This window comes from Mesorhizobium sp. C089B (genome assembly GCF_030323125.1).
In the GTDB taxonomy this organism is placed as follows: Bacteria; Pseudomonadota; Alphaproteobacteria; order Rhizobiales; family Rhizobiaceae; genus Mesorhizobium.
This window is the reverse complement of sequence record NZ_CP100469.1, coordinates 4,178,629-4,236,299: the sequence shown is the minus strand read 5'-3', so window position 1 is coordinate 4,236,299 and position 57,671 is coordinate 4,178,629. Positions and strand designations below refer to the sequence as shown.

General features: G+C 64.3%; 46 protein-coding genes and 1 pseudogene (2 of these 47 only partly in view). 31 read left to right on the top strand and 16 right to left on the bottom strand.

Annotated elements, in window-relative coordinates; all coding sequences use genetic code 11:
* Together NLY44_RS20945 and NLY44_RS20940 are read left to right on the top strand one after the other, a co-directional pair.
* A protein-coding gene (locus NLY44_RS20945; RefSeq protein WP_023806395.1) for an NAD-glutamate dehydrogenase crosses the window boundary here: on the top strand, positions 1 to 2,892 show its 3' portion. Its footprint begins 1,899 nt before the window's first position; the window shows 2,892 of its 4,791 coding nt (coding positions 1,900-4,791); its start codon lies off the left edge, out of view; it ends in the stop codon at positions 2,890 to 2,892.
* 261 nt (positions 2,893 to 3,153) lie between these two features.
* A pseudogene (locus NLY44_RS20940) lies at positions 3,154 to 4,532 on the top strand (MFS transporter).
* Positions 4,533 to 4,576: 44 nt separating this feature from the next.
* On the opposite strand, the gene purH reads toward NLY44_RS20940, so the two are convergent.
* The 3 genes from purH to NLY44_RS20925 all read right to left on the bottom strand — a co-directional run bounded on the left by purH (position 4,577) and on the right by NLY44_RS20925 (position 9,099).
* Positions 4,577 to 6,193: a bifunctional phosphoribosylaminoimidazolecarboxamide formyltransferase/IMP cyclohydrolase gene (gene purH / locus NLY44_RS20935; protein WP_023737927.1), complete on the bottom strand. Its 1,617-nt coding sequence runs from the start codon at positions 6,191 to 6,193 to the stop codon at positions 4,577 to 4,579.
* A 106-nt stretch (positions 6,194 to 6,299) separates the two neighbouring features.
* Positions 6,300 to 8,024 (bottom strand): heparinase II/III family protein, encoded by a 1,725-nt coding sequence (locus NLY44_RS20930; protein WP_023732954.1) that lies wholly within the window; start codon positions 8,022 to 8,024, stop codon positions 6,300 to 6,302.
* A 217-nt stretch (positions 8,025 to 8,241) separates the two neighbouring features.
* A complete protein-coding gene (locus NLY44_RS20925; protein ID WP_444848998.1) occupies positions 8,242 to 9,099 on the bottom strand; it encodes a helix-turn-helix transcriptional regulator in 858 nt (285 codons plus the stop codon).
* A gap of 99 nt (positions 9,100 to 9,198) precedes the next feature.
* Here NLY44_RS20925 and NLY44_RS20920 point away from each other — a divergent pair, with 99 nt between their 5' ends.
* Positions 9,199 to 10,110 (top strand): phytanoyl-CoA dioxygenase family protein, encoded by a 912-nt coding sequence (locus tag NLY44_RS20920; RefSeq protein WP_032905197.1) that lies wholly within the window; start codon positions 9,199 to 9,201, stop codon positions 10,108 to 10,110.
* 258 nt (positions 10,111 to 10,368) lie between these two features.
* On the opposite strand, the gene NLY44_RS20915 is transcribed toward NLY44_RS20920, so the two are convergent.
* Positions 10,369 to 11,754, bottom strand: a complete 1,386-nt coding sequence (locus NLY44_RS20915; RefSeq protein ID WP_023806394.1) for an RsmB/NOP family class I SAM-dependent RNA methyltransferase — start codon at positions 11,752 to 11,754, stop codon at positions 10,369 to 10,371.
* A complete protein-coding gene (gene htpX, locus NLY44_RS20910) occupies positions 11,745 to 12,770 on the bottom strand; it encodes a zinc metalloprotease HtpX (protein WP_023747330.1) in 1,026 nt (341 codons plus the stop codon). The genes NLY44_RS20915 and htpX overlap by 10 nt, the downstream gene beginning before the upstream one ends.
* Before the next feature lie 105 nt (positions 12,771 to 12,875).
* Here htpX and NLY44_RS20905 point away from each other — a divergent pair, with 105 nt between their 5' ends.
* Entirely contained in the window at positions 12,876 to 13,082 is a 207-nt protein-coding gene (locus NLY44_RS20905; RefSeq protein ID WP_023688862.1) for a DUF1674 domain-containing protein, read from the top strand.
* An 86-nt stretch (positions 13,083 to 13,168) separates the two neighbouring features.
* Here NLY44_RS20905 and NLY44_RS20900 read toward each other — a convergent pair whose 3' ends face one another.
* A complete protein-coding gene (locus tag NLY44_RS20900; protein ID WP_023704958.1) occupies positions 13,169 to 13,834 on the bottom strand; it encodes an HAD-IA family hydrolase in 666 nt (221 codons plus the stop codon).
* 179 nt (positions 13,835 to 14,013) lie between these two features.
* Between NLY44_RS20900 and NLY44_RS20895 the strand changes: the two genes are divergently transcribed.
* On the top strand, positions 14,014 to 14,883 hold the full coding sequence (locus tag NLY44_RS20895) for a transglutaminase-like domain-containing protein (protein WP_023693194.1): 870 nt from the start codon (positions 14,014 to 14,016) through the stop codon (positions 14,881 to 14,883).
* A gap of 387 nt (positions 14,884 to 15,270) precedes the next feature.
* Positions 15,271 to 16,539 carry a class I SAM-dependent methyltransferase gene (locus tag NLY44_RS20890; RefSeq protein ID WP_023806393.1) on the top strand — a complete coding sequence of 423 codons (1,269 nt, stop codon included), beginning with the start codon at positions 15,271 to 15,273 and terminating at the stop codon, positions 16,537 to 16,539.
* A gap of 65 nt (positions 16,540 to 16,604) precedes the next feature.
* On the opposite strand, the gene NLY44_RS20885 is transcribed toward NLY44_RS20890, so the two are convergent.
* Positions 16,605 to 17,342, bottom strand: coding sequence for an MOSC domain-containing protein (locus tag NLY44_RS20885; protein ID WP_023806392.1), 738 nt, complete (start codon positions 17,340 to 17,342; stop codon positions 16,605 to 16,607).
* A 9-nt stretch (positions 17,343 to 17,351) separates the two neighbouring features.
* Entirely contained in the window at positions 17,352 to 19,307 is a 1,956-nt protein-coding gene (acs, locus tag NLY44_RS20880) for an acetate--CoA ligase (protein ID WP_023806391.1), read from the bottom strand.
* Positions 19,308 to 19,612: 305 nt separating this feature from the next.
* On the opposite strand from acs, the gene NLY44_RS20875 reads away from it, so the two are divergent.
* Positions 19,613 to 19,885, top strand: a complete 273-nt coding sequence (locus NLY44_RS20875; protein ID WP_023668649.1) for an usg protein — start codon at positions 19,613 to 19,615, stop codon at positions 19,883 to 19,885.
* 59 nt (positions 19,886 to 19,944) lie between these two features.
* Here NLY44_RS20875 and NLY44_RS20870 read toward each other — a convergent pair whose 3' ends face one another.
* Both NLY44_RS20870 and NLY44_RS20865 read right to left on the bottom strand, forming a co-directional pair.
* Complete coding sequence (locus NLY44_RS20870; protein WP_023806390.1) at positions 19,945 to 20,979, bottom strand: aldo/keto reductase; 1,035 nt, start codon at positions 20,977 to 20,979, stop codon at positions 19,945 to 19,947.
* A 44-nt stretch (positions 20,980 to 21,023) separates the two neighbouring features.
* A complete protein-coding gene (locus NLY44_RS20865) occupies positions 21,024 to 22,205 on the bottom strand; it encodes an MFS transporter (RefSeq protein ID WP_286454939.1) in 1,182 nt (393 codons plus the stop codon).
* A gap of 127 nt (positions 22,206 to 22,332) precedes the next feature.
* Between NLY44_RS20865 and NLY44_RS20860 the strand changes: the two genes are divergently transcribed.
* Positions 22,333 to 23,241, top strand: a complete 909-nt coding sequence (locus NLY44_RS20860; RefSeq protein WP_023806389.1) for a LysR family transcriptional regulator — start codon at positions 22,333 to 22,335, stop codon at positions 23,239 to 23,241.
* A gap of 51 nt (positions 23,242 to 23,292) precedes the next feature.
* On the opposite strand, the gene NLY44_RS20855 is transcribed toward NLY44_RS20860, so the two are convergent.
* Together NLY44_RS20855 and NLY44_RS20850 are read right to left on the bottom strand one after the other, a co-directional pair.
* The gene (locus NLY44_RS20855; RefSeq protein WP_023806388.1) at positions 23,293 to 24,342 is read right to left on the bottom strand and encodes an aldo/keto reductase; all 1,050 of its coding nucleotides are present in this window, start codon (positions 24,340 to 24,342) and stop codon (positions 23,293 to 23,295) included.
* A 423-nt stretch (positions 24,343 to 24,765) separates the two neighbouring features.
* A complete protein-coding gene (locus NLY44_RS20850) occupies positions 24,766 to 25,428 on the bottom strand; it encodes a YggS family pyridoxal phosphate-dependent enzyme (RefSeq protein ID WP_023688871.1) in 663 nt (220 codons plus the stop codon).
* Between the two features lie 148 nt (positions 25,429 to 25,576).
* On the opposite strand from NLY44_RS20850, the gene leuS reads away from it, so the two are divergent.
* The gene (leuS, locus tag NLY44_RS20845; RefSeq protein ID WP_023688872.1) at positions 25,577 to 28,204 is read left to right on the top strand and encodes a leucine--tRNA ligase; all 2,628 of its coding nucleotides are present in this window, start codon (positions 25,577 to 25,579) and stop codon (positions 28,202 to 28,204) included.
* Positions 28,191 to 28,787 carry an LPS assembly lipoprotein LptE gene (locus NLY44_RS20840; RefSeq protein WP_023688873.1) on the top strand — a complete coding sequence of 199 codons (597 nt, stop codon included), beginning with the start codon at positions 28,191 to 28,193 and terminating at the stop codon, positions 28,785 to 28,787. The genes leuS and NLY44_RS20840 overlap by 14 nt, the downstream gene beginning before the upstream one ends.
* 89 nt (positions 28,788 to 28,876) lie before the next feature.
* On the opposite strand, the gene fsa is transcribed toward NLY44_RS20840, so the two are convergent.
* Entirely contained in the window at positions 28,877 to 29,533 is a 657-nt protein-coding gene (gene fsa, locus NLY44_RS20835) for a fructose-6-phosphate aldolase (RefSeq protein ID WP_023688874.1), read from the bottom strand.
* A 90-nt stretch (positions 29,534 to 29,623) separates the two neighbouring features.
* Between fsa and NLY44_RS20830 the strand changes: the two genes are divergently transcribed.
* The 4 genes from NLY44_RS20830 (at position 29,624) to NLY44_RS20815 (ending at position 35,960) form a co-directional block, all read left to right on the top strand.
* Positions 29,624 to 31,807, top strand: a complete 2,184-nt coding sequence (locus tag NLY44_RS20830) for a primosomal protein N' (RefSeq protein WP_023806387.1) — start codon at positions 29,624 to 29,626, stop codon at positions 31,805 to 31,807.
* 225 nt (positions 31,808 to 32,032) lie between these two features.
* Positions 32,033 to 34,291: a TonB-dependent receptor gene (locus NLY44_RS20825; protein ID WP_023806386.1), complete on the top strand. Its 2,259-nt coding sequence runs from the start codon at positions 32,033 to 32,035 to the stop codon at positions 34,289 to 34,291.
* A gap of 38 nt (positions 34,292 to 34,329) precedes the next feature.
* Positions 34,330 to 34,680: a hypothetical protein gene (locus NLY44_RS20820; RefSeq protein WP_023806385.1), complete on the top strand. Its 351-nt coding sequence runs from the start codon at positions 34,330 to 34,332 to the stop codon at positions 34,678 to 34,680.
* Positions 34,677 to 35,960 (top strand): RhtX/FptX family siderophore transporter, encoded by a 1,284-nt coding sequence (locus tag NLY44_RS20815; RefSeq protein WP_023806384.1) that lies wholly within the window; start codon positions 34,677 to 34,679, stop codon positions 35,958 to 35,960. Before NLY44_RS20820 ends, NLY44_RS20815 begins: the two co-directional genes overlap by 4 nt.
* Positions 35,961 to 35,971: 11 nt before the next feature.
* Here the strand turns inward: NLY44_RS20815 and NLY44_RS20810 are convergent, their stop codons facing one another.
* On the bottom strand, positions 35,972 to 37,138 hold the full coding sequence (locus NLY44_RS20810) for an MFS transporter (protein WP_023806383.1): 1,167 nt from the start codon (positions 37,136 to 37,138) through the stop codon (positions 35,972 to 35,974).
* A 117-nt stretch (positions 37,139 to 37,255) separates the two neighbouring features.
* Here NLY44_RS20810 and NLY44_RS20805 point away from each other — a divergent pair, with 117 nt between their 5' ends.
* From NLY44_RS20805 to NLY44_RS20785, 5 genes are all read left to right on the top strand, one after another.
* On the top strand, positions 37,256 to 39,043 hold the full coding sequence (locus tag NLY44_RS20805; protein WP_031356190.1) for an IucA/IucC family protein: 1,788 nt from the start codon (positions 37,256 to 37,258) through the stop codon (positions 39,041 to 39,043).
* Positions 39,040 to 40,089 carry a GNAT family N-acetyltransferase gene (locus NLY44_RS20800; protein WP_023806381.1) on the top strand — a complete coding sequence of 350 codons (1,050 nt, stop codon included), beginning with the start codon at positions 39,040 to 39,042 and terminating at the stop codon, positions 40,087 to 40,089. Before NLY44_RS20805 ends, NLY44_RS20800 begins: the two co-directional genes overlap by 4 nt.
* On the top strand, positions 40,086 to 41,906 hold the full coding sequence (locus tag NLY44_RS20795; RefSeq protein WP_050588938.1) for an IucA/IucC family protein: 1,821 nt from the start codon (positions 40,086 to 40,088) through the stop codon (positions 41,904 to 41,906). The genes NLY44_RS20800 and NLY44_RS20795 overlap by 4 nt, the downstream gene beginning before the upstream one ends.
* The gene (locus tag NLY44_RS20790) at positions 41,903 to 43,237 is read left to right on the top strand and encodes a lysine N(6)-hydroxylase/L-ornithine N(5)-oxygenase family protein (RefSeq protein ID WP_023712023.1); all 1,335 of its coding nucleotides are present in this window, start codon (positions 41,903 to 41,905) and stop codon (positions 43,235 to 43,237) included. The genes NLY44_RS20795 and NLY44_RS20790 overlap by 4 nt, the downstream gene beginning before the upstream one ends.
* 110 nt (positions 43,238 to 43,347) lie before the next feature.
* Entirely contained in the window at positions 43,348 to 44,043 is a 696-nt protein-coding gene (locus NLY44_RS20785; RefSeq protein ID WP_023806379.1) for an aspartate/glutamate racemase family protein, read from the top strand.
* A 16-nt stretch (positions 44,044 to 44,059) separates the two neighbouring features.
* On the opposite strand, the gene NLY44_RS20780 is transcribed toward NLY44_RS20785, so the two are convergent.
* Complete coding sequence (locus NLY44_RS20780) at positions 44,060 to 44,248, bottom strand: hypothetical protein (protein WP_023688885.1); 189 nt, start codon at positions 44,246 to 44,248, stop codon at positions 44,060 to 44,062.
* A gap of 138 nt (positions 44,249 to 44,386) precedes the next feature.
* On the opposite strand from NLY44_RS20780, the gene NLY44_RS20775 reads away from it, so the two are divergent.
* The 6 genes from NLY44_RS20775 (at position 44,387) to NLY44_RS20750 (ending at position 50,196) form a co-directional block, all read left to right on the top strand.
* Complete coding sequence (locus tag NLY44_RS20775) at positions 44,387 to 44,782, top strand: AGROH133_08824 family phage infection protein (RefSeq protein ID WP_023684099.1); 396 nt, start codon at positions 44,387 to 44,389, stop codon at positions 44,780 to 44,782.
* A 246-nt stretch (positions 44,783 to 45,028) separates the two neighbouring features.
* Complete coding sequence (locus NLY44_RS20770; RefSeq protein WP_023700226.1) at positions 45,029 to 45,589, top strand: F0F1 ATP synthase subunit delta; 561 nt, start codon at positions 45,029 to 45,031, stop codon at positions 45,587 to 45,589.
* A complete protein-coding gene (atpA, locus tag NLY44_RS20765; protein WP_023806378.1) occupies positions 45,589 to 47,118 on the top strand; it encodes a F0F1 ATP synthase subunit alpha in 1,530 nt (509 codons plus the stop codon). The genes NLY44_RS20770 and atpA overlap by 1 nt, the downstream gene beginning before the upstream one ends.
* A 34-nt stretch (positions 47,119 to 47,152) precedes the next feature.
* Positions 47,153 to 48,037 carry a F0F1 ATP synthase subunit gamma gene (locus tag NLY44_RS20760; RefSeq protein WP_023806377.1) on the top strand — a complete coding sequence of 295 codons (885 nt, stop codon included), beginning with the start codon at positions 47,153 to 47,155 and terminating at the stop codon, positions 48,035 to 48,037.
* A 70-nt stretch (positions 48,038 to 48,107) separates the two neighbouring features.
* On the top strand, positions 48,108 to 49,679 hold the full coding sequence (gene atpD, locus NLY44_RS20755; protein ID WP_023698224.1) for a F0F1 ATP synthase subunit beta: 1,572 nt from the start codon (positions 48,108 to 48,110) through the stop codon (positions 49,677 to 49,679).
* Between the two features lie 109 nt (positions 49,680 to 49,788).
* Positions 49,789 to 50,196 carry a F0F1 ATP synthase subunit epsilon gene (locus NLY44_RS20750; RefSeq protein ID WP_023668674.1) on the top strand — a complete coding sequence of 136 codons (408 nt, stop codon included), beginning with the start codon at positions 49,789 to 49,791 and terminating at the stop codon, positions 50,194 to 50,196.
* A 30-nt stretch (positions 50,197 to 50,226) separates the two neighbouring features.
* On the opposite strand, the gene NLY44_RS20745 is transcribed toward NLY44_RS20750, so the two are convergent.
* Complete coding sequence (locus NLY44_RS20745; RefSeq protein WP_023806376.1) at positions 50,227 to 51,798, bottom strand: mannitol dehydrogenase family protein; 1,572 nt, start codon at positions 51,796 to 51,798, stop codon at positions 50,227 to 50,229.
* A 175-nt stretch (positions 51,799 to 51,973) separates the two neighbouring features.
* Here NLY44_RS20745 and uxaC point away from each other — a divergent pair, with 175 nt between their 5' ends.
* The 6 genes from uxaC to kduI all read left to right on the top strand — a co-directional run.
* Entirely contained in the window at positions 51,974 to 53,383 is a 1,410-nt protein-coding gene (gene uxaC / locus NLY44_RS20740) for a glucuronate isomerase (protein WP_023806375.1), read from the top strand.
* A gap of 38 nt (positions 53,384 to 53,421) precedes the next feature.
* Entirely contained in the window at positions 53,422 to 54,399 is a 978-nt protein-coding gene (locus NLY44_RS20735) for a TRAP transporter substrate-binding protein (RefSeq protein WP_023684104.1), read from the top strand.
* 70 nt (positions 54,400 to 54,469) lie between these two features.
* Positions 54,470 to 55,033 (top strand): TRAP transporter small permease, encoded by a 564-nt coding sequence (locus tag NLY44_RS20730; protein WP_023715911.1) that lies wholly within the window; start codon positions 54,470 to 54,472, stop codon positions 55,031 to 55,033.
* Positions 55,034 to 56,314 carry a TRAP transporter large permease gene (locus tag NLY44_RS20725; RefSeq protein ID WP_023684106.1) on the top strand — a complete coding sequence of 427 codons (1,281 nt, stop codon included), beginning with the start codon at positions 55,034 to 55,036 and terminating at the stop codon, positions 56,312 to 56,314. It abuts the gene before it with no gap.
* 23 nt (positions 56,315 to 56,337) lie between these two features.
* Entirely contained in the window at positions 56,338 to 57,114 is a 777-nt protein-coding gene (locus tag NLY44_RS20720) for a FadR/GntR family transcriptional regulator (protein ID WP_023700229.1), read from the top strand.
* A gap of 23 nt (positions 57,115 to 57,137) precedes the next feature.
* Positions 57,138 to 57,671, top strand: partial view of a 5-dehydro-4-deoxy-D-glucuronate isomerase gene (gene kduI, locus NLY44_RS20715; protein WP_023806374.1) — the 5' portion only. 324 nt of this gene lie beyond the right edge of the window; 534 of the gene's 858 nt are visible here — the first part of the coding sequence; it begins with the start codon at positions 57,138 to 57,140; its stop codon lies beyond the right edge, outside the window.

Sequence of the window (57,671 nt, the reverse complement as noted above, 5' to 3'; positions counted from 1 at the left end):
CGCGGCGACATCGACAATGACAGCTATAACGGGCTTGCCCAGACCGCCGGCCTGTGGTCGGGCGAAGTCAGCATTCTGCGCGCCTATGGCCGCTACCTGCAGCAAGCCGGTATCCCGCAGAGCCAGGATTTCATCGCGGCCGCGCTCAACCGCTATCCCGACATTGCGCGCGGCCTGCATGCGCTGTTCGTCGCTCGTCTCGGCCCGACCGCCGAGACGGAAGGCGTGATCGCCGCCAAGCACCTCAAGGCCAAGATCAAGGACGCGCTGGAGGAAGTCCCTAACATTGATGACGACACGATCATCCGCCGCTATCTCAATCTGATCGAAGCCTCGTTGCGCACCAACCATTTCGTTGCGGGAACGAAGGCGCGGGGCCAGTCGCTGGCGATCAAGCTGGACTCGCAGGCGGTCGAAGGATTGCCAGCGCCGCGGCCGTGGCGCGAGATCTTCGTCTATGGTTCCGAGGTCGAAGGCGTGCATCTGCGCTTCGGCCCGGTTGCGCGCGGCGGCCTGCGCTGGTCGGACCGCGCCCAGGATTACCGCACCGAGGTGCTCGGCCTGGTCAAGGCGCAGCAGGTCAAGAACGCCGTCATCGTGCCGGTCGGCGCCAAGGGCGGCTTCTATCCGAAGAAGCTGCCGATGAGCGCCGGCCGCGACGCCATCTTCGAGGCCGGCACCTCGGCCTACAAGAATTTCGTTTCCAGCCTGTTGTCGATTACCGACAATATCGGGCTGGACGGTGTCATCCCGCCGGCCGGCGTTGTCAGGCGCGACCCCGACGATCCCTATTTCGTCGTCGCCGCCGACAAGGGCACGGCGACCTTTTCCGACACCGCCAACGCCATCAGCGAAAGCCACGGCTTCTGGCTCGACGACGCCTTCGCCAGCGGCGGCTCGGCCGGTTACGACCACAAGAAGATGGGCATCACCGCCAAGGGCGCCTGGGAAGCGGTCAAGCGGCATTTCCGCGAGATCAACCGCGACATCCAGACCACCCCCTTCACCGTCGTCGGCGTCGGCGACATGTCGGGCGACGTGTTCGGCAACGGCATGCTGCTGTCGCCGCAGACCAGGCTGATCGCCGCCTTCGACCATCGCGACATCTTCATCGATCCCGATCCAGACAGAGTGGCGTCGATGGCCGAGCGCGAGCGCATGTTCGCGCTGCCGCGTTCGTCCTGGCAGGACTATGACAAGACCAAGCTGTCGGAAGGCGGCGTCATCGTCTCGCGCAGCCAGAAGTCGATCACGCTGCCTGCGGCAGCGGCGGCGGCGATTGGCCTCGCCAAGACCACCGCGACACCGGCCGAGATCATGACCGCCATCCTCAAGGCGAATGTCGATCTGTTGTGGTTCGGCGGCATCGGCACGTATTTACGGGCCTCGGGCGAAACCAATGCCGAAGTCGGCGACCGCGCCAATGACGCCATCCGCATCACCGCGCTCGATGTGCGGGCCAAAGTGATCGGTGAGGGCGCCAATCTCGGCGTCACGCAGCGTGCCCGCATCGAATTCGGCATGAATGGCGGTCGCTGCAACTCCGATGCCATCGACAATTCCGGCGGCGTCAACTGCTCCGACGTCGAGGTCAACATCAAGATCGCGCTGGCGTCCGCCATGCGCAAGGGGTCGCTGACCCGGCCGGCGCGCAACAAGCTGCTGGCCGAGATGACCGACGAGGTCGCCGGCCTCGTGCTGTCCAACAATTACGAACAGACGCTGGCGCTCTCCATCGCCCGCAAGCGCGGCCTTGCCGACATCGCGCACCAGAGCCGGTTCATGGCGGCGCTGGAGGCTCGGGGCCTGCTCGACCGCGCTGTCGAGACGCTGCCGTCGCCGGCCGCCCTTGCCGAGCGCGAGGCGCGTGGCGAGCCGCTGACCCGGGCGGAGCTTGGCGTGCTGCTCGCCTATGCCAAGATCGTGCTGTTTTCCGACATCGTCGCCAGCGACGTGCCGGACGACGCGCATTTCGACCGCGACCTGATGGGCTATTTCCCCGATCGGATGGCGAAGAAATACGCGGCCGAGATCCATGGCCACCGGCTGCGCCGCGAAATCATCGCCCGCGTCGTCGCCAACGATCTCGTCAATCGCGGCGGACCGTCATTCGTCAACCGGCTGCAGGAAGCCACGGGGCGCAGCGCGGCCGACGTGGTGCGCACCTTCGCCGTGGTGCGCGACGGCTTCGCCCTGCCGGCGCTCTATCGGGAGATCGATGCGCTGGACAGCCACATCGACGGCCAGGCGCAGCTCGATCTCTACCAGTCCGTCAGCCGGCTTATCTTCGTGACCAGCGGCTGGTACCTGAAGAACGATGCCGGCACCGCAGCGCTCGGCCAGCGCATTGCCGAACTGCAAGAGGCGCGCATGGCGCTGGAGCCGAAGCTGCTCTCGCTGCTACCGGCCTTCTCGCGCGAGCGGGTCGAGGAGCGGCGGCACGGCCTCTTCAAGGCCGGCGCCCCGGAAAAGCTCGCCGGGCAGCTGGCAATGGCCGATGTGGCGGGACTGATCCCCGACATCGCACTGACGGCGCGCACGGCCAATGCCGACGTCGTCGCCTCGGCCAAGGCGTTCTTCGCCGTCAGCGATGCCTTCCGCATTCCGCGCGTCGAAGAGGCGGCGCGTTCTATCACGCCGTCGGACTATTACGACCAGCTGGCGCTGTCGCGCGCCACCGACACGATCGGCGCGGCGCGGCGCGGCATCGCGGTGGCGGCTCTCGCCAGCCATACCGGGACGGCGGATCCTGTGGCGGCCTGGCTGGAAGCCGGCGGCGAGCGCGTGGCGCGCATTCGCGAGCGGCTGCAAGCGCTGACCGAAGGCGGGGATATCACCGTGTCCAGGCTGTCGGTGGCTTCGGGGCTGATGAGCGATCTGACGGGGATGTGAGGCTCGGGACTTTACCCTCCCCCTTGTGGGGAGGGTCGCTGCGAAGCAGCGGGGTGGGGTGCGGCACCGACCCCACCCGGACCTTCGGTCCGACCTCGCCACAAGGGGGAGGTAGGGGCGCGGCGCCTTTCTTCGCGTCTCTATGCAGGTAGACAGCGGCGACATCCAGGTGAGGGGCAGCGCGAATCTTTGGCGGTTTGCATGAGCATTCGAAACATGCAGACATGGCGTCCGACAAGCGCGGTGTCCGGGGGAATCATCATGGCGGCGGTAGATGCAGTGCAGCGGGCATCGGGACGCGGCATCTGGGGTGGATGTTCTTCGACTGGGCGGCGCAGCCGTTTTTCACCGTCGTCACCACCTTCATCTTCGGCCCTTATTTCGTCTCGCGCATGGCGAGCGATCCGGTCTCAGGCCAGGCGGCCTGGGGCTACGGCATCGCTGTTGCGGGCCTGGTCATTGCCGTTTTGTCGCCCATCCTCGGCTCGATTGCCGACCAGACCGGGCCGCGCAAGCCGTGGATTGCGTTCTTCGCCTCGATCAAAATCATCAGCCTTTGCCTGCTATGGTTTGCCGCTCCCGGCTCGAATCTTTTCCTGGTGGTGCTGTTCTTTTCTCTCGCTTCGGTCGCGGCGGAATTCTCGACCGTGTTCAATGATTCGATGATGCCGCGCCTGGTGCCGAAGAGCGAGATCGGCCACGTCTCCAACATTGCCTGGGGCCTTGGTTATCTCGGCGGCATGATCGCGCTGATCTTTGTCGTCGCTTGTCTGGCGGCTTCGCCGGAGACCGGCAAGACGATCATCGGGGTCGACCCGCTCTTTGGGCTCGACCCGAAACTCGGCGAGGACGCGCGCGCCACCGGGCCGCTGTCGGCCGGCTGGTATTTCCTGTTCATCCTGCCGATGTTCTTCTTTACGCCGGACGCCATCAAAGGCATTCCGATCGGGCCGGCGGTGCACGAGGGGCTGTCGGAACTGAAGTCGACGCTGACTGAAGTGCGCCGGCGCAAAGGCATCTTCCGCTTCCTTGTCGCCCGCATGATTTATCAGGACGGCGTCAATGCGCTGCTCGCTTTGGGCGGCACCTTTGCGGCAGCGATGTTCCACTGGTCGATCACCGAGATCGGCATGTTCGGCATCATCCTCAACGTCGTCGCCATCGTCGGCTGCCTGGTTGCCGCATGGCTGGACACCGCGCTTGGCTCCAAGACCATCGTGATGATTTCGCTCGCCCTGCTCAGCATCGCCACCATCGGCATCGTTTCGACCGGGCCAGGCTACACGTTGTTCGGCGCCTGGATGATGCCGGGAGCCGATAGTGGCGGCCTGTTCGGCACGGCGGCGGAAAAGGCCTACGTTTTCTATGGCCTGCTGATCGGGCTGGCGTTCGGACCGGTGCAGGCGTCGTCACGCTCCTACATGGCGCGCAGCGTGACCGCAGCCGAATCCGGCCGCTATTTCGGCATCTATGCGCTGGCCGGAAGGGCGACGAGTTTCCTGGCGCCGTTCATGGTGGCGTCGATCACGCTCGCCAGCGGCTCGGCGCGGCTCGGCATGGCGGCCATCGTGCTGTTCCTGGGCGTGGGGATCGCGATATTGATCTGGACGCCGTACCCGGCGGATCAGCCGGTGGAATAGCGCCGCACTTTTCCTTCTCCCCTTGTGGGAAAAGGCAGAGGCGCTCAATGCCTGAAATGCCTCACGCCGGTAAACACCATGGCGATGCCATGCGCGTCGGCAGCGGCGATGACGTCTTCGTCGCGCATTGAACCACCGGGCTGGATGACGGCAGTGGCGCCGGCTTCGATGGCTGAGATCAGCCCGTCGGCGAAAGGGAAGAAAGCGTCGGAGGCGACCACCGAGCCCTTGGTCAACGGCTCCGCGAGGCCAGCTGCTTCCGCCGCGTCGAGCGCCTTGCGGGCGGCGATGCGCGAGGAATCGACGCGGCTCATCTGGCCGGCGCCGATGCCAACCGTGGCGCCGTCCTTGGCGTAAACGATGGCGTTCGACTTGACGTGCTTGGCGATGCGGAAAGCGAATTTGAGGTCGGCCATCTCGGCCGCCGTCGGCGCGCGCCTGGTCACCACCTTGAGCTCGAGATCGTCGACCACCGCGTTGTCGCGGCCCTGGACGAGCATGCCGCCAGCGACGGATTTCACAGTGATGCCGCCGGCGTGCGGATCGGGCAGACCGCCGGTGACCAGCAGTCGCAAATTCTTTTTGGCGGCGATGATGCGGACAGCGTCCTCCGACGCGTCCGGCGCAATGATCACCTCGGTGAAGGTTTTTACGATCTCCTGAGCCGCTTCGGTATCGAGGATGCGGTTCATGGCAACGATACCGCCAAAGGCCGAAACCGGGTCGCAGGCCAGCGCTCTCGCATAGGCAGCAGCCAGCGAAGCGTCCTCGGCGACGCCGCACGGGTTGGCGTGCTTGATGATGGCAACGGCGGCGCAGCGGTTGGGATCGAACTCGCCGACCAGCTCGAAGGCGGCATCGGTGTCGTTGATGTTGTTGTAGGACAGCTGCTTGCCCTGCAACTGGCGAGCCGTGGCGACCCCGGGCCGCTTGTCGCCATTGACGTAGAAGCCGGCGCTCTGATGCGGGTTCTCGCCATAGCGCATGACGCTTTCCAGCCTGCCGCCGAAGGCGCGCCAGGTCGGGTGCTCGATCTCAAGCGTTTCGGCGAACCAGCCGGAGATCGCCGCATCGTAGCTGGCGGTGCGGGCAAAGGCCTTGGCCGCCAGCTTCTGGCGGAAATCCAGCGACAGCGAGCCGATGTTCATCTCCAGCGCGTTCAGCACCGAGGCGTAGTCGCCGGGATCGGTGACGATGGCGACATAGGCGTGATTCTTGGCCGAAGCGCGGATCATCGCCGGGCCGCCAATGTCGATGTTCTCGACAACAGCGGCATAGTCGGCGCCGGAACGGCGGACCTCCTCGAACGGGTAGAGATTGCAGACGAGCAGATCGATCGGCTCGATGCGGTGATCGTGCATCGCCTTGGCGTGTTCGGGATCGTCGCGCACGCCGAGCAGTGCGCCATGCACCGACGGGTGCAGCGTCTTGACGCGGCCGTCCATGATCTCGGGAAAGCCTGTCAGTTCCGAGACGTCACGCACCGCCAGCCCCGCCTCGGCGATCGCCTTTGCCGTACCTCCGGTCGAGACCAGCTCGACGCCGGCCGCGACCAGCCCTTTGGCGAAGTCGGTCAGGCCGGTCTTGTCGAAGACGGAAAGCAGGGCGCGGCGGACCGGAACGAGGTCGGGTGCCGGAATGTTCTTGGCGGCGACGGCCATGGGCTGGCGGCCTTTCAGGGCTGATTGGAGAGCGTTGCCGGGCCGTAGCACATGAGGTCAGGAAATCAAGCCGGAAGCTCGATCAAGCCGGCGCCGGCAACGACGCTCAGCTGTTCTCGGGATAGCCGGCGATGCCGGTGCGCGTGAGCTGCCAATGCACCTCGGCGATCTCCGAGGCCTTGAAGGCGAGCACGATCTGGCGGCTGCGGCGCGGGCCGCCAAGGCCGGCGAAATAGATCGATTCCTCGACCTCCGGCACCACTTCGGTGCAGGTGAACACCCAGGTGTCGGCCTGGTCGGCGGTCAGCACCAGGCGGTCATGCTCGTCCTGCAAAAGGTTGATATCAGGGTGGATGTGGAAGCGCACCACGACGAAGTCGCGGCCATTGTTGCGGATCGCCGCACCGCCCGGGCGGAGGAAGCGATCCCTGCCGGCGAGCACATTGCCCTCGCTCGACAGTTTCAGCTCGCGCTCATGCAGGAAGCCAAAGCGTTGCATATAGCCGTCATGGCGGGCGATGAAGCCTTGCGTGCCCTTCTGGTCGATGCGCTTGCAAGGCACATGCTGCGGGCCGCCGAGCAAGGGTGAGCCGAGCAGGTCGTTGACGCGCAGCGAATGGGAAAACCGCGCCGACGAGGTGTCGTTGATGGTGGCGGTCGAATGCGCCGCAGTGGCACGGGCCAGCGGCCGGAACTCGGCAGCGCCATAGGTGTCGATGCCGGCATTGACGATATAATGCTGGCGACCGGACGAGAGTTCGAAGGCCAGGCACCCGGCATGCGCGGCGTTGGACACATCGACGGCCGGCGACGGGCCGGTATCGGCAATCACCGTAACGCCGCCCATACACAGCCGCTCATAGCCGGAATGCGGCGCGTGCAGCAGCGGCGCGCCGGCGGTGTCGTCGTGGCGCAAGATGGTGGCAATGCGGTCGTGGATGGTCGCGCCCATGCCGTTGAAGCGGGCCAGGCTGCCATCCTGATGGCGGAAGAAACGGAGCGCCGGCAGCATGCGGTCGATGGCGCCCATCAGGGCTGCCGGTGGCGTTTCGGCCTGATTGGCATAGGTCTGACGCAGCGGCAGGAGATCGGCGAGCAGTTCGAGAACCGCCATCGGGTTGCGCGAAATATGGCCGCCGTCGGGAAGGATCTGGCGGTCGAGTTCTTCCGCCAGGTTGCGGGTGGCGCCGCGCAGTGCCGAGGCCGGCGCCGGCAGCGACAGCGCGGCGAAGGCAAGCGCGATGCGAGCGCGCAGCCTGTCCTTGCCGTCCGGCATTTCGCGCGCCATCGAGCGGAGATAGCGGATCTGCACGGCGAGCGATTTCAGGAAGGCGCGATAGAACGGAAATTCGGCCCCTTGTAGGACAACCGAGGAGTGTTGCAACCAGGCAATGACTCGCTTGGCGGTGGTGCCGGGCTCCCAAGCTATGCCGGAAATCTGGTTGCCATGCATGGCGATCCAGTCGGAGACAAGCGCGCGTGCATTGGCGGCGGCCAGCTCGGTGCCGGCGGCGCGCATATGGCGCAGCCAACGAAAGCCGTGCAGCGTCTTCACCCAGCCGCGATTGGCGACATCGATCTGGAATGGCGATTTGCCGCCGGTCTCGACGAGGTGTCCCGACAGCGGATAGCGGCCATAGTAGATCTCGAGCGCGATCTGCGGATCGGCGAGCCTGAGGTCGGGCGGTGCAATCAGGACGCGTTCGGGCGTGCGCCCGGAATAGCGCCAGCGATAAACTGGCCCCGCGCGAAGGCGCCGGCGCGTCTTGCGCCAAAACTCCTTAGCGACAAGCGTCCACAGACGTGTCGTGCTGCCGGCAGCCAGTGCCAAAACCCCTCCTCGTCGCCTGGAGATAGAGCATGCTGTCGCCCGAAAACCGCGTCACACTTTTCGGCATCATGTTCCGGTACCCCAGCACAAGCTTATATGATTCAAGAACTTATGCGAAGTCGAATTCCGCCGACGTGAAGCGCCTCACGCTGCCGGCCACCGACCCACCCCGAAAAAAGTCAAGCGCTTCGCGGGTTTAAGCCCGGCAATCCTGCACTCACTTGCGGTTGTGGCGAGACCGAAATTCGCTGGGCGAACAGTTTTCGCGGTCGCGAAACAGACGGGAGAAATAGAAGGCGTCGTGGATGCCGACGGCGGCCGCAATGGACTCGATGGGCGAATCGGAGGCGGCCAGCATCTGTTTGGCGCGGTCGAGCCTCGTGCGCAGTTGGAAGGCCTTGGGCGACATGCCGGCTGCCCGCGCAAATCTGCGCCGCAAGGTTGCCGGCGACATCGAGAATTTCGCGGCGAAGGCATCGAGATCGACCGGGTCGCACGCGCAGCGGCGCAATTCGTCGACGATGGGCTGCATGTCGGCGGCATCCTGGAGGCTGGGGTTTCGTTGACGGTTGTTCCAATCCATTGCCTGGCGGGCGGCACGCACGACGATGCGATGCATCGTGGCGGCGGCTTCTGCCTGGCTCAGCATCGTATCGAGCGACAGCTCACCATGCAGCCTGTCGAACAGCCGCTGCATTTTGCCGAGGTCGCGCAAGGGGACGACAGGGGCGTCCTCGGCAATCAGCCGCAGCCGGGTGAAATCGCGTATCAAGGCGCCGTCGAAGAGCGCCCAGCGTTCGAGCCAGCCCGATGCGTCCGGCCCGTAGGAATGCATCCTCCCGGGAAGCAGCCAGAACAGGGCCGGCGCTTGGATCGTCTGCATGCCGGCAGTCCTGGTTTCAAGCCAGCCTTGACCGTTCTCAATCAGCACCACGGCGAATTCCGGCAATTTGCGCGCTTGGATCGCCTGCGTGACGCGATGCCGACCAATCCCTGTAACCGACAGGCCGCCGGCCGCGGCCGGTGCGGATCTGTAGAGTGCGTAAGAGAGATCGTTCATGAGCGAAAAGTCCATGGCTTCGTTACGTCCATGGGCGAGTGTGCAAACAGTATGACATTTCCAGCTAAGGATGGAAAATCGCAGGTGGCTGAAATGTCAAGCTCAACAGGTGGCATGCAACGACGGAGTCCTGTTGCGTCAATCGATCTGAACGCCAACGGCAAGACATTATCGATGGCGCCGAACCGGTTGGGTCATCTCGTGCCAACCGACGCCGGGATCGGCATCGATGCCATTCGAGGCCTCCTTGCCGAGCAAGGCTATGTCTGGCTGAAAGGTATCCTGCCGCGCCGCGACGTCATAGATTTTCGCGGCTGGGTGTTTTCGTATCTGGCCGACACCGGCTTGCTGCAGCCCGGGTCCGATCCCGCGCTTGGCCTGGCGGCCGGCACGTTCGACCGTCAGCTCGCCGATCGCCGGTTGATGGCGCTGGTTCGCTCCACCGCCTATGAAGGGTTCTGCGCACAGCCCCGGATGGCCCGGCTGATGGATGCGTTCGTCGGCGGGCTGTCCTATTTGCACAAGCGCAAGATCATGCGCTTCACCCAACCGGGCACCACCGTGGCGACGCCGGCGCATTACGATCTCGTCTATCTTCGCGGCGGCACCAGCCGCATCGTCACGGCCTGGATCCCGATCGGCGACGTTCCCGTCGACATGGGCGGACTGGTTTATCTCGAGGGATCGCACGCCATCGGCCTCGACATGGAGGCCCGGTTCGCCAGGGACAATGCCGGGCTGAGCCCGCAGGAGCGCATCAGCGCCTACAACAGGAACATGAGCGAGGGCGGCTGGGTGTCGAAGGACCTGCCCGACATGGCGGAGCGGTTCGATACACGCTGGCTGATCGCGGACTTCGAGGCCGGCGATGTCGTCCTCCACTCGCCCTACATGATCCACGCCTCGACGACCAACCAGAGTGCGGAGGGGCGTATCCGGCTCTCCACCGATATCCGCTACCAGAATGTCGATGATGAGATCGATGCAAGGTGGGGGAAGCACTGGTCCCTGGACGACATGCTTTAGGGGGCGCAGCCGTTCGGGATTAGTCGAGGCATTCGCACTTCGTCATCCCAGGGCGAAGCAGGAGCGAAGCTCCGTCGCGGAGGCCCTGGGATCCATTCCGTGACCTTGGCCGTGGGTTGCAGCGGAGCAGAATTCTGCGTCGTAGCGGCGCTCATGTGTCGCGGCATGGCATCCTCGGGTCTGCGCTGCGTCGCTACGCTCCTTGCTCCGCCCGTGGATGACGAAGTCACGAAGGGCTGCGGCTCTGCCGACAAAATCCTAGGCGACACGTCGCATGCGGGCGGCGAAGAAGCCGTCCAGGCCGGAAACCCCTGGCGAACCAAGGTCAAGATCGGCGGGTGTGGTGCGCAGCGTGCCTTGCGGGGTCAGGAAGGCGTCGATGCCAGCGATTTCGCCGGGCTGCAGCGGATCGTCGGCGACGGTCTTGTTGCCGGCCAGAAAGGCGCGATACAGATCCTCGCCTTCGATCGGGTCCAGCGAACAGTTGGAAAAAACAATCCGGCCGCCCGGTTTGACCAAAGTGACGGCGCGGGCGAGCAGCTTTGCTTGCAGATCGGCTAGCTTTTCGACGTCGGCTACCGTCTTGGTCCATGGCACGTCCGGGTGGCGCCGAACCGTGCCGGTGGAAGAGCAGGGCGCGTCGAGCAGGACGGCGTCGAAAAGCTCCGCCGGCTGGTATTTCAGCAGATCGGCCTGCACGATCTCGGCGGACAGCCCAAGCCGTTCGAGGTTCTGCGTCAGCCGCGCCAGCCGGTTCTTCGAGGTGTCCAAGGCGGTGACTTTGGCGCCGGCAAGGATAAGCTGAGCGGTCTTGCCGCCGGGGGCGGCGCAGAGGTCGGCGACGCGTAATCCTTTGACATCGCCGAACAGCCGCGCCGGAAAACTGGCGGCGGCGTCCTGGACCCACCATGCGCCTTCGCTGAAGCCCGGCAGTTCGGTGACGGAGGCGCTGAGCTTTTCCACTCGCACCGTGCCGGTCGGCAGCACGATGCCGCCGAACTTTTCGGCCCACAATTCGGGATCGGCCTTGACCGTGAAATCGACCGGCGCCTCAACGCGATGCGCCGCCAGGATCTGTCTGGTCATCTCGGCGCCATAGGCAGCCTTCAGCCGGTCGGAGAACCATTTTGGCGCCTCATCGGTGGCGGCAAGAGCGGCAGGCAGTTCGGTCTCCTTGGCGCGCGCCAAAGTGCGCAGCACGCCGTTGACGAGGCCGGAAAAGCGCTGCGTGCGTGGGTCCGACTTGGCGTGGGTCACAGCCAAATCGACGGCGGCGCTGTCGGGGATGTCGAGGAACAGGATCTGCGCCGCCGCAACATGCAGGATGTGCAACAAAGCTGTGGCGTTGGGCGGCAGCGGCTTTTCAAGGCGGCGGGCGAGGAGCCCGGCAATGGTCATGCGGTAGCGCAGCGCGGTCACCAGTATGGCGCGCACCAGGCCGCGGTCGCGCAGGTCGAGCACTTTGTATTGCGGATGGCCGTTCTCGTGGTCGGTCAGCCCGTCGAGCGGCGTCTTGGCGTCGATCACGGCGGCCAGCAGCCGCGCCGCGGCCTTGCGCGCGGCGAAGCCGGCGACGAATTCGTCCGAGCTGTTTTCGCGATCGCCTGAATGTGCGGGCCGGGATCTGGCGCCGCTCACGACCACGGACCTTTGGGTCCGGTCGGATTGCGGCCCCACGGATTGGCTTTCGGCTTGGCCGGTTTGGTCGGCTGCGTGGGGCGTGCTGCCTTACCCCACGGACCTTGCTCGGCATCGGCCGGGAATTCTTCTGTTTGCTCTGGCGTCGGCGCCTGGCGCGGCGCCGGCTGGAGGCCTGCCATGTCGCGCGCCATCGCCTGCAGCGCGGCGATGCGGTTGTCGGTGTTCGGGTGGGTCGAAAACAGGCTGTCCATGCGCTCGCCGTGAAGAGGATTGATGATGAAGAGATGCGCGGTCGCGGGATTGCGTTCGGCATCCGGGTTGCGGATGCGTTCGGCGCCGCGGGCGATCTTGTCAAGCGCCGATGCCAGCCAAAGCGGATTTCCAACGATTTCGGCGCCGCGCCGGTCGGCCTCGTATTCGCGGGTGCGGCTGACCGCCATCTGCACGATCATGGCGGCGAAGGGCGCGACAAGCATCGCCACCAGCACGCCGACAAAGCCGAACGGGTTGTTGTTGTCGCGGCTGCCGCCGAAGAAGAAGGCGAAATTGCCGAGCATCGAGATGGCGCCGGCGAGTGTCGCGACAATGGTCATGGTCAGCGTGTCGCGATGCTGGATGTGGGCCAGCTCATGCGCCATGACTGCCGCCACCTCCTCATGCGAAAGGCGCTCCAGCAGCCCGGTCGAGGCCGCGACCGCGGCGTTCTCTGGATTGCGGCCGGTGGCGAAGGCGTTCGGCTGCGGATTGTCGATCAGATAGGTCTTGGGCATCGGCAGGCCGGCCTGCTTGGCCAGCGCCCCGACGATGGCGTGGAATTCGGGTGCGTTCCTGGCATCGACCTCGACGGCGCGGTTCATCGACAGCACCATCTTGTCGGCATTCCAGTAGCTGAACAGATTGGTGCCCGCGGCGACCAGGAAGGCGATCATCATGCCGCCGGTGCCGCCGATCAGAAAACCGACGCCCATGAACAGCGCCGTCATCGCGGCCAGGAGCATGGTGGTGCGTAGCGTGCTCATCATCTGCTCCCTGTGCGGCCGTGGCAAAAAAAGGTCGATCGGGGTGAACTCATGGCTATATGATGGGAAACGCCGCCCTTCGTTTCAATCCGCCCGGACTATCGCATGACCGACCAACCCAGCAAAGCTGATGCCGACCGGGAGAAGGACCTGACGCCGGCGGCCAGCCGGGCGCTGGCTGAAGCCGAGGCGCGCCGTGAAGCGTATCGCCAGAAGGAAGCTGCGTTGCCGAAGGAAATCGGCGGCCGCGGCGGCAAGGAACCCGGCCGCTACGGCGACTGGGAAGTGAAGGGACTGGCTAGCGATTTCTAGGGGTTCAGGAACGGAAGAACTGGGGAACTGGTGAACTGAAGAGTTGAAGAAAAAGGCGCATAGCAGTCCTCCAGTCCTCCAGTTCCTCAGGCCGCGCTGCGCTGTGCCCCCAGCGTCATCCAGCCGCTGTCATCGATGGCGATGGAGACGGTTTCGTAGCCGCCAATCGAGTTGTGCTGAGTCGTCATTGGATGCTGGTGAGTGGCGCTGATCACCATCACCGACGCGCCCGCTGCTTCCGCCGCCGCGATACCGGCCGGTGCGTCCTCGAAGACCAGACAGTCGCCGATATCGACGCCGAGCCGTTTTGCCGCCAGCAGGAAACAGTCGGGCGCCGGCTTGCCGTGCGACACATCCTCGGCCGCGACCACCAAGGCGGGAACCGGGATGCCGGCGGCCCGCATGCGCAGCAGCGCCAACGGGCGCGGCGCCGAGGTGACGATCGCCCAGCGCTCTGGCGGCAAAGCGTTGAGGAACGGCACGGCGCCGGCGATCGGCAGCACGCCTTCGACATCGTCCGACTCGGCCTGCAACAGCACAAACGCCTCATGAACAGGGTCGAGGCCGGGAAGCGCCAGCCTGGTGATGGTCTCGACCGCCCGCACGCCATGGATCGTCGGCAGGAAGGCTTCGACGTCGAGACCGTGCTTAAGCGCCCACGCCGCCCAGACGCGCTCGGCCGAGGCGATCGAATTGAGCACCGTGCCATCCATATCGAACAGGAACGCGGCGAATTTTCTGCCTGCAAACATCAGATTTTCCACGGGGTTAGGGATCGTTTCGGGAGGGTCGAAACATGTCATGCGACCGTAACGTCGCCACGCCTGCCTGGGAAGCCGCGGGAGAGCCTTTCGATAGTTCCAGGGAACCATGGTCCCGCCTCTGGCGTTTTGAGCATACTGTTTTCCACGGGATCGAAGGGGCAATCATTGTGCTGATCCGGCTCGGCTACGAAATCGCCATTGAATGCGTCGGCGCCACGCCGGTCATCTCGCTGCTTGATATCCACAGGGATCGTCAGGCCGACATCAAACGGCAGACACGCGTGCTGACGTCGCCTTCAGTGCCGAGCAAGGTCTATCACGATCTGTTCGGCAATACCTGCCGCCGCTTCACCGCACCCGCCGGCAGTTTCCGCATTCTCTATGACGCAGCCGTCGAGGACAGCGGGGAGCCTGACGCGGTCAACACGCTGGCCAGGGAAGTGCCGGTGGCGGAACTGCCGGACGATGTGCTCGGCTACCTCCTCGGCAGCCGCTATTGCGAGACCGATCATCTGAGCAGTCTGGCCTGGCAGCTTTTCGGCCATGTTCCCTCCGGCTGGGCGCGGGTGCAGGCGATCGTCGACTATGTCCACAACCGGCTGTCCTTCGGCTATGGCTATGCGCGGTCGACGCGCACCGCAGCCCAAGCGCATGAGGAGCAGGTTGGTGTATGCCGCGACTTCGCCCATCTGGCGATCACGCTCTGCCGCTGCATGAACATCCCGGCCCGCTATGTGAACGGCTATCTCGGCGACATCGGCGTGCCGGCCGACCCGGCGCCGATGGATTTTTCGGCCTGGATGGAAGTGTTCCTCGACGGCAAATGGTACACGTTCGACCCCCGTCATAATCGTCCGAGGATAGGCCGCGTCGTCATCGCGCGCGGTCGTGATGCCACGGATGTGCCGCTGCTGCACAGCTTCGGCCCGCATCAGCTCTCGCTGTTCAAGGTCTGGACCTATGAGCAGGAAGGCAATCTGTTCAACCCGCCCTATCACGGCGTCGACAAGACCGTCAGTGCGCGGATGCTGGCGTGACCGGATTCTGATTCGCTTCGACACACAATCCGGAAATGGAAAAGGCCGCCGCTTCTTGACGAAGCCGGCGGCCTTCCGTGTTTCCGTCCGTGGCGCGGCCAATGGCGGCGACCGAGGTCACCCGCCGCGCTTATCGCGCCTTAACGGGAAGACTGCTTCCCGAAAGTGCAATCCGCTGAGGCCACGTTCTGGAAAACGAAATCACTCGACATCGGATCACCTCCTTTCGATTTGTTGAACACGTACAGATGATGGGGTGCGTTGCAGCAAAAAACAAGATGCCGATTTGAAATAGCCGGCGAGCCGCCTTTTGCGCCGGGTTGCGAAGAGCCGCGAGGGCGGGCAAAATCCGTGCAAGGTGGATTGTCAGGACTCGGGAGGATGGCCATGGAGGCAGCCGAGAAGGCCGCGCGCATCGTGCGAACGGTGATCGAAACGCTGAGGCCGGGTTTTGCGGTCAAGCTGTGGACCGGCGAGCGGATCGGTCCCGCCACCGGGCCCGTGCTCACCATCAACGACCAGGACATCGTCTGGCAGGTGGTGAAGCGGCCATCACTGTCGACGCTGATCGAGATGTGGATCTCCAAGACGATAGACATCGAAGACGGGACGATTTTCGATTTCTACGCACTGCCGTCGCAAGGCAAGCTCAGGACCAAGCTCAAGTCGCTGCCGAAGCTGGCGATCCTGCGCGACCTGCCGGCGGTGCTCCTGTCACGCAAGCAGATGAGTGCACGCACCGATCTGTCGGGTCGCAACCCCTATGTCAGCGGGTCGAGCCAGGAGGCGATCCAGCATCACTACGACATTTCGAATGCCTTTTATCGGCTCTTCCTCGACGAGCGCATGGTCTACAGCTGCGGCTACTTTAAGGATTTCGCCGATGGCATCGACCAGGCGCAGGCCGACAAGCTCGACCATATCTGCCGCAAGCTCAGGCTGAAATCGGGCGAAAAGCTGCTCGACATCGGCTGCGGCTGGGGCGCCATGCTGATCCATGCGGCCAAAAATTATGGCGTCGTCGGCCATGGCGTGTCGCTGTCGCAGGCGCAGACCGATCTCGCCCGCGAGCGCATCCGCGCCGAAGGGCTGCAGGACCGCATCACCGTCGAGATCAAATCCTATGCGGAGCTCAAAGGCTCCTTCGACAAGATATCGTCGATCGGCATGTTCGAGCATCTCGGGCTCGCCAACCACGCCACCTATTTCAAGACCATCCATCGCCTGCTGAAGCCCGGCGGCATCTATCTGCACCACGCCATCACCAGGCGCAGCAAGGGCGACTTGAAGAAAACCTTGCGCAAGGGGCCGGAGTTCAAGGCGCTGCTCAAATACATTTTCCCAGGCGGCGAACTCGACACGATCGGCATGACGCTGGGCAATCTGGAGGCGCATGGCTTCCTGGTCTACGACGTCGAGAATCTGCGCGAGCACTATGCGCGCACCTGCCGGCTGTGGGCCGAGCGGCTGCAGGCTCGCTTCGACGAGGCGGTCGCCGAAGTCGGCGAGGCCAAGGCACGGCTGTGGCTGCTTTATCTCACCGGCTGCTCGATCACCTTCGAGCGCGCCTCGGCGCAGATTTTTCAGACCGTCGTCACCAAACGCGCACGCGGCCCGAGCGGGCTGCCGCCGACACGGGCGGATCTGTATCGGTAGGGATAGGATTCGGGGCCGAACCCCACGCTTTCCAAGGTCTGCGATTCGCTGCCTCGCGGTAGGGCCTACACGAACCGCATCGGCGCGCCGATCTCGACGCGCGCCGGCCTGTCCACAGTGCAATAGACGCCAAGATTGTGCGCGTTGTGGCGGACCAGATTGCGCAGGATGCCGGGATCGTGGTCGAAGCCGTCCTGGCTGATGATGGTGAAGCCGCAGCGGCGGCACGGCTCCGAGACGGTCACCAGCAGATCGCCGATGGCGAGCTTGCGGCCAATCCATTCGGTCTCGGGAAACGAGCCTTCGACCGCCGCCATGTCGACAACTATGTTGGGGCGGAAGCGGCGCGGATCGGGAATGCCTTCGGGGTGCAGCGCCTTGAGCCGCGCCAGCGATGCGGTGGTCAAGAGATGGATCGGCGCTTTGCGGTAGCGCGCCGCGGTGAGCGGGCCGGTGTAGTTGGGGGCATTGTCCTGGCTGAACGGCCGGATCGAGGCGGCGAAGCCGAGATAGGCCGAGATGGCTTGGTCGCATTCCACACCCGGCACTGCCAGCCAGTCGCCGCCGGGAGCGGCGATCTCCAGCTCGCGATCGTTGGTCAGCCGGGTGCGGATGCGCGGCACCTTGTGCCACTTGGCGTCCCGGTCGGGCCGCGCGATCTCATTGTCCGAGACATCGACAAGGCCGAACAGCCGGTCGCCGTCGATGGTTTCAAGGCCGACCGAAATGGCGTACTGGCGTTCGCCGGCAAGCGAACTTGCGGGGTAACGCCAGAGCTCCGTGACTGCGCCCAGTGCAGCCATCAAATCCCCTCAGCCCTTCTTGTTCTGGCGGTTGGCGATCAGATCATCGACCACGGCCGGATCGGCCAGTGTCGAGGTATCGCCGAGCGCGGAAAAATCGTCCTCGGCGATCTTGCGCAGGATACGGCGCATGATCTTGCCGGAGCGGGTTTTCGGCAGTCCAGGTGCGAACTGCAGCTTGTCGGGCGAGGCGATGGCGCCGATCTCCTTGCGGACATGGGCCACGAGCTCCTTGCGCAGTTCCTCGCTCGGCTCCACGCCTTTCATCAAGGTAACGTAGCTGTAGATGCCCTGGCCCTTGATGTCGTGGGGATAGCCGACGACAGCTGCTTCCGACACCTTCTCATGGCTGACGAGCGCCGATTCGACCTCGGCCGTTCCCATGCGGTGGCCGGAAACGTTGATGACGTCGTCGACGCGGCCGGTGATCCAGTAATAGCCATCCGCGTCGCGGCGACAGCCGTCACCGGTGAAGTATTTGCCCTTGTAGGTCGAGAAATAGGTCTGCACGAAGCGGTCATGATCGCCATAGACGGTGCGCATCTGGCCTGGCCAGGAATCGGCGATGCAGAGATTGCCGTCGGCCGCCCCTTCCAGCACCCTACCTTCGCCGTCGACCAGCTGCGGCCTGATGCCGAAGAAGGGCCGCGTCGCCGAACCAGCCTTGAGGTCGGTGGCGCCGGGCAGCGGCGTGATCAGGATGCCGCCGGTCTCGGTCTGCCACCAGGTGTCGACGATCGGCACCTTGCCGTTGCCGACGATGTTGAAATACCACTCCCAGGCTTCCGGATTGATCGGTTCGCCGACTGAGCCCAGCACGCGCAGCGACTTGCGCGAGGTCTTCTTCACCGGTTCGTCGCCGGCGCCCATCAGCGCGCGCAGTGCCGTCGGCGCGGTGTAGAAGATGTTGACCTTGTGCTTGTCGATGACTTCCCAGAAGCGCGACTGCGAGGGGTAGTTCGGCACGCCCTCGAACATCAGCGTGGTGGCGCCGTTGGCGAGCGGGCCATAGACGATGTAGCTGTGGCCGGTGACCCAACCGACATCGGCGGTGCACCAGTAGATATCGCCATCATCGTAGTCGAAGACATATTGGTGGGTCATCGAGACATAGACGAGATAGCCGGCGGTGGTGTGCAGCACGCCCTTCGGCTTGCCGGTCGAGCCTGAGGTATAGAGGATGAACAGCGGATCCTCGGCCTTCATCTTCTCCGGCTTGCAGTCGCCTTTCACCGTGGCGATCTCGTCATGGTACCAGATGTCGCGTCCCTGGACCCAGCCGGTCTTGCCGCCGGTGCGGCGAACGACGACCACCTTATCGACCTTGGTGCCGGCCTTGGCGGCGATTTCGATCGCTCTGTCGGTGTTTTCCTTCAGCGGGATCGGCTTGCCGCCGCGCAAGCCCTCGTCAGCCGTGATGACGAAGGTCGACTTGCAGTCATCGATGCGGCCGGCCAAGGCGTCCGGTGAAAAGCCGCCGAAGACGATCGAGTGGATGGCGCCGATGCGGGTGCAAGCCAGCATCGCGTAGGCCGCTTCCGGGATCATCGGCATGTAGATGGTGACGCGGTCGCCCTTCCTGACGCCGTGCTTCTTCATCACATTGGCGAGCCGGCAGACATGCTCGTAGAGCTCGTTATAGGTGATCTTCTTGTCGTCGTAGGGATTGTCGCCTTCCCAGATGATGGCGGTCTGGTTGCCGCGCTTCTTCAAATGGCGGTCGATGCAGTTGTAGGAGACGTTGGTTTCGCCGTCCTCGAACCATTTGATCGAGACCTTGCCCTCGAAGGAGGTGTTCTTGACCTTGCTGAACGGCTTGAACCAGTCGATGCGCTTGCCGTGCTTGCCCCAGAACTTGTCCGGATTCTTCACGCTGTCGTTATACCATTTGAGGTAGGTGTCGTTGTCGATCAGCGCGTTCTTCTTCCACGCCGGCTGGACGCGGTGGATCTTAACCTCGGACATGTCTTCACTTTCCTCCCAAACCACCCCGCCGGCTTGACCACAGCCAGGATCACGGCGACGCAGCCGCGAATTCGGCGGCATTATTAACAGTTCCGCGCTGACGGCAACATTAGACGTTGGATTCGCGTGGCGGGATGCCGCAGCTCCCGTTTCGGTTGTATCAGCACTCGGCAGCGGTCGCTGCTAACTGCATGTTTTCGTGCATAAAACCCGACTGGGATCAGGAAAATCATAGACAGTTAAGGAACGGCGCGCACAATTCGGTGTTGGGAGGAATGGAGAATCAACTAGGCCAAGGGGCTGTCATGCGCGATCATTCCGAAATGGACCTGATGCTCAAGGGGTACGGCCTGACCACGGCCAAGATTCTGTACCATTTTCCCGACCACCCGCATCTGCTGCAGAGCTTCATCTGGCAGGATTACGATCTGGCGCCGAAGTTTCCGGTGCTGATCAAGTTCATCGAGTTCTGGAAGGCCAGGCTCGACGGGCCGCTGCATTCGATCAGCTACACGCACCAGAAGCTGATCGCGCCGAACGAATGGCGGAAGGTGGATGGGGAGTTCGTGCTGCACTGAGCGGCAGTATAGCTGATCTCCCCCGCGAGGGGGGAGATTGGCAGCTTCAACGTCGGCGATCACACCGCAGGCGGGTTCAGCCGGGCGAAACCTTCCTGGCGGTGATAGGGGAAGTACGGGTAGGGCGCGGTCACTTCGCTTGCCTTGTCGAGCTTTTTGACCTGCTCCGGCGTCAACGCCCAGCCGACGGCGCCGAGGTTCTGGCGCAGCTGTTCCTCGTTGCGGGCGCCGATGATGACCGAGGACACGGTCGGGCGCCGCAACAGCCAGTTGATGGCGATCTGCGGCACGGTCTTGCCGGTCTCTTCAGCCATCGCATCAAGCGCATCCATGACCCGGTAGAGATGTTCGTCCGCGACCGGCGGGCCGAAATCGGCGGTGTCGTGCAGCCGGCTCTTTTCCGGCAGGGGCTGGCCGCGGCGGATCTTGCCGGTCAGGCGGCCCCAGCCGAGCGGGCTCCACACCAGCGCGCCGATGCCCTGGTCGATACCGAGCGGCATCAGCTCCCACTCATAGTCGCGGCCGACCAGCGAGTAGTAGACCTGGTGCGCAGCATAGCGCGGGTAGCCATGCTTGTCGGCCTCGGCCAGCGACTTCATCAGTTGCCAGCCGGAGAAGTTGGAGACGCCGACATAGCGCAGCTTGCCGGCGCGCACGAGATCGTCCAGCGTCGACAACACCTCCTCGATCGGCGTGCCGGCATCAAACGCGTGCAGCTGCAGCAGGTCGATGTAATCGGTGCCCATGCGCTTCAGGGACGCGTCCACGGCCTTGATCAGCCGCGAGCGCGACGAGCCGCATTCGGCCGGTCTGTCGCCCATCGGCAGCGAGGTCTTGGTCGAGATCAGCACCGCGTCGCGGCGGCCTTTGATGGCTTCGCCAAGCACTTCCTCGGAGGCGCCATTCGAATAGACATCGGCGGTGTCGAACAGATTGACGCCGGCCTCGAGGCAGATGTCGATCAGCCGCCGCGCTTCCTTGGCGTCGCTGTTGCCCCAGGCCCCGAACAGCGGCCCGGAGCCGCCGAAAGTGCCGGCGCCGAAAGACAGTGCGGGCACTTTCAGGCCCGATGCGCCGAGACGTCGATAATCCATTTTATGCTCCTTGATGATGTCGAAGAAGGATTTGCGCGTGATGCTCATGACTGGGCGCAGACCGGCGCCCCGATTGTGGGGGCGCGATCGAGGCGCAGCGCCAGGGCAGCGACGCCAAGAGCCGCGACCGGCAGCAAAGCGGCGATCCAGGTTAGTGAGCCGAGGCCGAGGCCATGGGCAATCACCGCGCCGCCAAGCCAAGCGCCGGCGGCATTGCCGAGGTTGAAGGCGGCGATGTTGAAGGACGAGGCGAGGCTCTGGCCCGCGCCTTGCGCCTTTTCCAGCACCCACATCTGCAGCGGCGCCACGGTGGCGAAGGCGGCGGCACCAAGCAGGCCGACATAGATGACGGCCAGGATTTGGCTGTGGACGGCGAAGGTCATCGTGGCCAGCACCAACGCCAGCACCACGAGGCTGCCGAGCACCGCCGGCACCAACCAGCGGTCGGCGACCTTGCCGCCAAGCAGATTGCCGGCGATGAGGCCGCCGCCGAAGACGAGCAGGATCGGCGACACCGCGGCCTCCCTGAAGCCGCTGATCTCGGTGAGCAGCGGGGCGATGTAGGTGAAGACGGCGAAGACGCCGGCATAGCCGAGCACGGTGGTGGCGAGGCCGAGCAGCACCGGCGTGCGGCGCAGCACGGCGAGGTCGGCGCGCAGATTGGTCTTCTCGGGCGCTTCCTTGCTGCGCGGCACCAGAAGCAGGATGACGGCAAAGGCTGCCAAGCCGACCAGGGTTACCGCCCAGAAGGTGGCGCGCCAGCCGAAGGCCTGGCCTAGCCAGGTGCCGAAGGGCACGCCGAGGATGTTGGCGATAGTCAGTCCGGTGAACATCAGCGCGATCGCCGAGGCTTTCTTGTTGGGCGCGACCAGGCCGGTGGCGACCACCGAGCCGACGCCAAAGAAAGTGCCATGGGCAAAGGCGGTGATGATGCGGGCGCCCATCAGCGTCCAGTAGTCGGGGGCGATCGCACAGGCGAGGTTGCCGAGCGTGAAGATCGCCATAAGGGCCAGAAGGACGGTCTTGCGGGGCCAGTTGCCGGTGGCGATGGTCAAAAGCGGCGCGCCGATGACGACGCCCAACGCGTAGCCCGAAATCAACTGGCCGGCGGCCGAGATCGAGACGCCGAGATCTTTGCTGACATCGATCAGCAGCCCCATGATGACGAATTCGGTGACGCCGATGCCGAAGGCGCCGGCAGCGAGGGCGTAGAGAGCAAGAGGCATGGCGGTTTCCAGTTCGAACTCGAATGAGCGCGCTGTCCAGACCCGCGCCCCGACCGCAGAGATCGTGTTGCCATGCCTTGTGAACCAGACTTGCCTTGGGCATATTTCCTGTGAAATAGATTCACAGATGGCCAGACCCGACATCAACCGTTCCGGCGAGATCGAAGTGTTCGTCCGCGTCGTCGAGGCGAGCAGCTTCTCGGCTGCGGCTCGTTCGCTGCGTATGACACCGTCGGCGGTGAGCAAGCTGATCGCGCGACTGGAGGCAAGGCTCGGCGCGCGGCTGGTCACCCGCTCGACGCGCAAGCTGCAGCTGACGCCGGAAGGGACGGCGTTCTATGACAGCGGGGTGCGCATCCTGGCCGATATGGCGGCGGCCGAGCGCGAGGCGGCCGTGGGTGCCGCGCCGCGCGGACGGCTGCGCGTCAACTCCTATGTGCCCTTCGGGGTGCATCGGCTGATCCCGCTGCTGCCTGATTTCCTCGAACGCTATCCCGAGATTTCGGTCGATCTGGTGCTGACCGACAGCGTCATCGATTTGATGGCTGAGCGTGCCGACGTCGCCATCCGCGCCGGGCCGCTCGGCGAATCGCGGCTGGTGGCGCGCAAGCTCGGGCAAACCCGGATGACGGTCGTTGCCGCACCGTCCTATCTCAAGACACATGGCACACCGCTGATTCCAGCCGATCTCAGCCGGCACAATCGCATGGCTTTCGGCTTTGTCCGGCATGTCGATGGCTGGCAGTTTGTCGACGCAGCTGACAATGCCATCACGGTTCCCATCGTGGGAAACACGCTGGTCGGCGATGGCGAGTCGATGCGGTTGATGGCGGTCGGCGGCGCCGGCATCGCCCGGCTGGCACACTGGCATGTGGCCGATGACATCGCGGCGGGGCGGCTGACGGCGCTGCTGGAGGATTTCAATCCGGGCGACGAGGAGCCTACCCACGCCGTCTATGTCGGCCAGGGCCGGCATTTGCCCGCACGGGTGCGGGCGTTTCTCGACTTTCTGGTCGAGAGCGTGCGGATGAGCTGAAAAGACGTTGGGGAGCCAGATGACCCCCCAAGCATCAGGCGACAGCGATGACTATTTCTTCGGGGTGAACGGCGCCGGGCGGCGACCGGCGCCCTGACGCTCCAGCATCCAGCCGGGATATTCGGCCGGCAGCGCACTGACCTCATCCAGTCTGGCGAGATCGTCGGCGTCGAGCTTCACCTCGGCCGCGGCAAGGTTCTGCTCGAGCTGCTCCATGCGGCTGGCGCCGATGATGACGCTCATGACGAAAGGTTTGGCCAGGACATAGCCGAGCGCCACCGTGGCGACGCTGACGCCGTGCTTCTGGGCGACCTCGCGCATCACGGCCACAGCCGCCCAGGCGCGGTCCTCATCGACCGGCGGGAAGTTGAAGGCGGCGCGGCGGCCTTCGCCATTGCCGGGCGCGCCGGGGCCGTATTTGCCCGACAGCAGGCCGCCGGCCATTGGCGACCAGACCATCAGGCCGAGCTTCTCCTCGTTGATGAGCGGCACGATCTCGCGCTCGAGGTCGCGGCCGGCGATCGAGTAATAGGACTGGATGGTCTCGAAGCGGGAAAATCCCTTGCGCTCGGCAACGCCCAGCGCCTTGGCGATGCGCCAGGCCGCCCAGTTGGAGACGCCGACATAGCGGACCTTACCGCTGGCAACGAGATCGTCGAGCGCCCGCAGCGTCTCGTCGACTGGCGTCACGGTGTCGGTGCCGTGCAGCTGGTAGAGATCGATATGGTCTAGCTGCAGCCGCTCCAGGCTGCCCTCGACCGAATCCATGATGTGGCCGCGCGAAGAGCCGCGCTCGTTCGGGCCCTGGCCCATGGCGCCATGCACCTTGGTGGCAATGACGACGTCCGAGCGCTTGACGCCAAGATCCTTGAGCGACTGGCCAAGCAGGCGTTCGGACTGGCCGAATGAATAGACGTCGGCCGTGTCGAAGAAATTGACGCCGGCGGCGATGGAACGGGCAACGATGTCGTTGACGCCCTTCTGGTCGAGGCTGGCGATCAGGCCCCATTGGGCATTCTCGCCGGCGGCGCCGAAGGTCATGGTGCCGAGGCACAGTTCGGAGACGAACATCCCCGTATTTCCGAGTTGATTGTAGCGCATGGTGGCGGCTCCAGCAGATTGGTGATGACGCCAAGCAAATAGGAACGGTGCGTTTCGTTTCCAGTGGTGGCACAATGGACGCGTCGCGTCTGGCATCATGGAACCTTAGCCACGCCGGGCATTCGCTGGGGTTGTCCGGTGGATCATAATTGCTCGGAACGGAAACGTTGGAGATTAGCCGAAACGTTTCTCACTTCGTCATCCACGGGCGGAGCAGCCGCGGAGCGGCGTCGCGAAGACCCGAGGATCCATGCCGCGACCCTGACCAAAGGGCGCGGCGGAGCAGAAATTCTTCACTGCAGCGGAGCTCAGATGTCGCGGCATGGATCCTATGGTCTGCGCCGCGTCGCTTCGCTCCTTGCTTCGCCATAGGATGACGAAAGCACGATCGCCCGCTGCCAATCGTATATCGTCGAAATTGGCTTACCGGCTCCCAAAAATCGCCGAGCCGACGCGGACGCTGGTGGCGCCGAAGGCTATGGCGGTCTCGAAGTCGCCGGACATGCCCATCGACAGTTTTGCGACCCCGGCCTCCTTGCCGAGCTTTTCCAGCAGGGCGAAATGCGGGCCGGGGTTTTCGTCGGCCGGCGGGATGCACATCAGGCCTTCGATGGCGAGGCCATGGACATCGCGGCAGCGGGCGACGAAGGCGACGGCGTCGCGCGGCTCGATGCCGGCCTTTTGCGGCTCAGAGCCGGTATTGACCTGGACGTAGAGTTTCGGCGTGCGGCCCTGGCGCACGATTTCCTTGGCGAGTTCGGCGGCGATCTTTTCGCGGTCGACGGTCTCGATGACGTCGGCGAGAGCGACGGCTTCCTTCGCCTTGTTCGACTGCAGCGGGCCGATCAGATGCAGTTCGATATCAGGGAATTCCGCTTTCAAGGCCGGCCATTTGCCTTGCGCTTCCTGCACGCGGTTTTCGCCGAAGACGCGCTGGCCAGCCTCGATGACCGGGCGGATGACGTCGGCCTCAAAAGTCTTCGACACCGCAACCAGCGTCACCGAACCGGCGTCGCGGCCGGCCTCGCGCTCGGCGGCAGCGATCCTCGTCTTGACGGCGAAAAACTGTTCAACGGCGCTGGCCATGTCCATATCCTGCCTGTCTTTAATCGTCTTGGCCGGCTCGCCGCAGTTGACGGGTCCGGCAATCCATGGTGAACACCGCGACGACATTTACCTCGGCCACCGGGCCTTGTCCGGCGGTCTGCGCCTGCTTTTAAGTGAAAATCATCCGATGGCAACCGAACGATACAATCCGCGCGCGTCAGAGCCCAAATGGCAGAAGGCCTGGGCCGAAAAGAAGCTGTTCGAAGCGCATAACAACGATCCAAAGCCGAAATACTACGTGCTGGAGATGTTCCCCTATCCCTCGGGGAAGATCCATATCGGCCACACCCGCAACTACACGATGGGTGATGTGGTGGCGCGCTACAAGCGGGCCAAGGGCTTCAACGTGCTGCACCCGATGGGCTGGGACGCTTTCGGCATGCCGGCTGAAAACGCGGCGATGCAGAACAAGGTCCATCCCAAGGAATGGACCTACGCCAACATCGCCGCCATGCGCGAGCAGCTCAAGATGATGGGCCTGTCGCTGGACTGGGCGCGTGAGTTCGCCACCTGCGACGTCGACTATTACCACCGCCAGCAGATGCTGTTCCTCGATTTCGTCGAAAAGGGGCTGGTGACGCGCAAATCCTCCAAGGTCAACTGGGACCCGGAGGACATGACGGTGCTCGCCAACGAGCAGGTCATCGACGGCCGTGGCTGGCGCTCGGGCGCGCTGGTCGAACAGCGCGAGCTGACGCAGTGGTTCTTCAAGATCACCGACTACGCGCAGGACCTGCTGGACTCGCTGAATGGTCTCGGCGAGTGGCCGGAAAAGGTCAAGCTGATGCAGCAGAACTGGATCGGCCGCTCGGAAGGGCTGCTGATCCGCTGGCCGCTGGCCGCTCCGGTTGGCGATGCGAAGGAACTGGAGGTCTACACGACCAGGCCCGACACCATTTTCGGCGCGTCGTTCATGGCGGTTGCCGCCGACCATCCGCTGGCCAGGAAGGCCGCCGAGACCAATCTCGATCTGGCCAAGTTCATCGACGAAATCAGGCATATGGGCACGTCGGTGGCCGCACTGGAGACGGCCGAGAAGAAAGGTTTCGACACCGGCATCCGCGTCGTGCATCCGTTCGACGACTCGTGGACCCTGCCGGTCTACGTCGCGAATTTCGTTTTGATGGAATACGGCACCGGCGCCATATTCGGCTGCCCGTCGGGCGACCAGCGCGACCTCGATTTCGCCAACAGATACGGCCTGCCGGTGATCCCGGTGGTGATGCCGGAAGATGCCGACGCCAAGACCTTCCAGGTCACGGAAGAGGCCTATGTCGATGACGGCGTGATAATCAATTCGCGTTTCCTCGACGGCCTGAAGCCGGAGCAGGCGTTCGACGAGGTGGCAAAGCTCCTGGAGCAGAAGACCATAGGCGGGCGGCCAATGGCGGAGCGCAAGGTGAACTTCCGCTTGCGCGACTGGGGCATTTCGCGTCAGCGCTACTGGGGCTGCCCGATCCCGATGATCCATTGCGAGGATTGCGGCGTCGTGCCGGTGCCGAAGGCCGACCTGCCCGTCAAGCTGCCCGACGACATCGAGTTCGACCGTCCCGGCAATCCGCTCGACCGCCACCCGACCTGGCGGCATGTGAAGTGCCCGCAATGCGGCAAGGATGCGCGCCGCGAGACCGACACGATGGACACGTTCGTCGATTCGTCCTGGTATTTCGCGCGCTTCACCGCGCCCTGGGCCAATGAGCCGACGGAGCCCAAGGCTGCCGATGACTGGCTGGCCGTCGACCAGTATATTGGCGGCATCGAGCACGCGATCCTCCATCTGCTCTATTCGCGCTTCTTCACCCGCGCCATGCGCGCGACCGGGCATCTCGACCTGGCCGAGCCATTCAAGGGCCTGTTCACGCAAGGCATGGTGGTGCATGAGACCTACCGCGTCGGCGGTGCGTCGAACAATGGCCGCTGGCTGTCGCCGGCTGAGGTCAGGATCGAGGATGTCGGCGGCAAGCGCCGCGCCATCGAGATCGCCACCGGCGAAGAGGCGGCGATCGGCTCACTCGAAAAGATGTCGAAGTCGAAGAAGAATACGGTAAGCCCGGAAGACATCACCGACGGCTACGGCGCCGACACCGCACGCTGGTTCATGCTGTCGGATTCGCCGCCCGAGCGCGACGTCGAGTGGACGGACGATGGCGCCGCCGGCGCACATCGCTTCATCCAGCGTGTCTGGCGCCTGGTGTCCATTGCCGCCGAGACGCTTGACGGCGCCAAGCCGCAGGCGGCGCCGGAGGGCGAGGCGGGCGCCGTTTCCAAGGCCGCGCACAAGATCCTAAAGGCTATCGGCGAGGATATCGAGAAGCTCGGCTTCAACCGGGCCATCGCCCGCATCTACGAACTGGCCAATGCCTTGACCGCGCCGCTCAGCGACGTCGCCGAGGGCAAGGCCGACGCGGCGCTGAAAGGCGCCTGCCGCGAGGCGGTGGAGATCCTTGTGCATGTGGTCGCGCCGGTCATGCCGCATCTGGCCGAAGAGTGCTGGCACACGCTGGGCGGCACCGATCTGGTCGCCGAACGGCCTTGGCCGGTCTACGATCCGGCACTGGTGGTCGACAACGAGATCGTGCTGCCGGTTCAGGTCAACGGCAAGAAGCGCGGCGATTTGACAATTGCCCGCGACGCGGACCAAGGTGCGGTCGAAAAAGCGGTTCTGGCTCTCGACTTCGTGCAGAAAGCGCTGGAAGGTAAGGCGCCCCGCAAGGTGATCATCGTGCCGCAGAGGATCGTCAATGTCGTTGCTTGACTTCAGAAGGATGGGGCCTGATCTAGAAAAGACGACGCTATTGCTGCGCCGCGCAGCGCTGTACGGCATGGTCGCCTCGGTGGCGCTGGTTTCGGCCTGCACGGTGAGGCCGCTCTATTCCAGCGCGCCGCTGAGCGCCGGTTCCACGGTCAGCGCTTCGGCGGAACTGGCGTCGATCGCGGTCAAGCCGGTCAAGACACGCTACGCCCAGCAGGTCCGCAACAATCTGATCTTTGCCTTCGGCCAGGGTGCCGGCGAGACGACGGCACCGGTCTACATGCTCGATCTCGGTGTCACCGAACTGGTCGAATCGGCCGCGGTGGTGCAGATCCAGACCGACGAAGACGAGCCGACGGCAGGCACGGTGACGCTGACCGCAAACTATGTGCTGACCGATGCCAGGACCGGCGTGGTGATCGCAACCGGCAAACGGTCGATCCCATCATCCTTCGACAAGCCGACGCAGGAGTTCGCCTCCTACCGGGCACAGCTCGACGCCGAGAACCGCGCCGCGCGTGAACTGGCTGAAATGGTGAGCCTGTCGGTCGCCCAGGACTTGGTCAGGCACGGCAAGAAGGCCTGAGCATTCCCTGGCGCTGCCAACTAGACTTTTAGCAGTCCGCAACAAAAAGGCCGGTTTCCCGGCCTTTCTTCGTTTGTATCGAACCGATCTCAGCCGATCTTCTGGCCGGTCTTGGCCCAGTCGGCAGCGAACTGATCCAGGCCCTTGTCGGTCAACGGGTGCTTGACCAGCGCCTTCAGCGTCGCGGCCGGCGCGGTAACGACATCGGCGCCGATCAGGGCTGCCTGCTTGACGTGGTTCACGGTGCGAACCGAAGCGACGAGGATCTCGGTGTCGAAATCGTAATTGTCGTAGATCTGCCGGATCTCCTGGATCAGTTCCATGCCGTCCGCGCCGGTATCGTCGACGCGGCCGACGAAGGGCGAGATGAACGAGGCGCCGGCCTTGGCCGCCAGCAGCGCCTGGTTGGCCGAGAAGCACAGCGTTACATTGACCATGCGGTTCATCTCGGTGCGGATCGTCTTGCAGGCGCGCAGGCCGTCGAGCGTCAGCGGCACCTTGATGCAGACATTGTCGGCGATCTTGGCCAGGATGTTGGCCTCGGCCATCATGTCCTTGTATTCGACCGCAACAACCTCGGCCGAAACCGGGCCCTTGACGATGTCGCAGATCTGCTTGGTGACCTCGGCGATCTTGCCGCCGGATTTCAGGATCAGCGAGGGATTGGTGGTCACGCCGTCGAGCAGCCCCAGGTCGTTCAGTTCCTTGATGTCCTTGATGTCAGCGGTGTCGACAAAAAATTTCATGGGGGTCTCCTGAAAGATTTCCATGTGCATGCCATGCACATTCGGGGTTGCCCTTTGATCTAGACCAAAGTCGGGGCAAGGTCACGCCCGATGATCGAAGATTCGCCCTTTGTCGCAGCCGCGCCGGTGCTGGTGCCGATGCCGGCCGAACGGCCCTACACCTACGCTGTGCCTGCCGGCGTGCGCGTGGTGCCGGGCTCGATCGTGCGCGTGCCGCTCGGTCCGCGCCAGGTTGCCGGCATCGTCTGGGATGGTGCGGTCGAGAATATCGACGCCAAAAAGCTGCGCCCGATCGAACAGGTCTTCGACTGCCCGCCGATCGACCGCGGCATGCGCCGCTTTGTCGACTGGCTGGCGCAGTACACGCTGTCGCCGCCCGGCATGGTGGCGCGCATGCTGTTGCGCGCGCCGGAGGCGTTCGATCCCGAACCATGGATCGAGGGCCTGCAGCGGACCCTCGTCATGCCCGACCGGATGACGGATGCCAGGACGCGCGTGCTGGAGACGGCGGAAGGGGGGCTTGCCTGGACGCGATCCGGCCTGGCGCACGCGGCGGGCGTGTCGTCGACGGTGGTCGAGGGGCTCAAGGCGCAAGGCGTGTTCGAGACGGTGATGATCCCGCCTCGACCGGTGGTCGCCGCGCCCGATCCCTCCTACGCCATGCCGGAGCTGATGCCGGACCAGGCAGACGCGGCCGCCATGCTGCGCGCCAATGTCGCGGCCGCTGCTTTCAACGTCACGCTGCTCGACGGCGTCACCGGCTCGGGCAAGACGGAAGTTTATTTCGAAGCGGTGGCGGCAGCCCTGGACCAGGGCAGGCAGGTGCTGATCCTGCTGCCGGAGATCGCGCTGACGCATGCCTTCCTCGAACGCTTCCAGCAGCGTTTCGGCGCCAAGCCGGCGGAATGGCATTCCGACCTGCCGCCCCGAATGCGCGAAAAGGTCTGGCGACAGGTGGCGGAAGGCGGCGTGCGCGTCGTCGCCGGCGCACGCTCGGCGCTGTTCCTGCCGTTCCGCGAGCTCGGGCTGATCGTCGTCGACGAGGAGCACGACCCCGCCTACAAGCAGGAGGATCGCGTCTTCTACAATGCGCGCGACATGGCGGTGGTGCGCGGCCATATCAGCGGCTTCCCGGTGGTGCTGGCGTCGGCGACGCCATCGGTCGAAAGCCGGGTCAATGCGCAGCAGGGCCGCTACAGCAGGGCGGTGCTGTCGGCGCGCTTTGCCGAAGCCGCGCTTCCCGATCTCAAGACGATCGACCTGCGGCGCGCGCCGCCGGCCCGGGGCGGCTTTCTGTCGCCGCTGCTGATCGACCAGATGCAACGTACGCTGGAGAAGAAGGAGCAGTCGCTGCTGTTCCTCAACCGGCGCGGCTATGCGCCGCTGACGCTGTGCCGTGTCTGCGGCCACCGCTTCGGCTGCCCGGTTTGTTCGGCCTGGCTGGTCGAGCACCGCTTTCGCGGCCAACTCGTCTGCCATCATTGCGGGCACAATGAGAAGCGGCCGGAGGCTTGTCCGGAATGCGGCACGCTCGACCATCTGGTCGCCTGCGGGCCTGGCGTCGAGCGGATAGCTGAAGAAGTCGTGGCGCATTTCCCCGACGCGCGCACGATCGTCCTGTCGTCCGATTTGATGGGTGGAGTGCGCCGGCTGCGGCTGGAGCTCGAGGCCATTGCCAATGGCGAGGCCGACATCGTCATCGGCACGCAGCTGGTCGCCAAGGGCCATAACTTTCCCAACATGACGCTGGTCGGTGTCGTCGATGCCGATCTCGGCCTCGCCAATGGCGATCCGCGCGCCGCTGAGCGCACCTTCCAGTTGCTCAGCCAGGTGACCGGCCGCGCCGGCCGCACCGGCAAGAAGAGCCTCGGCCTGCTGCAGACTTTCCAGCCGGACCATCCGGTGATGCGGGCGATCGTCTCGGGCGATGCCGAGGCCTTTTACGAACGCGAGATCACTGAGCGCGAACGGGCAGCCCTGCCGCCCTTCGGCAGGCTTGCCGGCGTCATCGTCAGTGCGGTGACGCGGGCCGAGGCCGAAGGCCACGCGCGCGGCCTGCGCCGTGCAGCACCCCAGGCCAGCGACCTGTTCGTGCTCGGTCCGGCCGAGGCGCCGCTGTCGCTGCTCGGTGGGCGCCATCGTTTCCGTTTGCTGATCCAGGGTGAAAAGCGCGCCGACATCCAAGGCTTCATCCGCACCATGCTGGCCGAAGGGCCGAAGCAGCGCGGCTCGGTTCGCGTGCAGGTCGACATCGATCCGCAGAGCTTCTTGTAAGCACAAAGGCTGACGCCGCCGCCGGCCGCCCGTAAGCCGTTTGTCAAGAAAACTCAGCATCTTAGTGCCGGCTAAAATGCGCGCCGTTCATGTACCCGGCTCCCATCCGTTCGCTGACTAATCCTGATTTGAAAAGCCACAAAATAATGTTGACTCGTTTTATCATGAATTATAACTGGGCCTTTCCGCTCTGGCGCTGGGGACCAGGGCATGGATGGGGACAGCATGCGCAGATTTTTCAGTACGCTTCTTTGGTCATCGGCTTTGGGTTGGTCGATCCTGGCAGGCGCGGCATTTGCCCAGGAAGCCGCTCCGACGGACCAGCAGGGAGCCACCGTGCTCGATCAGATACTGGTCACCGGCCGCAATGAAAGGTCGATTTCCAGCGTCGCTCAGTCTGTCCAGGTCGTGGAACAGGAACAGGTCGAGGAAGCCGCGCAGGAAAATATCGACGCCGCGACCCTGATCAGCCGCATCGTCCCCGGCTACGCGCCACGCAACCAGACCATTTCCGGCGCTTCGGAAACCTTCCGCGGGCGCAGCGTTCTCATCATGGTCGATGGTGTGCCGCGCAACACACCGCTGCGGGACGTCTCACGCATCCTGTCGATGATCGACCTGAATTCGGTCGAGCGCATCGAAGTCATCAATGGCGCGTCCAGCCTTTATGGCGCCGGCGCCACCGGCGGCACGATCAACTTCATCACCAAGCGCGGCGACAGCGACAAGCCGAAGGTGACGGTGCGCACCGGCGTCGCCGCCTTCACCGAAAACCCCGGCAAGTCGGCCGGGCCAAGCACCAGTGTCTCGGTCGAGGGCAAGAAAGGCGATTTCGACTATTTCTTCTCGGCGTCCGGTGATCTGTCGCGCCGCACCTATGACGGCCACGGCAACGAGGTGGCTTCGGACGCCATGCTTGGGCAAGGCGGCGGCGACCGCACCGGCACGGGCAATCTCTTCGGCGTGGCCGGCTACCAGTTCGATTCCAGGCGCTTCGAGGCCAGCGTCGACTGGACCTATGCCAACCAGAAGCCGGACTGGTTCACCGATTACAGGACCAATCCCGTCTCCCCGGATTTCGGCGATCCCTATGAAGGCAAGCCGCTGAAGGAAGATTCGAAATATCTGACCGCCAAATACACCGACAGCGACTTCGCGCTCGGAAACCTCGAGGTCAAGGCGTTCTACAACGACATCTTCAAGCAGTCGCCCTTTACCAAATTCTCGGCCGTCAACAGCCAGGTGTATTTACCGACGAACCCGACGCGGCCGGTGATCCTGCCGCCGGGTACGGACCCGACCGCCGACTTCAACCAGACGGCGCTGCAATCGCGGCGCAGCGGCGTCAACCTGACCGTCAACACGCCGATGGACTTTATCACTCAGGGCAGCACGCTGACCTGGGGCGCCGACTACGTCTTCGATGCCACCGATCAGCAGCTGACCAACGGTCAGGACGCCATCTCGCCCACGACCCAGAACTCGGTTGCCTTGTTTGCGCAAGGCGAAATTCCGGTGACGGATCGCTTTCGCATCAGCGGCGGCGCGCGCTACGACCAGTTTTATCTCAATGTTGAAGACTTCACCCGGCCTGCCGCTGCCGTTCTGCTCGGCCGCAACATTATCGGCCTGCCGGCGATCCAGGTGACCGGCGGCTCGTTCGACTACGACGCCGTCACCTTCAACGCCGGCGCCGTCTACGATCTGACCGAAAGGATGCAGCTTTTCGGCAATTTCTCGCAAGGCTACAGCCTGACCGACATTGGCGGCTTCACCCGCCGGGCCGGGTTGAACTCCAACGCCGAAACCTGCGACGCCTATGGCACCGCCATCCGGCCGCTGCTGCCATGCACCAACGCGCCGGATTACGCGATCAGCTATGCCGATATCGCGCCTGAACCCCAGCTGGTGAACACCTGGGAAGCCGGTCTGCGCGGCGATTGGGGCGACTATCGCGGCGGCGTCAGCACCTATCTGTCGACCTCGGACAACGGCGTCAGCTACGACATCGTCAACAACCGGGTATCGCAGCAGAAGGAACGTATCTGGGGGGTCGAAGCCAATCTCGAGGCAGACCTCAGCGGCATGTTCACGCTGGGCGGATCGGTCGGCTATGTCGAAGGCAAATACGACGCGGATCACGACGGCCACATCGAAGCTAACGAATATCTGCCCAACAACCGTATCCCCTCGACCTACAAGGGCCTGGTCTATCTCACCACCCGTTTCGAGAACGAGCTGACCCTGCGCAGCGAGTTGGAGCTGTTTTCCGGGCGCGACCGCATCGCCACCCAGGAACTGGACGGTGCAGCACTGGTCAATCTTGCAGTCTCGAAGACGTTCGCCAATGAGAGTGTGCTGAACCTTGCCGTGCGCAATGTGTTCGACACCTATTACATCAACCCCTCCGCGTCGGCGACGCGCGGCGCCGACGTTCCCGGTCTGGGGCGTTCCGTCGCTCTGTCGTACCAGATCACCTTCTGAGGGCAGCAATGGCGGTGTCTCTCCAACGAAACGGTGCATTGGCTTCGCTGCTGGCAGAAGCGCCCGCCGATCCGGCGGATGGCGGGGCCTATATCGAGGCGCTCGGCTGCCTTTCACAGGAGAGGGAGCCGTTCGTGCTGTTGGTCGATATCCGCATCGAGATCGCGCTGAGCGACGCCCAGCGCAAGGCGCAAAACCTCTGGTACAAGGCGGAACGCGAGCAGCTCGAAAAAGCCTGCCGCGCCTGTGCGCTGGTGCGCCCCGCCGCCGACGAGAACATGCAGCGCGTCTGGCAAAGCCTGTTCGGCTTTCCAGTGCTCGTCACCCGCAGCCGGGCGGAGGCCGGCGCCTTCCTGAACGGTTACGCACCGAAGGACTATGTCAAATGAGCGCCGACGCAGACCGGCCGGCGCCCGCCGGGCTTTCGCGCCTGCGGCTTTTCGTCGTTCTCGCCTGCCTTTATCTGGCGCAGGCCATCCCGAGCTATCTGTTTGCCGCGGCGATCCCGCCGATCCTGCGCGAGCAGGGCGTGTCGCGCACCGCCATTGGCTTGATGGCGCTGCTGATGCTGCCGCTGGTGCTGAAATTCCTGTGGGCGCCGCTGGTCGATCGCTTTCGGCCAGTGGCCCGCGCCCATCGCGCCGGCTGGGTCATCATCACCCAGATCGGCGTCGTCGCCGGCATCGCCGCCATGCTTTGGATCGAGCCGACCGATGTCGCCGGTATCTTTGCCGTCGGCCTTGTCGTGAGCCTGTTGATGTCGACCCAGGACATCGCCACCGACGGCTACGCGGCCAAATATCTCGACCCGAAGGACAGGCCGATCGGCAATGCGATCCAGGGCGGCGCCGTCGCGCTCGGCGTCGTTCTCGGCGGCACGCTCGGCCTGTTAGCTTATCATCATGCCGGCTGGCAAACCATGGTGGCCATGGTGGCCGCGCTGTCCATCATCCCGCTGGTCGCCGCCTTCGCCATGCGCGAGACCGATCCCGTCGCCAGCGCGCCGCAGGCGGCCATCGACCGCCCCTCGATCCTGCGCTTTCTGCGCCGGCCGGAGGCACGCCAGATCCTGTGGATCGCGCTCATCTACCGCGCCAGCGAGGGGCTGGTGAAGTCGATGGAAGGCTCCTATCTCGTCGATGCCGGCGTGCCGCTCGATATCATCGGTTATCTCTCGGGCGGTGCCGCGCTCACCGTCGGGCTCGGCGGCTCGGCGCTGGCGGCGTGGCTGCTGCACAACAGGGGCGCCGCCTCGGTGCTCGGCCTGCTCGGCGCGCTGCGAACCATCTGCTTCCTGATCTTCGCGCTGCACGCTTTCGGCGCTATCGCCGGCTTCTGGCCGATCTTCGGCGCCTCGTTCCTGCAGACGCTGGTGCGCTACATGGAGATCGTGGCGCTCTACAGCCTGTTCATGTCCGTCACGTCGTCGGACCAACCCGGCACCGATTTCACCATCCTGTCCTGCGCCCAGCTCATCGTCTACCTCGTCGGCTCCATGCTTGCCGGCCGCCTTGCCGACATGCTCGGCTACTCCGCGTTGTTCACCCTGGCGACAGTGCTGTCGGGCATCGCCGTGGTGGCGACCTATCGCATGCTGAATGCCCATTTCGCCGATGCCGCAAAGACCCAGCCAGGAACGCCGATGCCGCTGCCGGAGGTCGCCGAATGAGCGCGGGTTCGCTAGTGCTTATGAACCATGGCTGCAAGACCGGCGGCGGCCAGAGCCAGCGCCGCGCAGCCGGCCAGCGGCGCAAAGGGCCAGAGCGTGAAGGCGAAGCCGCCGGCCAATGCGCCGATGCTCTGGCCGAGCACATGGGTGCTGGTGAGCCAGCCGGCCGCCGCGCCCTGCTCGCCGGGCTCCAGGCGCTTCATCAGCCAGGCGGTGTAGCCGGGTGTAGCCAGGGCAATGCCGGCCGCTGCCACCACCAGAGACGCTGCCGAGGCAACATGGCTGGCCGTGGCGGCCAGCGCCGTCATGCCGACGCAAACCATGAGACAGCCGACGATGACGCTGTTGCGCTCCGCCAGCCGCAGGCGCGCCATGAGCAGTCCCTGGACCAGAACCATGACGACGGCGACCAGCATCAGGGCCAGGCCGGTCAACGTCGTGGCCTGCGTCGCACCAAGGCCAAAACGCTGCTGGGTCATCGGGCCGAGCATCATCTGCACCTGTCCGAAGCCGAGCGTCAGGCACAAGCCCATCGCCAGGCAAGGCAGAGCGCGGCGATCGAAGGGCGATATTCCACGGCCGACGTCGGCCGCCCTGCCGTCGGTCCGTCCGCCGGCTTCCCCTTTGCCCCGCGCGAGCCACAGCAACAGCGGGCTGAACAGGAACAGGATGGGCGGCAGCAGCGGCGAAAGGACGGCAGCCGTTGCCGCCAGCGCGCCGGCCAGCCGCCCCATGCTGACGCCGGCGCCAAGCAGTCCCAGCGCGGCCTGTCGCCTGTCATCGGCAACCGAGCGGCTGGCCCAGACCTGCGCCGTCGGCATGACGCCGGACGCGGCAAAACCGTACACGGTTCGCGAAAGCATCAGCAAAGCGATGCCCAGCGCGGCTCCCGTGCCGGCTATCAGCAGAATGGCGAACACCGCCTGGCCGGCCAGCATGGCGAGGCCGAGCAAGCGCAGCAGCCTGGCATGGCCAAGCCGCTCGCCCATGCGACCCCACAGCGGCGAGCCGACCAGAAAGGCCGCCGCGCCGACAGCAGTTGCCGCCCCGATGGCAAACGTGTCGAGCCTCAGCCGCTCCATCACCAGGGGAACGAGCGATACGAAGGCCGACTGGCCGAAGCCGATTGCCGAGACCGCGGTTGCCAGGCGGCGCAGAAGCGAAGATCGATTTTTCATACGGGTCGTCACAAGACCAAGCTTATTTCTTGTTCAGAATAGATAATCAACAGAAATGTTTAAAGACGACAACGTATAAATGCAATGCATGCAGTTATGGGATTTATGGGGATGCACATGGAACAAGTAAAACCAGAATCTTCCTCTGCATTAAGCCCGTTACTCAATGCGTTGCTGCGGGAATGGGATAGCTGGGAATTCGTCGACGCCAGGCAAACCGGGCTGTTTCGGCCGCAGGCAGCCGTGCTGCGTCTGAATTTCCCTGCCTCGCGCGCGGCGGTGCTCGTCGAGGCGCGGCATCGCTCGAAGGTTGGTTACCACGATTTAGCGATGCCGCTCTGGCGCCTCGATATTAGTAACGAGGGGGCCGATGGCGAAGCGACCGAGATCGACCTTTTCAGCCTTTTGGCGCTGATCCTGGCGGATCCCGACATTGCCGGCCGGGCGACAGCGAAAAGCCGACTGACCTTCCTGCGCCGCAGCCTGGCCAGCATCGCCGCAATCGCTGACGCGACTGCGGCGCGTGGATCGTCGCGGCCCTTCTCCGAAGGCGATCCTGATTTCATCGATGCCGAAAGCGCCCTGCGCTTCGGCCATGCCGTGCATCCGGCGCCGATGAGTCGCGAAGAGTTCACGCACACGGATTCCGCGCGCTTCGGGCATGAATACTGCAATGCGTTCAAACTGCGCTGGTGGGCCGTCGACCCGACCATCCTCACTGGAGGGAGCGTCGAGCCGCTAGATGTCACCGAGATGGTCCGCGGGCTTGCCGCCAGCGATCCGCAGCTGCTTGCTCGGGCTGGCAAGCAACAGGGCAAGGTTCTCGTTCCGATGCATCCGTGGCAGGCCGTACGGCTCATGCTGGAAGACCGCGTCGAGCGCCTGTTTCGCGCCGGCCGTATCGTCGATGTTGGGCTCGGCGGACCAGCGTGGCGGGCCACAACCTCGCTGCGCACGGTTCATTCGTCTGAAGCCGAGTGGATGCTGAAATTCTCGCTCAGCCTGCGCCTGACCAATTCCAGGCGCATCGTCGAGGAGCATGAGTGCCGGCGCGGCCTTTCGGTGCACCGGCTGGTCAAGGGCAAGCTCGGCTATGCCTTGCAGCGGCGCTGCCCGACCATGACGGTGCTGGGTGAGCCCGCCTGGTTCGGCCTGCGTGACGAAGACGGCCGGCTGATGACGGATACCATCGTCTCGTTTCGCGAAAACCCGTTTCGCGGCACGGGCAATCCGCCGGCTGCCGTTCTCGGCGCGCTTTGCGAGCGCCATCCCGGCCGTACCGAAAGCCATCTGTCCGACCTGGTCCACCGTATCGCCCGCGACGAGAAGCGACCTGTCGAGGAAACGGCGCGTTTGTGGTTCGAGCGTTTCCTTCATGCCGCCATCGAGCCGTTTATCGTTGCCTTCTCGGAATTCGGCCTGCTGTTCGGCGCCCATCAGCAGAACCTCGTCGTCGGCCTCGCCGGCGGCTGGCCGAATGCGCTCTATTTTCGCGACTGCCAGGGCACCGGTTATGTCGAGGAATTCCTGCCCAGGCTGCGCGAATTCGTGCCCGAGGCCGGTCAGGCGGGCGATCATGTCTTCCCAGCGGAAGCGGCCGCGAAGCTGTTCGGCTACTATCTGGTCGTCAATGGCGCTTTCGCCGCCGTCGCAGCCCTTGCGGCCGCTGGCCTCACCAACGAAGACGATCTGCTGGCGATATTCCGCCGCTCGCTCGAGCGGCTGGCCGCCACGCCGATGGCTGACCGGTCCTGCGTCGACTATTTGCTCAACGCGCCGACGCTCGCCGCCAAGGGCAATTTCCTGATCGCGCTGCGCGACATCAATGAGAACACCGAAGTGACCGACCCGCTGGCAGGTTACGTCGAGCTTCCGAACCCCCTGCATGTGAGAGAATACGCATGAACATCGAGGCTGCGAAAAACTGGTCACCCGCCACCGTCGCCGGCAACGAAGGATGGCAGCATCTGGCCTCGGCCGCGGAGCCGCTCGCCATTTGTGCCGGCGATGGCCATGTCAGCCTGGTCCGCGCTGACGGAACAGCTGTCGGGCAGGTCCGCATGTCCATCGCGGATGGCCGCCTGCTCATCGACGATGTCGCGTTCATTGGCGGCCGCCTCGACCAACCGCAAATCCTGGCAGGTCTCGTCGACGCCGCGCTGCGCCTGCATCCTTCCTTCGACTGCGCCTTCCTGCCGGCGGCCAAGACGCTGTGGCCAGTTTCGGCGCTGGCCACCGAGACGGTTCCGGGTGAACCGGAACGCGCCGTCATCCATCGCTCGGTCCTGCGCCAGCTGCCGCTGCTGTGGCGCAGCCAGGCCTCGCATGTCACCTATCCGGCATTGACGACCGCTATCGGCCCGCCATTGCGCCAACCGCGCCCCTGCGGCCCGATGTACGAACGCTGGATTGCCGAGATCGGCCTCACCGTGTCGCTGCGGCCGATCGACCGCCGGACCGATCTCGACCTCTTCCATCGCTGGATGAACGATGGCCGCGTCGCCTTCTTCTGGGAACTTGCCCAGAGCCATGAGGATCTCGACAAATATCTCGCCGAGCAGGAAAGCGATCCGCACATCTTCGGCGTCATCGCCAGCTTCGACGGCGAGCCGACCGGCTATTTCGAGTTCTACTGGGCCAAGGAGGACCGGCTCGGGCCCTATTATGAGCCGCTCGACTGGGACCGCGGCTGGCATGGGCTGATCGGCAATATGCGCCATCTCGGCCGGCCGAAGACGCTGTCACTGTTCCGCTCCGTCACCCACTATCTGTTCCTCGATGAGCCGCGCACGCAGCGCGTCGTCGGCGAGCCACGCGCCGCGCACCAGAAGATGCTGAGCTATTGCGCCGGCGCCGCCTACGACAAAGTCAAGGAGTTCGACTTCCCGCACAAGCGCGCGGCGCTGGTCTGCTGCGAACGCGAGCGCTTCTTCCGCGAGGTGCCGCTGTGACGGTGCAGCAACCGATTGCCAAAGCGGGGGAGGCGACACGCTGGGCCGCGATCAACCGCGACGCCGTCGCCAAGGCCATTTCCGAACTGACCTTCGAGGAGTGCCTGTCGCCGCGCGAGCTTTCGCCCGGCCGATGGGAGCTGACGCCCGGCCCCGGCGTGACCTATCGCTTTGCCGCGACGCGGCGCCTGTGGGGCCAGATCGCCGTCCGTCCGGAGACGCTGACTCGCGACGCCGGCATCGAGCTGCCGGTCAACGATGCGGTCGCCTTCTTCGCCGACGCGCGCGAGACGCTCGGCATGTCGCCGGCAACATTCTGCACCTATGCGAAGGAGCTTTACAACACGCTGATGGCCGACATGCGGATCGCCAAGGCACGCGGCAATCGACCGGCCGCCGATCTAGCCGCGCTGCCGGATACCGAGTTGCAGGCATTGCTCGACGGCCATCCGAAGCCCCCTGCCAACAAGGGACGGCTTGGCTGGGGACGGGACGACTTCGAGCGCTACGCGCCAGAATCGGCCACCGCATTCCAGCTCTTCTGGCTTGCCGCCGCCAGCGATCGCTGCCTGCTGGCGCTTGACCGCGGGCTCGACGAAGAGGCGCTGCTGCAGGCCGCACTCGGCGACTACGAGCGCGCAAGGCTCGAAGCGGCTTTCAGCGCCGCCGGGATCTCGCGATCGACGCACAGGCTGCTGCCGGTCCACCCCTGGCAGTGGCAGGCGATGATCGCCTCGCAATATGGTGGCGAGATTGCCGCCGGCCGGCTGGTGCCGCTCGGTCCGTTCGGCGACGCGTTCCTGCCCCTGCAGTCGCTGCGCACTCTTGCCAATGTGGCACGGCCCGAGGCGCTGCACGTCAAGCTGCCGCTGACCGTCCTCAACACCTCAACGTGGCGCGGCGTGCCGGGCAAATACATGGCGATCGGCGCCGATCTGTCGCGCTGGCTGGCCACGGTGGCGGCCGCGGACCCGGTGCTCAAGGACGTCAAGGTCTTGCAGGAAGTCGCCGGCGCCTTCTATCCGCATCCGCACTACGCCGGCGTTGAAGGCGCGCCCTATCAATTTTGCGAGATGCTGGGCGCCATATGGCGCGAAAGCCCCGAAAAGGTTCTGACAGCGGGCCAGCGGCCGATGATGATGGGCGCCCTGCCGCAGCGCGACGCCCATGGCAGGCCGATCGCCAGCGCCCTGATGGAGCAGTCCGGCCTTGGTCCGGAGGCATGGCTCGATCGCCTGTTCTCCACGGCCTTCGTGCCGCTCTACCACTTCATGTGCCGTTACGGCGTCGGCTTCATCGCCCATGGCCAGAACGTCACCATCATCCTCGACGGAGCGACGCCTCTCGGCGTGGCGGTCAAGGATTTCCAGGGCGACCTCGATCTCGTCGACCAGCCGTTTCCCGAACTGGCCGGCCTCGACCCCGAAATCCTGTCGACGCTGAAGCGCCGGCCGCCGGCACATCTTCTCCAGCATCTGCAAACGGGACACATCGTCAGCGTTCTGCGCTTCCTATCCGAGGCGCTGGCCGCCTATGACCGCTTCGACGAGAGGACTTTCTACGCCATCCTGGCCGGCGCCATCCGGCGCTACCAGGCGCAGAACCCGGATCTGTCGGAACGGTTCGCGCTCTTCGATCTGTTTGCTCCGAAGATCCCACGCATCGCCATCAACAAGGTGCGCTTCGCCATCGGCTACGGCGACAGCGGCGAACGCCCTCTGCCCGACCTTGGCACACCGCTCGACAATCCGCTTAACCCCGAGTCAGCCCGGCGATCTCCCATCAGCCCAGCCAGCTCCATAAGGAGTTCGCCATGACCCATACGCTTGACCTCGCAGGCATCGGCATCGGGCCGTTCAATCTCAGCCTCGCCGCCCATCTCGATGCGGTGGACGGCGTCGAAGCGCGCTTCTTCGATCGGGCGACGCGGCTCGAATGGCACCCGGGCATGATGCTGCCGGGCGTCGAACTGCAGACATCCTTCCTCAAGGATCTCGTCACCGCGACGCATCCGACCAGCCCATGGTCGTTCATGTCCTATCTGGTCGCGCAGAAGCGGTTCTATGAATTCCTCAACGCGGATTTCTCAGCCATCCCGCGGCCGGAATTCGCCCGCTATCTCGGATGGGTCGGCGAGAACTTGTCTTCGCTGCGCTTCGCCAGCGCCGTCGACCGGATCGACTTCGACGGAACGAATTTCAGGCTGCGTATCGGCTGCGAGCAGGTGAACGCGCGCAATCTCGCCATTGCCGTCGGGCTGGTGCCCAACATCCCCGCCTGGGCGCGGGCGGCGGCCTCCGATCAATGCTTCCACAACGCCCAGGCCGCCAACCGCCTCGATCGCCTGAGCGGACAGCGTGTCGCCGTGATCGGCGGTGGCCAGAGCGGCGCCGAAGTGCTTCTGCATCTGATCTCCTCCGACCGCTTCGCCGGCCGCGAAATCGAGTGGATCTCGATGCGGCCGAATTTCCTGCCACTGGACGACTCGCCTTTCACCGACGAACTCTTCACGCCGGGCTATGTCGAAAACTTCCATCGGCTGCCGCAAGGGCGGCGCGAGACGATCCTGGAACAGCAGCTGCTTGCCGGTGACGGCGCATCGACGAGCACGCTGAAGGCGATCTATCGCCAGCTTTACACGCTGCGGCACCTCTCGGAGGAAACGACGGCGGTCAACATGACGCCGCACCGCGAAGTGCTGAACGTGACGCGGGAAGGCAGCGAATACCGGCTGATCATGCGCAACGGCTTCGACGGCGCCATCGAGACGCGCACCGTCGATGCGGTGGTTCTGGCCACCGGCTATGCCTTTGCCATTCCTGATTGCATGGCACCGCTCACGAACAGGATCGCGCTGGACGAGCGCGGTCATTACAGGCTCAACGCCAGCTTCGAGGTCGAATGGGACGGGCCTGACGACCGCCGGATCTACGCACTCAATGCCGGCCGGCTCAGCCATGGCATAGCCGAGCCGCAGCTCAGCCTGATGGCTTGGCGCAGCGCCAAGATCGTCAATTCGCTGCTCGGGCGGGCACAGTTCGATCTCGATCTGCCCGATCCGCCGGTTGCCTGGAGTTCAAGGCACACGACACAAAGCCTGCATCATCTCGGCGCCAATGCGAGGATGACCGAATCGGGCGCGCGGTGATGTTTGTGGAGGCGGGCCGAAGAGCGTGGTACGGCGCGCGTTAAGATTGACATCGACCCGTAAAGCTTTTCTGTGAGAGAGATCGTTCGGTCCTGCTGGAGGCTCAGCGCATGAAAACCCTTGGCCTTATCGGCGGCATGAGCTGGGAATCGACGGCGATCTATTATCGCCTGCTCAACGAGATCGTGCGCGTGCGGCTGAGCGGGCTGCATTCGGCAAAGCTGTTGCTCTATTCCTTCGACTTCGCCGAAATCGCCGACCGGCAGCATCATGGCGACTGGGACAGTGCGGGCGTGCTGCTGGCGGATGCGGCGCGCAAGCTGGAGGCGGGCGGCGCAGAGGGGCTTTTGATCTGCACCAACACCATGCACAAGCTCGCCGACCGGGTGCAGGCGGCGGTGTCGATCCCGCTTATCCACATTGCCGATGCCACGGCCGTCGCGGTCAAGGGCGCCGGCGTCAAGCGGCCGGCGCTGCTGGCGACCCGCTTCACCATGGAGCAGGATTTCTACAAGGGCCGGCTGACGGAGAAATACGGGCTGCAGCCCGTGGTGCCGGACCAGGCCGGGCGCGACATGGTGCACCAGGTAATCTACGACGAGCTCTGCCGGGGCATCGTCAGCGCGGCATCGAAGGCGGCCTATGTCGACGAGGTCGCCCGTCTGCGGCGCGATGAGAAGATCGATGGCGTCATCATGGGCTGCACCGAGATCACCATGTTGATTGGCGAGCGCGATTTCGACATTCCGGTGTTCGACACCACGCGCATCCATGCTGAGGCGGCGGTCGCATTCATGCTGCCCTGAAGGGCCAAAACAGAGATCAGGGCTGGGCGGCCACGGCGACATTGCCGCTGCCGACCACTTTCAGCTTCCATCGATCTGCTTCCGTGCCGGCCAGATTGAGGTGCCTGGTCAGGAAATAAAGGCGATCGGTATCGGGGCCTTTGGCTGTGCAAAACCGGTCCTGCAGATAGGAGGGAGGCGTCGCCTGATAATACAGGTTGGCCACGATGCTGGCCGGACGCGCGCGCGGCCTAAACAGCCTTCCGCTCCTTCACGAATTGCGTGCCAAAACTGCCGCGCGCTTGACTTCTTTTTGCAGCGACATTCAATGCATCCGGCATTGCTGTGAGGGGATGAAAGCAAGATGGAATTTGCGTTTCCGTGGCCGACCAGCCAGGGCGAATGGCTGGCTTGGTCTAGCGCCGTCGTCACCTTGGCGCTCGGTCTGCTGTTTTTCCTCGCGCCAGGGCTGGCATTTCGGATTCTGCGGCTGCAGGTCCGGCCCGAAAGGGCAGCGGCAATCGCGGAAGGGCGCGGCCGGATGTCGGGCTTCTATCTCGGCGTCAGCCTGTGCTGCATTCTGTTGGCGCAGCCGTGGCTCTATATGGCACTCGGCTTTTCCTGGCTGTTCACCGCTTTTGGCCGTTTGCTGTCGATGATGTCGGACGGCGCCAACACGCCTTTCAACTGGGCGTCGATCGTCGTCGAACTCGTCCTGGCCGCGTTGCCGCTCGCCTTCGTCTTCGGCTTTCTGCCCTGAATCGGCAGCCAATCCAAAGGCTTCGGTTGAACTCTGCGGCCGGATGCGACAATAGTGCCCGAAAAGCATGCGGAACGACGCATTGCGGTCTTAAAATGCCTGTGCTAGACGGCAATCGACTTTCGGCCGGGGATAGCGGAAGCCGCGCCTCCGTGCTTGGAAAAACTTAGTAAGGTCAAAGATTTAGCCAGAGTTTTTGCTCGCGCCAACAATCTGCGGCCCCTCAGACAAGAGAAAAGACGGTCCGTGGCTCAATCGTCATCGCCAATCTCAGGTGTCGCAGAACGCTACGCGGGTTCGCTGTTCGAACTTGCGCTGCAGTCGAATTCGGTGGCCAAGGTCGAGGCCGACCTCAACAGTTTCGCCAAGATGCTGGATGACAGCGCCGACCTGACGCGCCTCATCAACAGCCCGGTGTTCTCCAGCGAGGACCAGGCCAAGGCAATCGCGTCGATCGCCGACAAGGCCGGCATCACCGGCCTGACCGGCAATTTCCTGCGCGTCGTCGCCCGCAACCGCCGGCTCTTCGCGGTGCCCGGCATGATCAAGGCATTTCGCCGGATCTCTGCCGAACAGCGCGGTGAGACATCAGCCGAGGTCACTTCGGCGCATGAACTGACGGCTGCCCAGCAGACGGAACTCAAGGCCGCGCTGAAAAGCGTCGCCGGCAAGGACGTGGCCATCACTGTTACCGTCGATCCGTCGCTGCTCGGCGGGCTGGTGGTCAAGATGGGCTCGCGCCAGATCGATACGTCGCTCAAAACCAAACTCAATTCGCTCAAGCTTGCACTGAAAGAGGTCGGCTGATGGACATCCGCGCCGCGGAAATTTCCGCAATTCTCAAAGACCAGATCAAGAATTTCGGCAAGGAGGCCGAGGTCTCCGAAGTCGGCCAGGTGCTGTCCGTCGGTGACGGTATCGCTCGCGTCTACGGCCTCGACAATGTCCAGGCCGGCGAAATGGTCGAGTTCCCCGGCGGCATCCGCGGCATGGCGCTCAACCTCGAAGCCGACAATGTCGGCGTCGTCATCTTCGGCGCCGACCGCGACATCAAGGAAGGCGACATCGTCAAGCGCACCGGCGCCATCGTCGATACGCCTGTCGGCATGGGCCTGCTCGGCCGCGTCGTCGACGCGCTCGGCAATCCGATCGACGGCAAGGGCCCGATCAAGGCGACCGAACGCAAGCGTGTCGACGTCAAGGCGCCAGGCATCATCCCGCGCAAGTCGGTCAACGAGCCGATGTCGACCGGCCTCAAGGCCATCGATGCGCTGATCCCCGTTGGCCGCGGCCAGCGCGAGCTGGTCATCGGCGATCGCCAGACCGGCAAGACCGCGATTATCCTCGACACGATGCTCAACCAGAAGGCCGTGCACGACAACGGGCCGGAAAAGGAAAAGCTCTACTGCGTCTACGTCGCCATCGGGCAGAAGCGCTCGACGGTCGCGCAGTTCGTGAAGGTTCTCGAAGAGCGCGGCGCCCTTGAATATTCGATCATCGTCGCCGCCACAGCTTCCGATCCGGCGCCGATGCAGTTCCTGGCGCCGTTCACCGGCGCCACCATGGGCGAATATTTCCGCGACAACGGCATGCATGCGCTGATCAGCTATGACGATCTGTCGAAGCAGGCCGTCGCCTATCGCCAGATGTCGCTCTTGCTGCGCCGCCCGCCGGGTCGCGAAGCCTATCCGGGCGACGTGTTCTACCTGCATTCGCGCCTGCTCGAGCGCGCCGCCAAGCTCAACGACAATCTGGGTGGCGGTTCGCTGACCGCGCTGCCGATCATCGAGACGCAGGCCAACGACGTGTCGGCCTACATCCCGACCAACGTGATCTCGATCACCGACGGCCAGATCTTCCTCGAAACCAACCTGTTCTTCCAGGGCATCCGTCCGGCGGTCAACGTCGGCCTGTCGGTGTCGCGCGTCGGTTCGTCGGCGCAGATCAAGGCGATGAAGCAGGTCGCCGGCTCTATCAAGGGCGAGCTCGCGCAGTACCGCGAAATGGCTGCGTTCGCGCAGTTCGGCTCCGATCTCGACGCCGCCACGCAGCGCCTGCTCAACCGCGGCTCGCGCCTGACCGAACTTCTGAAGCAGCCGCAGTTCTCGCCGCTCAAGGTCGAGGAGCAGGTCACGGTGATCTTCGCCGGCGTCAACGGCTATCTCGACAAGCTTGCGCTGAACCAGGTCGGCAAGTTCGAGCACGGCCTGCTCAGCCATATGCGCTCGGCCGGCAAGGACGTGCTGGACGGCATCCGCAAGGAAAAGGCGCTGTCGGACGATCTGCGCGCCAAGCTGAAGGCCGAGATCGACGCCTTCGCCAAGACCTTCGCTTGAGAAGAAGCCGGACGCTCGGGATCAGGTTTGAAGCATGCCTTCATTAAAAGACCTTCGTAACCGTATCGCCTCGGTCAAGGCGACGCAGAAGATCACCAAGGCGATGCAGATGGTCGCCGCGGCGAAGCTGCGTCGCGCGCAGGAAGCAGCGGAGGCGGCGCGTCCCTATTCCGAGCGGATGGGTGCGGTGCTGGCCAATATCACGCAGGCGATCGGCGGCGGCGGCGATGCCCCGGCGCTGATGACCGGCACCGGCAAGGACGATGTGCATCTGCTCGTCGTCTGCACCGCCGAGCGCGGCCTGTGCGGCGGCTTCAACTCGCAGATCGCACGTCTGGCCCGCGACCATATCCGCCGGCTTCTGGCCGACGGCAAGCAGGTCAAGATCATCTGCGTCGGCAAGAAGGGTTTCGACATTCTGCGCCGAGACTATGCCTCGCTGATTATCGACCGCGTCGACCTGCGCGATGTCAAGAAGCTCGGCTTCGTCAATGCCGATGCGATCGCCCGTAAGATCATCCATCTGTTCGGCGAAGGCGGCTTCGATAGCTGCACGCTGTTTTATTCGCAGTTCAAGTCGGTGATCAGCCAGATTCCGACCGCGCAGCAGATCATTCCTGCCGGCGTGGCTTCCGCTCCCGCCGAAGCGACCGCGGGTGGCAATGCCGTCTACGAATACGAGCCGGAGCCGGGCGAGATCCTCACCGACCTCATTCCGCGCAACATCTCGGTCCAGGTCTTCCGCGCGCTGCTCGAAAACGCAGCCGGCGAGATGGGCGCCAAAATGAGCGCCATGGACAATGCAACGCGCAATGCCGGCGACATGATCAACAAACTGTCGATCACCTATAACCGCCAGCGGCAGGCGCAGATCACCAAGGAACTGATCGAAATCATTTCGGGCGCCGAAGCGCTCTAGGCGCGACCGCCAGGAGGTCATCGACCTTCTGATGGAGCGTGAGAAACAAAGGACGAGAAGGGTAAAGACGATGGCGAAAGCAGCGACCCCCGCGAAGACGGCCCCCAAGGCGGCCGCAAAGGCTCCGGCAGCAGCGGCGAAGGCCGCTCCGGCCAAGAAGGCGGCCGCGCCCGCCAAGGCCGCGGCCCCGGCAGTGAAGACGACGAGCGTTGCCGTCAAGAAGACCGGCGCCATCGGCAAGGTTCGCCAGGTCATCGGCGCCGTCGTCGACGTGCAGTTCGGCGATCATCTGCCGGCCATTTTGAACGCCATCGAAACCTCCAATGTCGGCAACCGCCTGGTGCTCGAAGTTGCCCAGCATCTGGGCGAAAACACCGTGCGCTGTATCGCCATGGATTCCACCGAAGGCCTGGTTCGCGGCCAGGACGTCTATGACACCGGCGCGCCGATCACCGTTCCGGTCGGCCCGGGCATGCTCGGCCGCATCATCAACGTCATCGGCGAGCCGGTCGACGAAGAAGGCCCGGTCGACGGCATCGAGATGCGCGCCATCCACCAGCCGGCGCCTACCTATGTCGAACAGTCGACGGAAGCGCAGATCCTGATCACCGGCATCAAGGTGCTCGACCTTCTGGCGCCCTACGCCCGCGGAGGCAAGATCGGCCTGTTCGGCGGCGCCGGCGTCGGCAAGACGGTTCTGATCCAGGAGCTGATCAACAACGTCGCCAAGGCGCATGGCGGCTTCTCGGTCTTCGCCGGCGTCGGCGAGCGCACCCGCGAGGGCAACGATCTTTATCACGAGTTCATCGAGTCCGGCGTCAACAAGAAGGGCGGCGGCGAAGGCTCCAAGGCGGCACTGGTCTATGGCCAGATGAACGAGCCGCCGGGCGCGCGTGCCCGCGTCGGCCTGACCGGCCTGACGGTCGCCGAATATTTCCGCGACCAGGGCCAGGACGTGCTGTTCTTCGTCGACAACATCTTCCGCTTCACGCAGGCCGGTTCTGAAGTGTCGGCGCTGCTCGGCCGTATTCCTTCGGCCGTGGGTTACCAGCCAACGCTGGCCACCGACATGGGTGCGCTGCAGGAACGCATCACCACAACGACCAAGGGTTCGATCACTTCGGTGCAGGCGATCTACGTGCCGGCCGACGATTTGACAGACCCGGCGCCTGCGACCTCGTTCGCCCACCTGGACGCGACGACCGTGCTCAACCGCGCGATCTCGGAAAAGGGCATCTACCCCGCCGTCGATCCGCTCGACTCGACCTCGCGCATGCTCGATCCGCTGGTTGTCGGCGAGGAGCACTATGCCGTCGCCCGCCAGGTGCAGTCGATCCTCCAGCGCTATAAGTCGCTGCAGGACATTATCGCCATCCTTGGCATGGATGAGCTTTCGGAAGAGGACAAGCAGACGGTGGCCCGCGCCCGCAAGATCGAGCGCTTCCTGTCGCAGCCGTTCTTCGTCGCCGAAGTGTTTACGGGTGCGCCGGGCAAGCTGGTCGACCTCGCCGACACAATCAAGGGCTTCAAGGGCCTCTGCAACGGCGACTACGATCACCTGCCGGAAGCCGCCTTCTACATGGTCGGCGGCATCGACGAAGCGGTCGAGAAGGCTCAGCGCCTGGCGGCTGAAGCAGCGTAATCAAGGCAATAGGGAGTAGTCAGTAGTCAGTAGTGAATAGCGGCCGGGTGATCAGGACAGCTGTCCTCTCCCTACTCCCTACTCACTATTCCCTACTCACTAAATTGACATGGCTGAAGCTTTCAAGTTCGAACTGGTCTCGCCGGAGCGCCTCCTGGTTTCCGAGCAGGTCGAGTCCGTCGTCATTCCAGGCGCCGAAGGTGAAATGACAGTCATGGCGCACCATGCGCCAGTCATGACCACGATCAAGCCGGGCGTCGTCACGCTGAAGACCGCCGGCGGCAAGGAAGAGCGCTATGTGGTGTTCGGCGGCTTTGCCGACATCGTTCCGGCCGGCTGCACGCTGCTCGCCGAATCGGCGGTCGCCGTCGGCGATATCGACCGCGCCGATCTCGCCCGCCGCATCCAGGAAGCCAAGGAAGACGCCGCCGACGCCAAGGACGACCAGAGCCGCAGCAAGGCGGAGCAGTTCCTTAGCCAGCTTACCACGCTCGAAGGCGCGCTGCTGCCGGCGTAAGCCGCAGAATGACTGGACGTGATCCGAGGGTCATGGTCGGGCAAAGGTATGAAACAGGCCGGGCTTAAGCCCGGCTTTTTGTATCCGGGCGACGTCAGGCCACCTGGTCTTTCCCGGTATACCCAGTGCCGCGAGCGCGAGCGCCACCCCGCCTTGCAGGATATGCTCGCGATGAGCGGCAACCAGTTCGATCAGCGTCTGGCGGTCGGGGCTGCCGCTGGCGAAGCCGGCGAGGTCAAACACCGTCACCACCCGTTCCAGCGTCGGCTGCGCTCCGAGCGCCGCCAGTGCCGCGTCGAGCGGATCGGTAAAGTGGGCTTCCGGCAGGTCCTTGCCGCGCGCCTCGCAGGCGGCGATCCAGGCGGCGATCACCAGCGTCAGATGCTCCGGGACCAGGCCGGCCTGGATGCACTCGATGGCGGTAGCGACAATGCGCTGCGGCAATTTCTGGCTGCCGTCATTGGCGATCTGCGCGGTGCGGTGGGCCAGCGCGGTGTTGGAGAAACGTTCGGCAAGTTCGGCCGTATAGGCTGACGTGTCGAGCCCGGCATCCCCAGGCAATGTCGGGATGGCCTCGGCCCAGAGCCGGTCGACGAACGCGCGGATCGCGGGATCCGCGAAGGCGCGGTCGACGGTGACGTGGCCGCTGAGCAGGCCGATATAGGCGATGCCCGAATGGGCGCCGTTGAGCAGCCGAAGCTTCATGTCCTCGAACGGCCGGACATCCTCGACCATGGTGACGCCGAATTTCTCCCAGGCCGGGCGGCCGGCTGGAAACCTGTTTTCGATCACCCATTGCCGGAACGGTTCGGTCATCACCGGCCAGGCGTCCTCGAGGCCGAGTTCGACCGCGATGCGCGCCCGGTCGGCATCGGTGGTTGCCGGCACGATGCGGTCGACCATGCTCGATGGGAATGCAACGTCATCGGCTATATGACTGGCGAGGGCAGCGTCGCCTGAAGCAGCAGCGCCGGCATCGCGCAGTTTTGCAAACCCGACCAGCAGCCGGTGCAGCGTGGCGCCATTGGCCGGCAGGTTGTCGCAGCACAGCACGGTGAAGGGCGGCGTGCCGGCGGCCCGGCGTCGCACCAGCGCTTCCGCCAGGAATCCATGCGCTGTCCTGGGAGATCCGGGATTGCCCAGGTCGTGGACGATATCGGGATGGTTTTCGTCGAGGCTGCCGTCGGCGGCCCTGAGATAGGCCTTTTCGGTGATGGTCAGGGTGACGATGCGGGTGCGCGGGTCGGTCAGCGCGGCCAGCACCGCGCCGGGGTCTTCCGGCGCGACCAGCATCGACTGGATCGAGCCGATAATGTGCAGCGCTTCGCCATCGCGGCCGCGCACCGCCAGCGTGTAGAGCCCGTCCTGTGGCGTCAGCGCATCGCGCGTGTCGGGGCTGCGCAGCGAGACGCCGACAATGCCCCAGCCGGTCTCGCCGGCCGCTAGGCAGTCATCGACATAGGCGGCCTGATGGGCACGGTGGAAGGCTCCAACGCCGAGATGGACGATGCCTGGGGCGACACTGGCGCGATCATAGGGGGGGACCGCGACCGAGGCCGGCAAGGATTGCACTGTTGCGTTGGAAAGGCGTGTGCTGGTCATGGCGCGGCTTGTCGCTGGATGGTGTGCGGGGCGGGATCTGCTAGCGGCGTAACATCCGCTCTTCCGCTGCACAATGACCTGACGCCGGTTAAAAGTCATCATACAACAATCCAGTTTTTGTATGTTGACATTATTTCTTTCCAATCCTACCGATATCGCCCCTGGGAGGAACGACGTGGCGGGACTGACCGATCCGGATCTGCTTTTTGCCGCCGCAGGGCGCGCGCTGTCGATCGCGCGCGATCTCCATGCCGGCATCAAGGACCTGCCGATCATCAGCCCGCACGGCCACACCGATCCGCGTTGGTATGCGCTCAACGAACCATTCCCCGATCCCGCGCAATTGCTGGTGGTGCCCGACCACTACATTTTCCGTATGCTGTTCAGCCAGGGCGTGCGGCTGGAAGATCTCGGCGTCCCGACCCTCGACGGCTCGCCGGTCGAGACCGATCCCAGGGCGATCTGGCGGCGCTTCGCCGAGCACTATTACCTCTTCCGCGGCACGCCGACGCGGTTGTGGCTCGACCATGTGCTCGAGCATCTGTTCGGCATCGAAGAGCCGCTCAACGCCAGCACCGCTAGCCGCCATTACGACACCATCGCGGCGCTTTTGCAGCGCGACGATTATCGCCCACGCGCGCTGTTCGAGCGCTTCAACATCGAGGTCATCGCGACGACCGAGGGCGCACTCGACGATCTCCAATGGCACAAGACGATCCGCGACAGCGGCTGGCAGGGCCGCGTCATCACTGCCTACAGGCCGGATGCTGTCGTCGATCCCGACTTCGAAGGATTTTCGGCCAATCTCGATCGTCTGGGCGAGATCACCGGCTGCGACACCGGCACATGGGCCGGCTATCTCGACGCGCATCGCAATCGCCGCGCTTTCTTCAAAAGCTTCGGCGCAACCTCATCGGACCACGGCCATCCGACGGCCGAGACCGCCAATCTTTCCGATGCGGCGGCGGAAGAGCTGTTCAACCGCATCCGCCGCGGCTCGGACGACGAGCGCGAGCGCAAGCTGTTTCGCGCCCAGATGCTGACCGAAATGGCCAAGATGAGCCGCGACGACGGGCTGGTCATGCAGATCCATCCCGGCTCATGGCGCAACCACTCGCCTGGTGTTTTCCGAAAATTCGGCCGCGACAAAGGCTTCGATATTCCGACCCGCACCGACTATGCCGCGGCGCTCAAACCCTTGCTCGACTGCGTCGGGCTGGAGCGCGACCTCTCCATCATCCTGTTCACGCTCGACGAGACCAGCTACGCGCGCGAACTGGCGCCGCTGGCCGGCGTCTATCCGGCGTTGAAGCTCGGGCCGGCCTGGTGGTTCCACGACAGTCCGGAAGGCATGCGCCGGTTCCGCGAGATGACCACCGAGACCGCCGGCTTCTACAACACCGTCGGCTTCAACGATGACACCCGTGCCTTTCCGTCGATTCCCGCCCGTCACGATGTGGCGCGCCGGGTTGACTGCGCCTTTCTCGCCCGTCTCGTCGCCGAGCACCGGCTGCGTGAGGACGAGGCGCATGAGCTGGCGCGGGAGCTTGCCTACACGCTTGCCAAGAAGGCGTACCGGCTGTGAGCCGGGCGCGTGGAATTTTAAAAGGGAGGAAGACAGTCATGTTGCATTTTTCAAAACTGATGGCAGCCACATTCGCCTTCGGCTCGCTGATGATCGGCGTTGCCGGCGCCCAGACCGTACTGCGCTCGGCCGACACCCATCCGGACGGGTATCCGACCGTCGAGGCGGTCAAATATCTCGGCGAGCTCATCAAGGAGCGCACCGCCGGCCGCTATTCGGTCGAGGTCTATCATTCGGCGCAGCTCGGCGAGGAAAAAGACACGATCGAGCAGACGCAGACCGGTGTCATCGATCTGAACCGCGTCTCGATGGGTCCGTTCAACGGCATCGTGCCGGAAACCGCGGTGCCGTCGCTGCCCTACATGTTCCGTTCGGTCGAGCACATGCGCCATGTCATGGACGGGCCGATCGGCGACGAGATCCTCAAGGCCTTCGAGACGCATGATCTGGTCGGCCTTGCCTTCTACGATTCCGGCGCCCGTTCCTTCTACAACACCAAGAAGGACATCACCTCGATCGCCGATCTGAAAGGCATGAAGTTCCGCGTCATCCAGTCCGACGTGTTCGTCGACATGGTCAACGCGCTTGGCGCAAACGCCACGCCGATGGCCTATGGCGAGGTCTATTCGGCGCTCGAAACCGGCGTCATCGACGGCGCCGAGAACAACTGGCCCAGCTTCGAATCCGCCAAGCACTACGAAGTCGCCAAGCACTATACCGTCGACCAGCACCAGATCGTGCCGGAAGTGCTGGTGATGTCGAAATCGAGCTGGGACAGACTGACGCCGGAAGACCAGGCGATCGTCAAGCAGGCGGCCAAGGATAGCGTCGTCAAGATGCGCGAATTGTGGGACGCGCAGGAGAAGAAGTCGCGAGAGATCGTCGAGAAGGCCGGCGTCAAGGTCAGCGAGATCGACAAGCAGCCGCTGATCGATGCGATGAAGCCGGTCTACGACAAGTATCTGAAGACGCCGGAGCTCAAGGACCTCGCGACGCGCATCCAGGCGACCAAGTGATTTTCTGGCGGGGCGGCATGGCGCCGCCCCGCCAATCGCTTTTAGGGGACGGAAAGACCGGGAGGATCGGATGACTGCGGGAACGGCCAGGAGCGGAGCGCCACCGCGCTTCAGCGCGGTGCTTTCGAAGATTTGCGACGGTGCGCTCTATCTCGCGGGCATCGGGATGGTCGCCATGACCGCGCTTGTTGCCTACCAGGTGTTTTCCCGCTTCGTGCTCAACGCGTCACCGAGCTGGACCGAAGTCACCGCCATCATGCTGATGAACTGGTTCATTTTCCTGGGCGCTGCCGTCGGCGTGCGCGAGAATTACCATATGGGCTTCGACGTGCTGCTCTATATCCTGCCCAAGGGCAGCAAATGGGCGCTGCGCACCCTGTCCGACCTGATCGCGTTCGGCTTCGGCATCGGCATGGTCTGGTACGGCTGCAAGCTGGTCGGGCTGACCTGGCGGACCATCATCCCGGCGCTCGAGCTTCCCGGCGGTTTCGACTATCTGCCGCTGGTCGCCGGCGGCTTTCTGATCTGCCTGTTCTCGGCCGAACGCATCGTGCTGCGCTGGTCCGGCGCCGACATCGACAAGGATATCAATCTCGAAGAAGTGCCGGAAATGCCGGCCGTGCAGGAGGCCTAGATGGAACTCTGGATCCTGTTTGGCGTCTTCACGCTTTTGATGTTTGCCGGCACGCCGATCGCCTTTTGCCTGGGTGCGGCGTCCTTCGCCACCGTGCTTTATCTCGGCCTGCCGCCCCTGGTGGTGTTCCAGCAATTGAAGTCGGGCATGTCGGCGTTCTCGCTGATGGCGATCCCGTTCTTCATCTTTGCCGGCGACCTGATGGTGCGCGGCGGCATCGCGCAGCGCATCGTTTCCTTTGCCGGCTCGCTGGTCGGTCATGTCCGCGGTGGGCTCGGTCAGGTCAACATCATCGCCGCGACGTTGTTCGGCGGCATTTCCGGCTCGGCGGTGGCGGAAGCCGCTGCCGTCGGCGGGCTGATGATCCCGCAGATGAAAGCGCGCGGCTACGGAGCCGACTATGCCGTCAACGTCACCTCGATGGCGGCGCTGATCGCGCTGCTTCTGCCGCCGTCGCAGAACATGATCATCTATTCGATCGCCGGCGGCGGCAAGATTTCGATCGCCGACCTGTTCACCGCCGGTATCCTGCCGGGTCTGCTGTTCGCCGCTTCGCTGATGGTCACCGCCTATTTCGTCGCCCGCAGCCGCGGCTACCCGGTCGAGGCCTTTCCCGGCTTCTCGCGTGTCGGCCAACTGGCGGTCATCGCCATCCCCGGACTTCTGCTCATCGGCATCATCTTCGGCGGCGTTCGCTCGGGCATTTTCACGGCGACGGAAAGCTCCTGCATCGCCATCATCTACGCTTTGCTGGTCACCGTCTTCGTCTACCGGTCGATGGCCTGGGGCGATTTCGTCCATGCCACAAAGGGCGCGGTGCGCACGACCTCAATGGTGCTGCTGATCATCGGCACGGCGGCCTCGTTCAGCTGGCTGATGGCCTATCTCAAAGTGCCGGTGTTGCTGATCGCAGGCATGAACGCCATCTCCACCGATCCGCTGGTGGTGCTGCTTCTGCTCAACGTCTTGATGCTGCTGCTCGGCACCTTCATGGACATGGGGCCGATGATCATCATCTGCACGCCGATCTTCCTGCCGCTGGTCACCCATTACGGCGTCGACCCCGTGCATTTCGGCGTCATCACCATCCTCAATCTCGGCATTGGCCTCAACACGCCACCGGTCGGCACGGTGCAGTTCGTCGCCTGTGCCGTCGGCAAGATTACGGTCTGGGAAGCGATGCGCTCGATCTGGCCGTTCTATGGCGCGGGCATCGTGGTTCTGGGGCTGGTGACCTATATTCCGGCGATTTCGCTCTGGTTGCCGAGCGTGTTCAAATAGGCGTCTTCAAACAGGGGTGCGATATGGCATCGGATAGTGCTGTTGATCTCAGGGTCGAGAGAAAACCCAAACTGTCGGAGACCGTCGTTGCGGCGATCCGCAAGCAGTTGCAGGCGGGCGAGATCCTGCCCGGCCACAAATTGCCGACCGAGGGCCAGCTGACCGAGACCTTCGGCGTCAGCCGCACCGTCATCCGCGAAGCGCTGGCCAAGCTCGCCGCCGACGGGCTGGTCGAGGCGCGCCAGGGCGCAGGCGTGTTCGTCACCGAGCACATCTCAACGATGTTCGGCGCGCTCGCCGCCGACATGGGCAGCAAGGATTCCATCGCGCTCAATGTGCTCGAAGTGCGCCTGGCCGTCGAAATCGAATCGGCCGGGCTCGCCGCCATTCGCCGCAACGCCGCGCAGGAAGCAGCGATCCAGGAAGCGTTCTTCGAATTCGAACGGCTGCTTCTCAACAGCGAGCCGACCGGTCCGGCCGATCTCGCCTTCCACCGGGCAATCGCCAGCGCCACCAACAACCCGTTCTATGTCGAGATGCTCGATGTGCTCGGACGCCGCGCCATTCCCTGCGACGTGACCTCGCCCTGGTCGACGGAACTTGTGCAATCCGACAGCTATCAGCGCGGGCTGCAGCGCGAGCATCTGGTGATCCTGAATGCGATCACCTCGGGCGACGCCGAAGCCGCGCGCGAGGCGATGCGCGCTCATCTCACCGCCAGCCAAGAGCGCTACCGCGAGCGGCTGCACGCCCGCCAGGTCTACTACGCCGACTCGGTCAAGGCGTCGGCAACCAAATAGCCATTCATTCAGCTGGAGCAGCAATGACTCAAAGTCACCCGCATACCGATTTCACCTCGCGTTTCGCCATCGACCCGGTCGCCGCGGCTTCCATGGGCACCGACGAACTGCGGCACAACTTCCATATTGACGACCTGTTCCAGCCGGGACGCGTCAGCCTGACCTATGCCCATTATGACCGCATGATCGTCGGCGGCGCCGTGCCGGAAGGGACAGCGCTGCCGCTGGAAGCGATCAAGCCGACGGGGACCAAGAATTTTCTCGACCGCCGCGAACTGATCATCGTCAATATCGGCGGCGCCGGCTCGGTGACGGCAAATGGCGAGACCCACCAGTTGCAGGCACGTGACATGCTCTATCTCGGCATGGGCAGGACCGACGTGTCGTTCGCGTCGGCCGACGCGGGCGCACCGGCCAAATTCTACCTGCTCAGCGCGCCGGCGCATCATACCCATCCGAGCCGGCTGATCCGCATTGGCGATGCCAAGCGCCTCGATCTCGGCAGCAAGGAAACCTGCAACGAACGCTCCATCTTCCAGTTCATCCATGCCGATGGC

Excerpts from the sequence above, each read along its gene's own strand:
- purH (WP_023737927.1), bottom strand. The coding sequence starts at position 6,193 with ATGGCCGTCGCCGCCAAGAACATTCCGGCACCCGACCTCGTTCCGGTC.
- NLY44_RS20925 (WP_444848998.1), bottom strand. The coding sequence starts at position 9,099 with ATGGACTTTTCGCTCATGAACGATCTCTCTTACGCACTCTACAGATCC.
- NLY44_RS20920 (WP_032905197.1), top strand. The coding sequence starts at position 9,199 with ATGCAACGACGGAGTCCTGTTGCGTCAATCGATCTGAACGCCAACGGC.
- htpX (WP_023747330.1), bottom strand. The coding sequence starts at position 12,770 with ATGAGCACGCTACGCACCACCATGCTCCTGGCCGCGATGACGGCGCTG.
- NLY44_RS20905 (WP_023688862.1), top strand. The coding sequence starts at position 12,876 with ATGACCGACCAACCCAGCAAAGCTGATGCCGACCGGGAGAAGGACCTG.
- NLY44_RS20900 (WP_023704958.1), bottom strand. The coding sequence starts at position 13,834 with ATGTTTGCAGGCAGAAAATTCGCCGCGTTCCTGTTCGATATGGATGGC.
- NLY44_RS20890 (WP_023806393.1), top strand. The coding sequence starts at position 15,271 with ATGGAGGCAGCCGAGAAGGCCGCGCGCATCGTGCGAACGGTGATCGAA.
- NLY44_RS20885 (WP_023806392.1), bottom strand. The coding sequence starts at position 17,342 with ATGGCTGCACTGGGCGCAGTCACGGAGCTCTGGCGTTACCCCGCAAGT.
- acs (WP_023806391.1), bottom strand. The coding sequence starts at position 19,307 with ATGTCCGAGGTTAAGATCCACCGCGTCCAGCCGGCGTGGAAGAAGAAC.
- NLY44_RS20875 (WP_023668649.1), top strand. The coding sequence starts at position 19,613 with ATGCGCGATCATTCCGAAATGGACCTGATGCTCAAGGGGTACGGCCTG.
- NLY44_RS20870 (WP_023806390.1), bottom strand. The coding sequence starts at position 20,979 with ATGGATTATCGACGTCTCGGCGCATCGGGCCTGAAAGTGCCCGCACTG.
- NLY44_RS20865 (WP_286454939.1), bottom strand. The coding sequence starts at position 22,205 with ATGCCTCTTGCTCTCTACGCCCTCGCTGCCGGCGCCTTCGGCATCGGC.
- NLY44_RS20860 (WP_023806389.1), top strand. The coding sequence starts at position 22,333 with ATGGCCAGACCCGACATCAACCGTTCCGGCGAGATCGAAGTGTTCGTC.
- NLY44_RS20855 (WP_023806388.1), bottom strand. The coding sequence starts at position 24,342 with ATGCGCTACAATCAACTCGGAAATACGGGGATGTTCGTCTCCGAACTG.
- NLY44_RS20850 (WP_023688871.1), bottom strand. The coding sequence starts at position 25,428 with ATGGCCAGCGCCGTTGAACAGTTTTTCGCCGTCAAGACGAGGATCGCT.
- leuS (WP_023688872.1), top strand. The coding sequence starts at position 25,577 with ATGGCAACCGAACGATACAATCCGCGCGCGTCAGAGCCCAAATGGCAG.
- NLY44_RS20840 (WP_023688873.1), top strand. The coding sequence starts at position 28,191 with ATGTCGTTGCTTGACTTCAGAAGGATGGGGCCTGATCTAGAAAAGACG.
- fsa (WP_023688874.1), bottom strand. The coding sequence starts at position 29,533 with ATGAAATTTTTTGTCGACACCGCTGACATCAAGGACATCAAGGAACTG.
- NLY44_RS20830 (WP_023806387.1), top strand. The coding sequence starts at position 29,624 with ATGATCGAAGATTCGCCCTTTGTCGCAGCCGCGCCGGTGCTGGTGCCG.
- NLY44_RS20825 (WP_023806386.1), top strand. The coding sequence starts at position 32,033 with ATGCGCAGATTTTTCAGTACGCTTCTTTGGTCATCGGCTTTGGGTTGG.
- NLY44_RS20815 (WP_023806384.1), top strand. The coding sequence starts at position 34,677 with ATGAGCGCCGACGCAGACCGGCCGGCGCCCGCCGGGCTTTCGCGCCTG.
- NLY44_RS20810 (WP_023806383.1), bottom strand. The coding sequence starts at position 37,138 with ATGAAAAATCGATCTTCGCTTCTGCGCCGCCTGGCAACCGCGGTCTCG.
- NLY44_RS20805 (WP_031356190.1), top strand. The coding sequence starts at position 37,256 with ATGGAACAAGTAAAACCAGAATCTTCCTCTGCATTAAGCCCGTTACTC.
- NLY44_RS20800 (WP_023806381.1), top strand. The coding sequence starts at position 39,040 with ATGAACATCGAGGCTGCGAAAAACTGGTCACCCGCCACCGTCGCCGGC.
- NLY44_RS20790 (WP_023712023.1), top strand. The coding sequence starts at position 41,903 with ATGACCCATACGCTTGACCTCGCAGGCATCGGCATCGGGCCGTTCAAT.
- NLY44_RS20785 (WP_023806379.1), top strand. The coding sequence starts at position 43,348 with ATGAAAACCCTTGGCCTTATCGGCGGCATGAGCTGGGAATCGACGGCG.
- NLY44_RS20775 (WP_023684099.1), top strand. The coding sequence starts at position 44,387 with ATGGAATTTGCGTTTCCGTGGCCGACCAGCCAGGGCGAATGGCTGGCT.
- atpA (WP_023806378.1), top strand. The coding sequence starts at position 45,589 with ATGGACATCCGCGCCGCGGAAATTTCCGCAATTCTCAAAGACCAGATC.
- NLY44_RS20760 (WP_023806377.1), top strand. The coding sequence starts at position 47,153 with ATGCCTTCATTAAAAGACCTTCGTAACCGTATCGCCTCGGTCAAGGCG.
- atpD (WP_023698224.1), top strand. The coding sequence starts at position 48,108 with ATGGCGAAAGCAGCGACCCCCGCGAAGACGGCCCCCAAGGCGGCCGCA.
- NLY44_RS20750 (WP_023668674.1), top strand. The coding sequence starts at position 49,789 with ATGGCTGAAGCTTTCAAGTTCGAACTGGTCTCGCCGGAGCGCCTCCTG.
- NLY44_RS20745 (WP_023806376.1), bottom strand. The coding sequence starts at position 51,798 with ATGACCAGCACACGCCTTTCCAACGCAACAGTGCAATCCTTGCCGGCC.
- NLY44_RS20735 (WP_023684104.1), top strand. The coding sequence starts at position 53,422 with ATGTTGCATTTTTCAAAACTGATGGCAGCCACATTCGCCTTCGGCTCG.
- NLY44_RS20730 (WP_023715911.1), top strand. The coding sequence starts at position 54,470 with ATGACTGCGGGAACGGCCAGGAGCGGAGCGCCACCGCGCTTCAGCGCG.
- NLY44_RS20725 (WP_023684106.1), top strand. The coding sequence starts at position 55,034 with ATGGAACTCTGGATCCTGTTTGGCGTCTTCACGCTTTTGATGTTTGCC.
- NLY44_RS20720 (WP_023700229.1), top strand. The coding sequence starts at position 56,338 with ATGGCATCGGATAGTGCTGTTGATCTCAGGGTCGAGAGAAAACCCAAA.